The organism is Nonomuraea sp. SYSU D8015 (genome assembly GCF_008065375.1).
Classification (GTDB): Bacteria; Actinomycetota; Actinomycetes; order Streptosporangiales; family Streptosporangiaceae; genus Nonomuraea.
This window is the reverse complement of the sequence record NZ_VJYI01000027.1, coordinates 1-55,453: the sequence shown is the minus strand read 5'-3', so window position 1 is coordinate 55,453 and position 55,453 is coordinate 1. Positions and strand designations below refer to the sequence as shown.

General features: G+C 69.9%; 59 protein-coding genes and 3 pseudogenes (1 of these 62 cut by a window edge). 34 read left to right on the top strand and 28 right to left on the bottom strand.

What is annotated here, in order from left to right:
• The 3 genes from ID574_RS50320 to ID574_RS50310 form a co-directional block, all read left to right on the top strand.
• Window positions 1-42: the 3' end of an ABC transporter permease gene (locus ID574_RS50320; protein WP_188196197.1), read on the top strand. 777 nt of this gene lie to the left of the window's left edge; 42 of the gene's 819 nt are visible here — the last part of the coding sequence; its start codon lies beyond the left edge, outside the window; the stop codon is at window positions 40-42.
• Window positions 39-1,052 (top strand): amidohydrolase family protein, encoded by a 1,014-nt coding sequence (locus tag ID574_RS50315; protein WP_188196196.1) that lies wholly within the window; start codon window positions 39-41, stop codon window positions 1,050-1,052. Before ID574_RS50320 ends, ID574_RS50315 begins: the two co-directional genes overlap by 4 nt.
• Before the next feature lie 794 nt (window positions 1,053-1,846).
• Window positions 1,847-2,992, top strand: a complete 1,146-nt coding sequence (locus ID574_RS50310) for an epoxide hydrolase family protein (protein WP_188196195.1) — start codon at window positions 1,847-1,849, stop codon at window positions 2,990-2,992.
• 396 nt (window positions 2,993-3,388) lie between these two features.
• On the opposite strand, the gene ID574_RS50305 is transcribed toward ID574_RS50310, so the two are convergent.
• From ID574_RS50305 to ID574_RS50290, 4 genes are all read right to left on the bottom strand, one after another.
• Window positions 3,389-3,700, bottom strand: a complete 312-nt coding sequence (locus tag ID574_RS50305) for an IS110 family transposase (RefSeq protein WP_188196194.1) — start codon at window positions 3,698-3,700, stop codon at window positions 3,389-3,391.
• Between the two features lie 244 nt (window positions 3,701-3,944).
• A complete protein-coding gene (locus tag ID574_RS50300) occupies window positions 3,945-4,208 on the bottom strand; it encodes a hypothetical protein (protein ID WP_188196193.1) in 264 nt (87 codons plus the stop codon).
• Between the two features lie 321 nt (window positions 4,209-4,529).
• Window positions 4,530-5,540, bottom strand: a complete 1,011-nt coding sequence (locus tag ID574_RS50295) for a phosphotransferase enzyme family protein (protein ID WP_188196192.1) — start codon at window positions 5,538-5,540, stop codon at window positions 4,530-4,532.
• 222 nt (window positions 5,541-5,762) lie between these two features.
• Window positions 5,763-6,233, bottom strand: a complete 471-nt coding sequence (locus ID574_RS50290; RefSeq protein ID WP_270094323.1) for an ATP-binding protein — start codon at window positions 6,231-6,233, stop codon at window positions 5,763-5,765.
• Window positions 6,234-6,288: 55 nt separating this feature from the next.
• On the opposite strand from ID574_RS50290, the gene ID574_RS60980 reads away from it, so the two are divergent.
• From ID574_RS60980 to ID574_RS50275, 4 genes are read left to right on the top strand one after another with little or no spacing between them, the layout of a single operon-like run.
• The gene (locus ID574_RS60980) at window positions 6,289-6,543 is read left to right on the top strand and encodes a hypothetical protein (RefSeq protein WP_223167907.1); all 255 of its coding nucleotides are present in this window, start codon (window positions 6,289-6,291) and stop codon (window positions 6,541-6,543) included.
• 39 nt (window positions 6,544-6,582) lie between these two features.
• The gene (locus ID574_RS50285; RefSeq protein WP_188196191.1) at window positions 6,583-7,551 is read left to right on the top strand and encodes a permease; all 969 of its coding nucleotides are present in this window, start codon (window positions 6,583-6,585) and stop codon (window positions 7,549-7,551) included.
• Window positions 7,536-8,198 carry a TIGR03943 family putative permease subunit gene (locus ID574_RS50280; protein ID WP_223167906.1) on the top strand — a complete coding sequence of 221 codons (663 nt, stop codon included), beginning with the start codon at window positions 7,536-7,538 and terminating at the stop codon, window positions 8,196-8,198. The genes ID574_RS50285 and ID574_RS50280 overlap by 16 nt, the downstream gene beginning before the upstream one ends.
• On the top strand, window positions 8,195-9,022 hold the full coding sequence (locus tag ID574_RS50275; protein WP_188196190.1) for a TIGR03943 family putative permease subunit: 828 nt from the start codon (window positions 8,195-8,197) through the stop codon (window positions 9,020-9,022). The genes ID574_RS50280 and ID574_RS50275 overlap by 4 nt, the downstream gene beginning before the upstream one ends.
• 320 nt (window positions 9,023-9,342) lie before the next feature.
• On the opposite strand, the gene ID574_RS50270 is transcribed toward ID574_RS50275, so the two are convergent.
• Together ID574_RS50270 and ID574_RS50265 are read right to left on the bottom strand one after the other, a co-directional pair.
• The gene (locus ID574_RS50270; RefSeq protein ID WP_188196189.1) at window positions 9,343-9,999 is read right to left on the bottom strand and encodes a response regulator transcription factor; all 657 of its coding nucleotides are present in this window, start codon (window positions 9,997-9,999) and stop codon (window positions 9,343-9,345) included.
• Window positions 9,996-11,060, bottom strand: coding sequence for a sensor histidine kinase (locus ID574_RS50265; RefSeq protein ID WP_188196188.1), 1,065 nt, complete (start codon window positions 11,058-11,060; stop codon window positions 9,996-9,998). Before ID574_RS50265 ends, ID574_RS50270 begins: the two co-directional genes overlap by 4 nt.
• Before the next feature lie 113 nt (window positions 11,061-11,173).
• On the opposite strand from ID574_RS50265, the gene ID574_RS50260 reads away from it, so the two are divergent.
• The 6 genes from ID574_RS50260 (at window position 11,174) to ID574_RS50235 (ending at window position 16,104) form a co-directional block, all read left to right on the top strand.
• Window positions 11,174-12,541 carry an alpha/beta fold hydrolase gene (locus ID574_RS50260; RefSeq protein WP_188196187.1) on the top strand — a complete coding sequence of 456 codons (1,368 nt, stop codon included), beginning with the start codon at window positions 11,174-11,176 and terminating at the stop codon, window positions 12,539-12,541.
• Window positions 12,538-13,269, top strand: coding sequence for a hypothetical protein (locus ID574_RS50255; RefSeq protein WP_188196186.1), 732 nt, complete (start codon window positions 12,538-12,540; stop codon window positions 13,267-13,269). Before ID574_RS50260 ends, ID574_RS50255 begins: the two co-directional genes overlap by 4 nt.
• A gap of 680 nt (window positions 13,270-13,949) precedes the next feature.
• Window positions 13,950-14,900, top strand: a complete 951-nt coding sequence (locus ID574_RS50250) for an SPFH domain-containing protein (RefSeq protein ID WP_188196185.1) — start codon at window positions 13,950-13,952, stop codon at window positions 14,898-14,900.
• A 5-nt stretch (window positions 14,901-14,905) separates the two neighbouring features.
• Complete coding sequence (locus tag ID574_RS50245) at window positions 14,906-15,175, top strand: type II toxin-antitoxin system antitoxin (protein ID WP_188196184.1); 270 nt, start codon at window positions 14,906-14,908, stop codon at window positions 15,173-15,175.
• A complete protein-coding gene (locus tag ID574_RS50240; RefSeq protein ID WP_188196183.1) occupies window positions 15,150-15,800 on the top strand; it encodes a GPP34 family phosphoprotein in 651 nt (216 codons plus the stop codon). The genes ID574_RS50245 and ID574_RS50240 overlap by 26 nt, the downstream gene beginning before the upstream one ends.
• 46 nt (window positions 15,801-15,846) lie before the next feature.
• Window positions 15,847-16,104: a hypothetical protein gene (locus ID574_RS50235; protein ID WP_188196281.1), complete on the top strand. Its 258-nt coding sequence runs from the start codon at window positions 15,847-15,849 to the stop codon at window positions 16,102-16,104.
• A 226-nt stretch (window positions 16,105-16,330) separates the two neighbouring features.
• Here the strand turns inward: ID574_RS50235 and ID574_RS50230 are convergent, their stop codons facing one another.
• The 4 genes from ID574_RS50230 to ID574_RS50215 all read right to left on the bottom strand — a co-directional run bounded on the left by ID574_RS50230 (window position 16,331) and on the right by ID574_RS50215 (window position 18,592).
• A complete protein-coding gene (locus ID574_RS50230; RefSeq protein WP_188196182.1) occupies window positions 16,331-16,768 on the bottom strand; it encodes an ATP-binding protein in 438 nt (145 codons plus the stop codon).
• Between the two features lie 94 nt (window positions 16,769-16,862).
• Window positions 16,863-17,210, bottom strand: coding sequence for a YciI family protein (locus tag ID574_RS50225; RefSeq protein ID WP_188196181.1), 348 nt, complete (start codon window positions 17,208-17,210; stop codon window positions 16,863-16,865).
• Window positions 17,211-17,495: 285 nt separating this feature from the next.
• Window positions 17,496-18,026 carry an anthrone oxygenase family protein gene (locus ID574_RS50220; protein ID WP_188196180.1) on the bottom strand — a complete coding sequence of 177 codons (531 nt, stop codon included), beginning with the start codon at window positions 18,024-18,026 and terminating at the stop codon, window positions 17,496-17,498.
• Window positions 18,023-18,592: a DUF2269 domain-containing protein gene (locus tag ID574_RS50215; RefSeq protein WP_188196179.1), complete on the bottom strand. Its 570-nt coding sequence runs from the start codon at window positions 18,590-18,592 to the stop codon at window positions 18,023-18,025. Before ID574_RS50215 ends, ID574_RS50220 begins: the two co-directional genes overlap by 4 nt.
• A gap of 135 nt (window positions 18,593-18,727) precedes the next feature.
• Between ID574_RS50215 and ID574_RS50210 the strand changes: the two genes are divergently transcribed.
• Together ID574_RS50210 and ID574_RS50205 are read left to right on the top strand one after the other, a co-directional pair.
• Window positions 18,728-19,921, top strand: a complete 1,194-nt coding sequence (locus ID574_RS50210; RefSeq protein ID WP_188196178.1) for a sensor histidine kinase — start codon at window positions 18,728-18,730, stop codon at window positions 19,919-19,921.
• On the top strand, window positions 19,918-20,568 hold the full coding sequence (locus ID574_RS50205; RefSeq protein WP_188196177.1) for a response regulator: 651 nt from the start codon (window positions 19,918-19,920) through the stop codon (window positions 20,566-20,568). Before ID574_RS50210 ends, ID574_RS50205 begins: the two co-directional genes overlap by 4 nt.
• Before the next feature lie 544 nt (window positions 20,569-21,112).
• Here ID574_RS50205 and ID574_RS60975 read toward each other — a convergent pair.
• Entirely contained in the window at window positions 21,113-21,277 is a 165-nt protein-coding gene (locus ID574_RS60975) for a hypothetical protein (protein ID WP_223167905.1), read from the bottom strand.
• Here ID574_RS60975 and ID574_RS50200 point away from each other — a divergent pair.
• Both ID574_RS50200 and ID574_RS60970 read left to right on the top strand, forming a co-directional pair.
• Window positions 21,206-21,397 carry a hypothetical protein gene (locus ID574_RS50200; protein WP_188196176.1) on the top strand — a complete coding sequence of 64 codons (192 nt, stop codon included), beginning with the start codon at window positions 21,206-21,208 and terminating at the stop codon, window positions 21,395-21,397. The genes ID574_RS60975 and ID574_RS50200 overlap by 72 nt on opposite strands.
• Window positions 21,345-21,599 (top strand): annotated as a pseudogene (locus ID574_RS60970) (tyrosine-type recombinase/integrase); the annotation flags it as partial. The gene ID574_RS50200 and the pseudogene ID574_RS60970, both read left to right, overlap by 53 nt.
• Before the next feature lie 44 nt (window positions 21,600-21,643).
• On the opposite strand, the gene ID574_RS60965 reads toward ID574_RS60970, so the two are convergent.
• From ID574_RS60965 to ID574_RS50185, 3 genes and pseudogenes are all read right to left on the bottom strand, one after another.
• Window positions 21,644-22,543 (bottom strand): hypothetical protein, encoded by a 900-nt coding sequence (locus ID574_RS60965; protein WP_223167925.1) that lies wholly within the window; start codon window positions 22,541-22,543, stop codon window positions 21,644-21,646.
• 27 nt (window positions 22,544-22,570) lie between these two features.
• A pseudogene (locus tag ID574_RS50190) lies at window positions 22,571-22,783 on the bottom strand (hypothetical protein); the annotation flags it as partial.
• A gap of 173 nt (window positions 22,784-22,956) precedes the next feature.
• A complete protein-coding gene (locus ID574_RS50185) occupies window positions 22,957-24,072 on the bottom strand; it encodes a hypothetical protein (RefSeq protein ID WP_223167904.1) in 1,116 nt (371 codons plus the stop codon).
• 278 nt (window positions 24,073-24,350) lie between these two features.
• On the opposite strand from ID574_RS50185, the gene ID574_RS50180 reads away from it, so the two are divergent.
• Complete coding sequence (locus tag ID574_RS50180) at window positions 24,351-25,439, top strand: MerR family transcriptional regulator (RefSeq protein ID WP_188196174.1); 1,089 nt, start codon at window positions 24,351-24,353, stop codon at window positions 25,437-25,439.
• On the top strand, window positions 25,436-26,740 hold the full coding sequence (locus ID574_RS50175) for an MFS transporter (RefSeq protein WP_223167903.1): 1,305 nt from the start codon (window positions 25,436-25,438) through the stop codon (window positions 26,738-26,740). Before ID574_RS50180 ends, ID574_RS50175 begins: the two co-directional genes overlap by 4 nt.
• Here ID574_RS50175 and ID574_RS50170 read toward each other — a convergent pair.
• Both ID574_RS50170 and ID574_RS50165 read right to left on the bottom strand, forming a co-directional pair.
• On the bottom strand, window positions 26,729-27,304 hold the full coding sequence (locus tag ID574_RS50170; protein WP_188196173.1) for a histidine phosphatase family protein: 576 nt from the start codon (window positions 27,302-27,304) through the stop codon (window positions 26,729-26,731). The genes ID574_RS50175 and ID574_RS50170 overlap by 12 nt on opposite strands.
• 64 nt (window positions 27,305-27,368) lie before the next feature.
• The gene (locus tag ID574_RS50165; RefSeq protein WP_223167902.1) at window positions 27,369-27,812 is read right to left on the bottom strand and encodes a DUF6463 family protein; all 444 of its coding nucleotides are present in this window, start codon (window positions 27,810-27,812) and stop codon (window positions 27,369-27,371) included.
• A 90-nt stretch (window positions 27,813-27,902) separates the two neighbouring features.
• Between ID574_RS50165 and ID574_RS50160 the strand changes: the two genes are divergently transcribed.
• The 6 genes from ID574_RS50160 to ID574_RS50135 all read left to right on the top strand — a co-directional run bounded on the left by ID574_RS50160 (window position 27,903) and on the right by ID574_RS50135 (window position 32,945).
• Window positions 27,903-28,475, top strand: coding sequence for a TetR/AcrR family transcriptional regulator (locus ID574_RS50160; RefSeq protein WP_188196172.1), 573 nt, complete (start codon window positions 27,903-27,905; stop codon window positions 28,473-28,475).
• Between the two features lie 101 nt (window positions 28,476-28,576).
• On the top strand, window positions 28,577-29,509 hold the full coding sequence (locus tag ID574_RS50155; RefSeq protein ID WP_223167901.1) for an EamA family transporter: 933 nt from the start codon (window positions 28,577-28,579) through the stop codon (window positions 29,507-29,509).
• Window positions 29,510-29,524: 15 nt separating this feature from the next.
• Window positions 29,525-30,301 carry an arsenate reductase/protein-tyrosine-phosphatase family protein gene (locus ID574_RS50150; protein WP_188196171.1) on the top strand — a complete coding sequence of 259 codons (777 nt, stop codon included), beginning with the start codon at window positions 29,525-29,527 and terminating at the stop codon, window positions 30,299-30,301.
• Entirely contained in the window at window positions 30,298-30,687 is a 390-nt protein-coding gene (locus ID574_RS50145) for a VOC family protein (RefSeq protein WP_188196170.1), read from the top strand. The genes ID574_RS50150 and ID574_RS50145 overlap by 4 nt, the downstream gene beginning before the upstream one ends.
• 132 nt (window positions 30,688-30,819) lie before the next feature.
• Window positions 30,820-31,839, top strand: coding sequence for an aminotransferase class V-fold PLP-dependent enzyme (locus ID574_RS50140; RefSeq protein ID WP_188196169.1), 1,020 nt, complete (start codon window positions 30,820-30,822; stop codon window positions 31,837-31,839).
• 71 nt (window positions 31,840-31,910) lie between these two features.
• Window positions 31,911-32,945, top strand: coding sequence for a Gfo/Idh/MocA family protein (locus ID574_RS50135; protein WP_188196168.1), 1,035 nt, complete (start codon window positions 31,911-31,913; stop codon window positions 32,943-32,945).
• Here ID574_RS50135 and ID574_RS50130 read toward each other — a convergent pair.
• The 5 genes from ID574_RS50130 to ID574_RS50110 form a co-directional block, all read right to left on the bottom strand.
• Window positions 32,942-33,973, bottom strand: a complete 1,032-nt coding sequence (locus ID574_RS50130) for an ABC transporter ATP-binding protein (RefSeq protein ID WP_188196167.1) — start codon at window positions 33,971-33,973, stop codon at window positions 32,942-32,944. The two genes, ID574_RS50135 and ID574_RS50130, sit on opposite strands and share 4 nt — an antisense overlap.
• Window positions 33,970-34,776 carry an ABC transporter permease gene (locus tag ID574_RS50125; protein WP_188196166.1) on the bottom strand — a complete coding sequence of 269 codons (807 nt, stop codon included), beginning with the start codon at window positions 34,774-34,776 and terminating at the stop codon, window positions 33,970-33,972. The genes ID574_RS50130 and ID574_RS50125 overlap by 4 nt, the downstream gene beginning before the upstream one ends.
• Window positions 34,773-35,552: a molybdate ABC transporter substrate-binding protein gene (modA, locus tag ID574_RS50120; RefSeq protein ID WP_442939433.1), complete on the bottom strand. Its 780-nt coding sequence runs from the start codon at window positions 35,550-35,552 to the stop codon at window positions 34,773-34,775. Before modA ends, ID574_RS50125 begins: the two co-directional genes overlap by 4 nt.
• A 9-nt stretch (window positions 35,553-35,561) precedes the next feature.
• Window positions 35,562-35,960 carry a TOBE domain-containing protein gene (locus tag ID574_RS50115; protein ID WP_188196164.1) on the bottom strand — a complete coding sequence of 133 codons (399 nt, stop codon included), beginning with the start codon at window positions 35,958-35,960 and terminating at the stop codon, window positions 35,562-35,564.
• A gap of 462 nt (window positions 35,961-36,422) precedes the next feature.
• Complete coding sequence (locus ID574_RS50110; protein WP_188196163.1) at window positions 36,423-36,785, bottom strand: hypothetical protein; 363 nt, start codon at window positions 36,783-36,785, stop codon at window positions 36,423-36,425.
• A gap of 155 nt (window positions 36,786-36,940) precedes the next feature.
• Between ID574_RS50110 and ID574_RS50105 the strand changes: the two genes are divergently transcribed.
• Window positions 36,941-37,504 carry a hypothetical protein gene (locus tag ID574_RS50105; protein ID WP_188196162.1) on the top strand — a complete coding sequence of 188 codons (564 nt, stop codon included), beginning with the start codon at window positions 36,941-36,943 and terminating at the stop codon, window positions 37,502-37,504.
• On the opposite strand, the gene ID574_RS50100 is transcribed toward ID574_RS50105, so the two are convergent.
• Entirely contained in the window at window positions 37,505-37,660 is a 156-nt protein-coding gene (locus ID574_RS50100; protein WP_188196161.1) for a hypothetical protein, read from the bottom strand. It abuts the gene before it with no gap.
• Window positions 37,661-37,758: 98 nt separating this feature from the next.
• Complete coding sequence (lgt, locus tag ID574_RS50095) at window positions 37,759-38,559, bottom strand: prolipoprotein diacylglyceryl transferase (RefSeq protein WP_188196160.1); 801 nt, start codon at window positions 38,557-38,559, stop codon at window positions 37,759-37,761.
• Window positions 38,560-38,671: 112 nt separating this feature from the next.
• On the opposite strand from lgt, the gene ID574_RS50090 reads away from it, so the two are divergent.
• Together ID574_RS50090 and ID574_RS50085 are read left to right on the top strand one after the other, a co-directional pair.
• A complete protein-coding gene (locus ID574_RS50090; protein WP_188196159.1) occupies window positions 38,672-39,811 on the top strand; it encodes a sensor histidine kinase in 1,140 nt (379 codons plus the stop codon).
• Window positions 39,808-40,440 carry a response regulator gene (locus tag ID574_RS50085; RefSeq protein ID WP_188196158.1) on the top strand — a complete coding sequence of 211 codons (633 nt, stop codon included), beginning with the start codon at window positions 39,808-39,810 and terminating at the stop codon, window positions 40,438-40,440. The genes ID574_RS50090 and ID574_RS50085 overlap by 4 nt, the downstream gene beginning before the upstream one ends.
• A 210-nt stretch (window positions 40,441-40,650) precedes the next feature.
• Here ID574_RS50085 and ID574_RS50080 read toward each other — a convergent pair whose 3' ends face one another.
• The 4 genes from ID574_RS50080 to ID574_RS50065 are packed head-to-tail and all read right to left on the bottom strand — an operon-like array spanning window position 40,651 to window position 45,682.
• The gene (locus tag ID574_RS50080) at window positions 40,651-41,553 is read right to left on the bottom strand and encodes a carbohydrate ABC transporter permease (protein WP_188196157.1); all 903 of its coding nucleotides are present in this window, start codon (window positions 41,551-41,553) and stop codon (window positions 40,651-40,653) included.
• A complete protein-coding gene (locus ID574_RS50075) occupies window positions 41,550-42,431 on the bottom strand; it encodes a carbohydrate ABC transporter permease (protein WP_188196156.1) in 882 nt (293 codons plus the stop codon). The genes ID574_RS50080 and ID574_RS50075 overlap by 4 nt, the downstream gene beginning before the upstream one ends.
• Entirely contained in the window at window positions 42,431-43,795 is a 1,365-nt protein-coding gene (locus ID574_RS50070) for an extracellular solute-binding protein (protein WP_188196155.1), read from the bottom strand. The genes ID574_RS50075 and ID574_RS50070 overlap by 1 nt, the downstream gene beginning before the upstream one ends.
• 12 nt (window positions 43,796-43,807) lie before the next feature.
• Window positions 43,808-45,682, bottom strand: coding sequence for a glycoside hydrolase family 127 protein (locus tag ID574_RS50065; RefSeq protein ID WP_188196154.1), 1,875 nt, complete (start codon window positions 45,680-45,682; stop codon window positions 43,808-43,810).
• Between the two features lie 127 nt (window positions 45,683-45,809).
• Between ID574_RS50065 and ID574_RS50060 the strand changes: the two genes are divergently transcribed.
• The 3 genes from ID574_RS50060 (at window position 45,810) to ID574_RS50050 (ending at window position 50,420) form a co-directional block, all read left to right on the top strand.
• Complete coding sequence (locus ID574_RS50060; protein WP_223167900.1) at window positions 45,810-46,841, top strand: LacI family DNA-binding transcriptional regulator; 1,032 nt, start codon at window positions 45,810-45,812, stop codon at window positions 46,839-46,841.
• A gap of 200 nt (window positions 46,842-47,041) precedes the next feature.
• A complete protein-coding gene (locus ID574_RS50055) occupies window positions 47,042-48,907 on the top strand; it encodes an Ig domain-containing protein (RefSeq protein WP_223167899.1) in 1,866 nt (621 codons plus the stop codon).
• 10 nt (window positions 48,908-48,917) lie between these two features.
• Complete coding sequence (locus ID574_RS50050) at window positions 48,918-50,420, top strand: Ig domain-containing protein (RefSeq protein ID WP_188196151.1); 1,503 nt, start codon at window positions 48,918-48,920, stop codon at window positions 50,418-50,420.
• 276 nt (window positions 50,421-50,696) lie between these two features.
• Here the strand turns inward: ID574_RS50050 and ID574_RS50045 are convergent, their stop codons facing one another.
• Window positions 50,697-51,647: a LysR substrate-binding domain-containing protein gene (locus tag ID574_RS50045; RefSeq protein WP_223167898.1), complete on the bottom strand. Its 951-nt coding sequence runs from the start codon at window positions 51,645-51,647 to the stop codon at window positions 50,697-50,699.
• 723 nt (window positions 51,648-52,370) lie between these two features.
• Between ID574_RS50045 and ID574_RS50040 the strand changes: the two genes are divergently transcribed.
• The 3 genes and pseudogenes from ID574_RS50040 to ID574_RS50030 all read left to right on the top strand — a co-directional run.
• Entirely contained in the window at window positions 52,371-53,630 is a 1,260-nt protein-coding gene (locus tag ID574_RS50040; protein ID WP_188196150.1) for a branched-chain amino acid ABC transporter permease, read from the top strand.
• Between the two features lie 4 nt (window positions 53,631-53,634).
• A complete protein-coding gene (locus ID574_RS50035; RefSeq protein ID WP_188196149.1) occupies window positions 53,635-54,615 on the top strand; it encodes a branched-chain amino acid ABC transporter permease in 981 nt (326 codons plus the stop codon).
• Between the two features lie 70 nt (window positions 54,616-54,685).
• Window positions 54,686-55,324: pseudogene (locus ID574_RS50030) on the top strand (ABC transporter ATP-binding protein); the annotation flags it as partial.
• Window positions 55,325-55,453: the final 129 nt, after the last annotated feature.

Genomic DNA, 55,453 nt, shown 5'->3' with positions numbered 1-55,453 from the left:
ATCACCCGCTGGATTCCGAAGACATCAAGAGGAGATCGATGAAAGTCGACGCATACAGCCATATCCTGCCCGCCCGATACTTCGAGCGCATGCGCGAACTCGCCGTCGACCCGGACGCGCTCAAACGCTGGCTGGAGCTGTCCGCACTGCACGACCTCGACGAGCGGCTGCGGATCATGGACGAGTTCGGCGACGGCTACCAGCAGATCCTCACGCTCTCTTCACCGCCGATCGAAATGCTCGCCGGCCCCGACGAGTCCGCGGCCCTCGCCCGGCTGGCCAACGAATCGATGCTGGAGCTGTGCGAGAAGCACCCCGACCGGTTCCCGGCCTTCGTCGCCTCCCTGCCGATGAACAATCCGGATGCCGCCCTGGACGAGCTCGCCTTCGCCATCGACGACCTCGGCGCCCGCGGCGTGCAGGTGTTCACCAACGTCAACGGCAGGCCGCTCGACGATCCGGCGTTCCAGGCCCTGTTCGACGAGATGGCCCGACGCGACCTGCCCATCTGGATGCATCCCGCCCGCGGCCCGGCCTTCGCCGACTACGCCACCGAGGACACCTCCAAGTACGAGATCTGGTGGGCGCTCGGCTGGCCGTACGAGACCAGTGTCGCCATGGCCCGGATGGTCTTCTCCGGCCTGTTCGAGCGGCATCCCGACATCAAGATCATCACCCATCACATGGGAGCAATGATCCCGTACTTGGAAGGCCGGATCGGACTGGGCTGGAGCGACCAACTCGGCAGCCGGACCGCCGGTGAAGACTACGCCAACCTGCTGCCGCGGCGGCCGCTGGACTACTTCCGCCGCTTCTACGCGGACACCTCCCTGTCGGGCTCCGACATCGGCACCCGCTGCGGCCTGGACTTCTTCGGCACCGACCATGTCGTGTTCGGCACCGACTGCCCCTTCGACCCCGAGGGCGGGCCGATGTACATCCGCGAGACGATCCGCGTCATCGACGCACTCGACGTCACCGACGCCGCCCGCGAGCAGATCTACCATCTCAACATCCGACGCCTGATGCGGCTGACCGACGCGGGCGTGTGACGACGTCCTCATCGTCGAGGGCGAGTCCTACCGGATGCGTCAGCGACCCACCATCCAGCCCGCGAACGCGCCGGTCACCGGGGTGTCTGCGGGCACGAACCAATTCACCCTCATCACCACCCAGCCGTTTCCCTACGGCGCCGCGGCACCAGCTGGTCGGCCAGTTCAGGCGCTTCGTTCGTTACCGCAGGAGGTGAGAACTCCCGCGCACGCCATCCCAAGAGCGCACTTGGTGCTGCGCTATATGGATAGCCGACGTCGTGAAATCCTCGTAATCTCCACTCTCAAGCACAAACAGGCGAACCGCCCGAAAGCTCCCGGCCTCCAAAGACTGAAGCGCTCCGCTTTCGGGTCATCAGGAGTCGCCCGCACGGGAAGGGGTCTGCGACGAGACTCATCGTGAACGTGCGTACAGTACGGCATGCGTTGCAGTCCCACCAACCTATCGCCAGGCCATCGAATGGAAATTTCTGGCCACTTGAATTGCACGATGATCATTTTGTTGCCGGCCATGCGGCCCGTGGTAAAAGGCTCGCCGTATCAGCGTGGTTGCATTCGGCGTCATCATCGGCGCTCTGAGCCGGTCGATCACACTTAGGTATAGAAGCACATCGCAACGGCTGGCGCCGCAATCAGGACAGGGCATCGGGCTGTCGATCTAGCTCGGCTTGGGTCTTGGTGGCAATCTGCACGAAACGACGATGCCTCGCCACCCAAAAGGTCGGCCCGTCCCCTGCAGGCGGGCGGCGAACCGCAAATAAACATACAATATCCGTTTTGGAAGGAATAGTTGGATGATCAACCCGTTCCGCATAGACATCCCGCAGGACGAGCTGGATGACCTGCGAGACCGGCTCGCCCGTACCCGCTGGAGCGGCGAGATCAGCGGACAGGGCTGGAGTCGCGGCGTCCCGACCGGTTACCTGCGGCAGCTCGCCGCCTACTGGGCCGACGGCTACGACTGGCGCAAGCACGAGGCCAGGCTCAACGAGCTGCCCCAGTTCACCACCGACATCGACGGGCAGACCATCCACTTCGCGCACATTCGCTCTCCCGAGGCCGAGGCGACCCCGCTGATGCTCATCCACGGTTGGCCCGGCTCGTTCGCCGAGTTCCTGGACGTCATCGGCCCGCTGACCGACCCGCGCTCCCACGGCGGCGATCCTGCCGATGCCTTCCACCTGGTGATCCCCTCTCTGCCCGGGTTCGGCTTCTCCGCTCCGCTGCGCGACGCGGGCTGGACGCAGGGTCGCATCGCCGACGCTTTCGCCGAGCTGATGCACCGGCTCGGCTACTCCCGCTACGGCGTGCAGGGCGGCGACATCGGCGCCTTCGTCGCCCCGGCCATGGCCCGTCAGCATTCCGAGCACGTGTTCGGCGTGCACGTCAACGCCCTGGTCACCTTCCCGATCGGGGCCGACGGCGAGATGGACGGCCTGACCGAGTCCGAACTGGAGCGGCTGGCGCGCCTGGAGCACTGGCAGCAGGAACAGAGCGGCTACGACAAGCTCCAAGGCACTCGCCCGCAGACCCTGGGACACGGCCTGAACGACTCCCCGGCCGGCCAGCTCGCCTGGATCGTCGAGAAGTTCAAGGAATGGACCGACAGCGCCGCCGACCTGCCCGAAGACGCCGTCGACCGCGACGCCATCCTCACCAACGTCAGCATCTACTGGTTCACGCAGACCGGCGCCTCCTCGGCCCACAACTACTACGAGTCCCACCACGACCCCTCAGCCTGGGCTCCACGCGAACCCGGGACCGTGCCCACCGGCGTAGCAGTTTCCCTCACCCAGGACATCGCCATCCGTCGCTTCGCCGAACGCGATCACAACATCGTGCGCTGGACCGAATTCGAGCGCGGCGGACACTTCCTGGCCCTGGAACAGCCCGGCCCGTTCGTCGCCGACGTGCGCGAGTTCTTCCGCTCCCTGCGCTGACCATCCGCACCGCCGCCACACACCGACGGCGGCGGTCCGCGACAATTCCGGCTGACCGGAAGATATCCGGCTCCGCAAGCCACACGGTAGCGGGCCCCAGCCAGTGATCAATGAGCCTTTGCCGGTAATCATGGATTGCGGAGCGTGATCGGCGGAGTTGGCGGCGGCTGCTATCACGACGGTGGAGTGGGACTCGCCGACAGGCCTGTGCCGGGGCCGACCCCCAGTGGAGGCGACGAGCCGGAGTGGGTCATCGTAGTCGGCCTCGAGCCGTCAGCGTCGATCTCGGCGCCCCGACCGGGTCGCCATCGGGACCTGCCATGATCTTCCCGGTGGCGCCGTTGCTCCTGTTCCGAACCAGAGTCAGCGCCCGTTCCAAGGCGGGGAACACGCTGGTCAGGTACCCGCGCAGCCGGTTGAGCAGCCGCGTGCGGTCATCGCTGATGTCCCAGCGGTCCCAGCGGTGAATACCCGCAGGCCGGTCACCAGGGTGCTGACCTGCCGCAGGTGACTCAGATCACGTCGGATGCGCACCTGATCGGCGATGATCGCTGCGTCCTTGGCGTCGGTCTTGCCGTCGCCGCGGTAGCCTTCGGCGGCGCGATTGACCGTCCGCCCGGGGATGTAGAGCACCCGCTGGGCTTGGCCGGCCGGCAACGTGATCAGCAAGGCTGAGCCTCCGTCAACCAGGTCGATGCCCCAGCACACGGCTGGGTCCAGGGGCGCGCACCTCGGCCATCAGCGCCAGCAGCGGGCGCTCGTCGTTGGCCATCCGCCGCGACAGCAATCGCTGTCCGTCGTGGCCGATCACCACGCAATGGCGGTGCGTCCTCCCGGCGTCCACTCCGGCCCAGATTCCCATCTTCAGCCTTTCGTCGCTCGCTCGATCGGATACGTCCCCAGGCGACCTCGTCGGCAAGTCCCTACGCAGCGACCGGATCGCACTTCCCAATCACCCGGAAGAGCCTATGCGTGCGCGTCGGCACTGTCTGAGGGATGCGAGCCGCACAGCGATGACACCGGCAGCCATGAGGACAGATGCCACCAGCAATGCCACCAGGACCGGCCACACGTAGACAAGTTGCCGCCAGTTGAGATCGACGCCAAGCGCAAGCGTGATCGTCGGGAAGGCCACCACCAGCGCCACCATCAGCGTGTACGGGAGCAGCCGGAGAGCCGTGGTCCAGCCGGGTCGGCCGACAGCCTCGCCGCCCATCGTCGCGCCCGCACCAGCAGCGTTGCACCGACGGCCAGCGTCATGAGCGTCAGTGCCCCGACAATGAGGTCGGCGACCAACGTCACGGGGGCGGCTGCAGCAGGTGATTTCTCGCGTGAAAGAGGGCCCCACTTTCGGATGGATTCGGGCGCCACTTGGCGATCTTTAACGGTGCCAGTTCGCGCGAGAATTGGCCCCACCTCGGGGTTCAGCAGAGATAACAAGAATCCCGGCCATGAGCGGATCTTGAACTCTCTGACTTGCGAAAATATCGAGGTACCGAGCTCTGTCGTGGGAACTCGCGCTAGCCGTACTGCCGAGTCACCCGTGCCCGCCGGCGGCCGCGAGTGACCGGAGCTTTCCGCCGTTGGCGTCGAGCCAGCTCGTCGTGTCCTCCAGCTTGCGGATTCGGTCGAGGACCTCGCCGAGCTGTGCCTTACCGTTCAGCCAGAGGCCCGCCCGCCACAGGACGCTGCCGACCGCCCGGGCGAGGAGCAGCCGGGGCAGCGCGTCGGCCTCGGCGGCGTCCAGCGGGCGGATCGAGGTGTACCCCCGCAGGAACGCCGCCGTGCGGAGCTGCCAGTCGCGCGTCTCCAGGGCCCCGCTGTAGAACAGCGCCGCCATCACCTCCTGGACCAGGAAGCCGACCCCGGCGAACTCGAAGTCAAGCAGCCCGCTCACCTCCCCCGTGTCCTCGTCGACCAGCACGTTCCAGGCCGCCAGGTCACCATGGATGACCTGGGTCGGCAGCGCGCCGCCGCCCGCGGACCACTCCTGCCCGACACGGCGTGCCACGGCGTCGAGGCGGGCGGCCCGCTCCGCGCTGATCCCGGCGGCGCGCAGCTGACGGCAAAGGACGCCGACGTGCGGCACGGCGCGGTGCGCCAGGAGAGGGTCACCTCGCCAGTCCCCCAGCCCGTCTTCCGGCGGCACGCCCAGCATCGCCTCGCCGAGCAGCCCGGCCGCCCGGCCGAAGCGCTCGAGTACCGTCTGACCCGTGAAGTCGGGCCGCACGCCGGGGATCCACCGGCAGACGGTGGCGGGCCCGGCCGCGGTCTCGATCACCGTGTCCCCGCTGAGCGCGGTGACTGGCTCAGGCACCTGGAAGGGAAGCCCGGCCTGCCGTAGCCGCCGCAGGATCCGGTGCTCGGCACCGACCTGCGCGACGGACAGGGTCTGGCTGACCCGGAGCACGAACCGGAGGCTCCCCTGGCGGAGCAGGAACGTCTGGTTGTTGGTCCCCTGCTCGGCTCGGCTGATCGTCGTGCCCGGACGGAAACCCCACGCTGCCAGCAGCCCGGCCATGGACTCCAGGTCGGCGGGCGCGGTCATGCGCCCATTCTGGCGGTATGCCCCGGCCGGCGCGCAACCGGTTATAAGCCCCCTCAGAGCATGAGTCGGCAATCCTGGCCAACCAGCCGGGGGCCGCCCTTTCCGACTCGGGTCGAGTTGAGATACGCCAGAAGCGGCCATGGTTCAGTCCGTCTGTGGGTTCGGGGACTGCCGTCCCCGAACCCTGCATGGCGAGAGCGCCGAACAGGAGGGAGGGCTGTGTTAACCGTGGCTGGTGTGCTGAGTTTGTGCCTGAGCGAGGCGGTAGGAGTGGGTGCCGGTGTCGTTGATGGTGGCATTGAAGGTGAGGCGGTCGACGATCGCGGCGCAGAACCGGGGCTCGGTGAAGGTCTTGGTCCAGCCGGCGAAGGATTCGTTGGAGGCGATGGCGACGCTGGCGCGCTCTTCGCGTTCGGTGAGGACTTGGAACAATAGGTTGGCGCCGTGTTCGTCGAGTTTCATGTAGCCGAGCTCGTCCAGACAGAGCAGGTCGTAACGGCCGTAGCGGGCGATCGTCTTGCCCAGAACGAGGTTGTCGGCTGCTTCGACGAGCTCGTTGACCAGAGATGCGGCCAGGACGTATTTGACTCGGCCGCAGGCCATGGCGGCTTCAGCGCCCAGGCCGATGAGCAGTGGGACTTGCCGGTTCCGGAGTCGCCGATCAGGCAGAGTGGGTTGCCGTCGCGGATCCATAGCACCTGAATGAGTTCGCGGGTTCCGTCCGCGTGCCCGTGGGCTTCACGGACCCGTGACCACCACGCGCGTCGTGGACTGGGGTGAACTTCCCGGCTTGCCGGGCCTGGTCCAGCGCCGTCGAGCCGGGCGACGCGCCGGGCTTGCGGATCAGGACCTCCAGATAGTGATCCAAATCCAGGCGACAGGAGTCCTTGGCGATCAGTCGCTCGTGCCGGGCGATGAGCTTCCGGTCAGCGAACACCAGCAACTGGCTCGAGTGCAGCAGCTTCACGCCCTGAAAACGGTTGTCGGTGGCATGGCATACTGATCCCTCCGAAATCCGGACCGGAGGGCCACGACCACCCCGATGACCACCACTACGAACCGGCAGGCGATCCGGCCGCCGTGGGCGTTCCTCGTGCTGGTCGCCCTGCTGGTGGCGGGCCGGTTCCTGCTGGCGCCCCACCTGACCGATCCGGCGCTGCGGACGTGGGCGACGGTGTTCGTGGCGGTGTGCGTGCAGGCGATCCCGTTCCTGGTGTTCGGGGTGGCGCTGTCGGCCGCGATCACCGCGTTCGTGCCGGCCTCGTTCTGGACGCGGGCGCTGCCCCGGCGGACGTACGCGGCGGTGCCGGTGGCGGGCGTAGCGGGGGCGGTGCTGCCGGGCTGCGAGTGCGCGTCGGTGCCGGTCGCCTCCGGGCTGATGGCGCGAGGGGTGGCCGCGCCGGCGGCGCTGGCGTTCCTGCTGGCCTCGCCGGCGATCAACCCGGTGGTGCTGGCGGCCACCGCGGTGGCCTTCCCCGGTGAGCCGTCGATGGTGGCCGCGCGCTTCGCGGCGTCGCTGGCGGTGGCGGTGCTGGCCGGCTGGATCTGGGCCAGGTTCGGGCGCGCGGCCTGGTCACCGGCGCCGCGCCGGCCGGCCGCGCCCGGGCAGGGCCGGTGGGCCGCCTTCCTCGACGCGATGTGCCATGACCTGTTGCACGCGGGCGGCTACCTGGTCGTCGGCGCCCTGGCCGCGGCCACGCTCAACGTGGTGATCCCCCGCGAGTGGCTGACCGCGCTGGGCGGGGTGCCGGTGGTGTCGGTGCTGGTGCTGGCGCTGCTGGCGGTGCTGCTGTCGATCTGCTCGGAGGCCGACGCGTTCGTGGCCGCCTCGCTGACGGCGTTCTCGCCGACCGCGAAGCTGGCGTTCCTGGTCGTCGGCCCGATCGTGGACCTGAAGCTGATCGCGCTGCACACCGGCACGTTCGGCCGCGCCTTCGCGCGGCGTTTCGTGCCGCTGGTGCTGGTGCTGGCGATCGCCGTCAGCTTCCTGTCCGGGTGGGCGCTGCTGTGACCCGGCAGGCGCAGGGGTGGCTGCTGGTGGTGCTGGGGGCGACGCTGCTGAGCGTGTCGGCGTTCTCCGCCATGTACGCCAACTACGTCCGGCCCGGCTTCCGCCCGGTCCTGATCGCGACCGGCGCCGTGCTGGTGGCGCTCGGCCTGCTGGCGGCCTTCCGGTCCCGGCCCGGGCACGCCCCGCGGGTGGCGTGGCTGCTGGCGGCGCCGGTGTTCGCGATCGTGCTCGTCGCGCCGCCCGCGCTCGGCTCGTACGCGGCCCGCCGCCAGCAGGCGCCTCCCCCGCCGGCGACGGCCTATTCCGGCGCGCCGGCCGCCGACCTGACCCTCGGCGAGTTCATCGGCCGCGCCCAGGGCGGCTCCCTGGCGGGCCGGCGCGTGCGCCTGACCGGCTTCGTCGTGACCACGGAGGGCGGCTGGCACCTGGCCAGGATGCGGATCAACTGCTGCGCCGCCGACGCGCTCGCCCTGGAGGTGACCGTCCACGGCGCGCCGGCCCCGCCCGAGGACTCCTGGGTACGCGTCACCGGCACCTGGATGCCGGGGAAGGACGACCCCTCCGGCGCGTACGTGCCGCCCGCCATCTCCGCCACCGAGGTCGTCCCGGTCGAGCCGCCGGCCGAGCCGTACGAGGAGCCCGCGTGAGCCGCCCCTCCCAGGCCTTGCTGCTGCTCCTGCTCGGCGGCGCGCTGCTGCAGATCTCCGCTTTCTCCGCCGACTTCGCCAACTACGTCAAGCCCGGCTTCCGGCCGCTGCTCATCGTGGCGGGCGCCGTCCTGGCCGCGCTCGGCACGGCCGTCCTGGCACGGGGACGGCGCCGCGGACGCGGCACGGCGCAGGATGCGGCACTCGCGCGGGCACGGCGGGAGGAAGAGCTCCATCTGGCGCGGCTCCTGGGCCGCCCGCCCGCCCTTCCCGGCCCGGAACCACGCGAAGAACACCACGAAGAACACCACGAAGAACACCGCCCTGCAGAACACCGCCATCACGACGGCGTCCGGGCGGCCTGGCTGCTGGCCGCCCCCATCGCCGCGATCTTCCTGATCGCCCCGCCCGCCCTCGGCTCCTACGCCGTCCGGCAGGCCGCGCACGCGCCCGCCCCGCCTCCGCCGTCCGTCGTGGACGCCGACCTGCCGCCGCTCAGGAGCGGCCGGGCCAACGACCTGAGCATGAGCGAGTTCGCCGGCCGCGCCTGGTCCGACCCCGGCTCGCTGAAGGGCAAGACCGTCCGGCTGACCGGCTTCGCCGTCCCCGCGGGCAGTGGCTGGCACCTCGCGCGGCTGCGCATCGGCTGCTGCGCCGCCGACGCCCTCGTCATGAAGGTCGCCGTCTCCGGCGCCCGCGCGCCCGCCGCCGACGCCTGGGTACGGGTCACCGGCACCTGGGTCCCCGGCGACCGGACGTCCGTGCCCGCCCTGGCCGCCACCCGCGTGGAGCCGATGTCCCCGCCCGGCGAGCCGTACGAGTGACGCCCGGCGCATCAGCGCCTGCACTGATGCAGGCCCGCCCGCACACCAGGCAGCCGGCCCGCAGGCGCCGGGCGCGGCTCTCACGGGTGCTCGGCGCGATCCCTCCCGCAGCGGGAAGCCGCAGTTCGCGTACGGCGGCCCGCAGGGGTCTCACCGCCGGGCCGGCCGTCCGGAGCGGTCATGGCGCCGGTTCCGCGAGGAAGTCCCCGGCGTGGTCGCGCGCCCATTCCGCGAACGTGCGGGCCGGCCGGCCGGTGACCTGCTCCGCTGTGGGCATCGGCCCGAGCTCCGCAGAAACAAACGGATCCCCGCACCGTCGGTCAGTCGTCCGCGGCGGTCCGGCCGCCTGCCCGATGGTCGCGCAGCAGCAGGGCGGCCTGCACGCGGTTCGTGCAGTTCAGCTTGGCGAGGATGCGGCTGACGTAGGTCTTGACGCTGGCCTCGGTCATGTGGACGCGCCGCGCGACCTGGGCGTTGGACAGGCCCTCGGCCACCAGCGCGAGGACGTCGGCCTCGCGGGCGGTGAGGGCGGCCAGCCTGCGGGCCGCGTCGCGTCCGCGCTCGTCGTCGCCGGGCGCCGCCATGTCGAGCACCTGGCGTGCCACGGCCGGCGACAGGTACGCCTGCCCGGCGTGCGCGGCCCGCACCGCCCGGATCAGCTCGTCCGGGGTGCAGGTCTTCAGGACGAACCCGGACACGCCGCGCCGCACCGCCCGCCGGACGTTGTCCTCGTCCCCGAAGGCGGTGAGCAGCACCACGCGCGGCCCCCTCAGCTCGGCCGCGGCGGCCAGGCCGTCCATCACCGGCATCGCGATGTCCAGGAGCGCGACGTCGATCCGGTGCCGGCGGGCGGCCTGCACCGCCTCGCGTCCGTCCCGCGCGACGGCCACCACGTCGATGTCCCCGGCCGACTCCAGCACGGTGCGGATGCCGGCGGCGATGAGGGGCTCGTCGTCGGCGATCAAGGTCTTGATCACGTGGCGGCCCCCGCCAGGACCGGCACGAGAGGAAGCATCGCGACGAGCCGGAATTCGCGCGGCCCCGGGTGGACGCGCAGCAGGCCCCCGGCCGCGGCGACACGTTCGCTCAGCCCGTCCAGGCCGTTGCCCCCTCCACCGCCGCCGCCGGTGGAGGGGGGACGGCGGGGCACCGGGTTCGTCACCGAGATCAGCAGAGCGTCGGGCTGCCAGTCGAGTGACACGGTGATCGGCGTGCCGGAGGCGTGCTTGACCGCGTTGGTCAGCCCCTCCTGGACGACCCGGTAGGCGGCGTGGGACGCCTTCGGGTCGCCGAGCGGGGCGGACTCGCCGGACGTCTCGATCCTCACCGGGGCGCCCGCCGCGCGGGACCGGGCGACGAGGTCGTCGATGTCCTCCAGACCGGGGGCGTCATGGCTGCGCAGCGCGTTGACCACCTCGTGCAGCCCGGCCGCGGCGGCGCGCGCGGTGCCCGCCAGGGCGCGCACCGCCTGCCGCTGCTCCGGCGGCGCGGCGCTCACCTCGAGCGCGGCGGCCTGCACGGACACGAGGCTGAGCAGATGACCGAGCGAGTCGTGCATGTCGTGGGCGATGCGCAGCCGCTCGCGCAGCCGTTCCTGCTCGGCGACGAGAGCCCGCTCCCGGCGCAGGTGCTCGCGCTGCTGGGCCACGTACCGGCCGGCGAGCAGCGGCAGCGCGGTCAGGACGACGACGCGGGCCAGGCTGATCCACGGCTCCGGACCGCCGGGGGATCGTTCCACGGCCAGCAGCAGGACGCACACGTACGCGCTGAGGGCGCACGCCGTCACCACCGCGTCCCTGCGCGCGGAGATGCGGTGCCCGGCCTGGAAACCGGTGCAGGCCAGCACGGCCAGCGACCCGCCGGTGAGCACCGCCAGCCCCAGCGCCGCGAGGAACGCCGCGAACGGCAGACGGTGCGTCGCCGCCATGGTGAGCCCCACGGCCACGGCGTACGCGGCGAGCGGCCAGCCCCGCGTCCCGTCCAACCACAGCAGCGCCGTGTCCGCGACCACGACCGCGGCGGTGACAAGCCTGGACATAGGCCTCACCTTACTCAGAGCGCCCCCTGAGGCTCACAGTCAACTTTGGTGAACAGCCGTCGATGACTTTCGGGGGCAGAGCCCGGCGGGGCGCGGCTCGTAGCGTTCTGCGCATGTTCAAGACGCTCACGGCGCTGGCCGTCCTCACGACACCGGTCAGCGCCCCGACGCCGCCGCCGTCCCTGCAATGGAGCCCCTGCCCCCTCGCGGGCGCGCCCCAGCTCCAGTGCGCGGACCTGCCCGTCGCCCTGTCGCCCGGCAACGACCGCACGATCACCCTGAAGGTGGCCCGCCTGCCCGCCACCGGCGCCAAGAAGGGATCCGTGCTGGTCAACTTCGGCGGCCCCCAGGGACACCAGATCGCCTCGCTGGCCTCGCGGACGCAGATCTTCGACAAGATCCGTACGTCGATGGACGTCGTGACCTGGGACCCGCGGGGCTATCCCGGGCTCAGCGGCGCGGTGCTGCAGTGCGACTGGGGCTTCGTGCGCACCCCGGCCTTCCCCGCCGACCAGGCCGGCTTCGACCGGCTCGCCGCCGCCAACCGGGCCAGAGCCGCCACATGCCGCTCCACCGATCCTGAGCTCTTCGACCACATGGACTCCGCCTCCGACGCCCGCGACGCCGACGCCATCCGCACAGCGCTCGGCGAGGACGAGATGAACTTCCTGGGCCTGTCGTACGGCGGCACGATCGCGCAGTCGTACGCCCGCCTGTTCCCCCACCGCGTGCGCACGCTGTACGTCGACGGCACCAGGAACCACAGCCTGCGCTCCTGGGAGCGGGAACTCGACACCGTGGCCCGCGAGAGCGAGCGCTTCATGGACCGGTTCTTCGCCTGGGCCCCCGCCGGGACGGAGAAGCGCTGGCGGGCGTTGATCGCCGAGGCCGCCCGCGAGCCGATCCCCGCCCCGCAGGCCGGCGCCCGCTTCGACGGGACGCAGTTGCAGGCGCTGGCGTTCCTCAAGCTCCGGCCGGGCCCGGCACGCTGGGGCGACGTCGTGGCGGCCATCACGGCGGCCGAGGCCGGCGACGCCTCCGGCTTCGCCCTGTCGAGCCGACAGCCCTACCCCGGCGCCCCGGGCGGCGGCTACAAGGAGTGCCTGGACCTGCCCCGCCCCGCCGCCCAGCGGAACGTCGCGCGCACCGTCAAGCGGCTGCGCGCCATCGCCCCCAACACCGGCGCCTCCTTCGCCCTGGCCTGGCACCTGCCGCTCACCTGCGCCGGCTGGCCGGTCCCGGTGGCCAACCCGCCCGCGCCGATGCCCCGTACCCTGCCGCCGCTCCTGGGCGCGGGCACCTGGCAGGACTACGGCTCCACCCGCCGGGTCGTCGAGCAGATCCCCGGCAGCCGCGCGATCGGACACGACGGCCCGGGCCACAACCTCTTCGGCGCGATGGCCAACCCCTGCGTCATCGACCATGTCAGCAGGTACGTCACCGAGCGCCGGCTGCCGCCCCGGGGTACCATGTGCCCGTGATCCGGCGCAGGCGCCGGTGGATCGCGGGCGCCGTCACCACGCTCCTCCTCGCCGCCGCCGTGGCGGCGACGGCGATCGCCTTCCCGTCCGTCGCGGCCACCACCTGCCCCGGCTGTTACGGCCTGGAGCGGCTGCGTCCCGGCCTGTACGCCGAACCCGGCCTGCCGCCGGCCGCGCGACGCCACGTGACCGAGGTCGTCGAGCAGGCCGGCAAGCGGGTAAGTGACTTCTTCGGCGGGCGCAAGAGCTCTCCGGACGTCCTCGTGTGCCTGTCGGAGGACTGCTACCGCAGGATCGGCGGCGGCCGGGAACGCGGCATCGCCGTGCTCAACCGGTCGGTGATGCTGTCGCCGCGCGGCGTCGATCCCGTGATCGCCTCGCACGAGCTGACCCACGTGGAACTCCACGCCCGCCTCGGCGGCGCCGATGTCCCGCAGTGGTTCGACGAGGGCCTGGCCGTCCTGGTCAGCGACGACCCCCGCTATCTGGCGCCGACGGGCGACCGCTGCCTGCGCGACTCCCGCCGGCCCCTCCCGGCCACGCTCGAAGAGTGGCTGCGCGCGGCGTCGGCGGATCCCCTCCTGTACGCCGACGCCGCCTGCCGGGTGAGTCGTCAGGCTGGGACGAACGGCGGGGAACAGGCCGTGCGGACCCTCGTCGAACGGCTGTCGGCGGGACAGCCCTTCCCCGACATCCGGCTGCCGGCGGCAGGGTCGCCATCACCGTGACCCGGACTGTCGTGCCTGGTCAGCGGGGATGCGGCGGCGGAGAATGGAAGGGGGTCCACGGAGAGGAGGCCGTCATGGACTGGCCCCTTGCGATCGTCATCGTCTCGGTCGTCATCGCCGTCGCGGTGATCGTCACGACGTTCATCGTCCGTCCCAAGAGGTGATCGTAGCTCAGTCGCCTGCCTGAGCTCCTCGGCCGACGGCGCGGCGCCCTCCGCGGGCAGGACGAAGGCCGCAGGCGTCGGCCCGGACTCTCTTCCGGTTTTCGGGCTGAGGGCGGACAGGCCCGCTCAGCTGTGCGCGGCCCGGAAGCGGCACGGCCCTGGGCGGTGGTGCTGTGTGATCGATCGCCTCTCCACACGCTCGAGCACCTTCACGCCGGACCCCACCACGCCCGGCATGCCGGGGACTCCTCGCCTGACGTGCCTTGACGACCTTCATGTGACTGACCAGCACGTTCGCTTGGCCACCCAGATCCCCGCCGATGTCACCCACCGCCCCCCGGCCCTGGACGACGAACCCACCAGGCCACAGGAACCCCAGAAACGCCCGGGGGGATCCGACCGGCGGCCCCCGCCCAGGCTGACCCCCGGGATTCCCCTGAGAACCGGCCTTCCACAGTCCCCAAAAAAGTGATATCAGTTTGCTAGCAACATGAGGTCACGTAGAGGGGACGGACGATGGCGAACACATCGGGCGGGGCCGCACTTGAGGCCGCCGTCGTGGACATGCCCGCACCGCGCACGAGCGAGCGCCCGGTGCGGGCGGCCAACGGGTTCGTGATGCTGGGGGTGGCGACGGCGCTGGACCTGGCCGGGATCGCGCTGCTCGTCGTGGGAATCGTCATGCTCGCCTCGGGGGCCGGGCAGGGCGGCATGTGGGTGGTCATCGTGAGCATCCTGATGATCCTGCTGGGGTTCTTCATGTACTTCGGCCTCACCGCGGTGGCGCCGGGCGAGGCCAGGGTGGTGCAGCTGCTCGGCCGGTACGTCGGCACCCTGCGCACCCCCGGCTTCCAGTGGGTCAACCCGATCACGGTGCGCCGGCGGGTGTCCACGAGGATCCGCAACCACGAGACCGACGTGACGAAGGTCAACGACGCGGACGGCAACCCGATCCAGATCGCGACCGTGGTGGTCTGGCAGGTGCAGGACACCGCGCAGGCGGTCTTCGAGGTGGACGACTTCGTGGAGTTCGTGGCCATCCAGGCGGAGACGGCCGTGCGGCACATCGCGGGCAGCTATCCGTACGACGCGCACGGCGAGCCCAGGCTGTCGCTGCGGGACAACGCCGACGAGATCAACGAGCGGCTGTCCGCGGAGCTCGCCGCCAGGGTGTCGTCCGCCGGGGTGAAGGTCATCGAGTCCCGCATCATCCACCTGGCGTACGCGCCCGAGATCGCCCACGCCATGCTCCGCCGCCAGCAGGCGGGCGCGGTGGTGGCGGCCCGGCAGCGGATCGTCGAGGGGGCGGTCGGCATGGTGGAGATGGCCCTGGCCAGGCTCGCCGAGCACGACGTGGTCGAGCTGGACGAGGAGCGCAAGGCGGCCATGGTCAGCAACCTGCTCGTGGTGCTGGTCGGTGACCGCGACACTCAGCCCGTGGTCAACACGGGCACGCTCTACCACTAGTCACCGTGGAGCGGAAGAAGGTCCTGCTGCGGCTTGACCCGGTGGTTCACGACGCGCTGGCCAGGTGGGCGTCCGACGAGCTGCGCAGCACGAACTCCCAGATCGAGTTCCTGCTGCGCAAGGCCCTTTCCGAGGCCGGACGCCTGCCCGACGGGGTGGGGCGGATGCGCCCACGCGGACGGCCGAGGAAGGCGCCAGAAGACGGCACAGGGGACGACACAGATCAGGAAGAAGAACAGGAGCGGGCGGATGGAGACGCAAGTGAAGCAGGGTGAGTCACTGACCCGATCGGCCTTCCTGCTGGCCTTCGACCTTCGCAAGGAGAAACTGACCCAGCAGGGCGAGCTGGGCTACCTGCTGCGCGCGGCCGCCCTCGCCGAGCTGCTGCTGGCGGGCAACCTGGCCGACGAGTCGGGCAAGGCGCGAGCTCTCACCGCCCCGGCCGCTGAGCCCGGTTCCCTGCGGGCCGTGGTCTGGGAGCAGATCTCGAGCTCGCCGCCCCGCTCGTGGCGGCGGTGGGTGCAGAAGGACACCGGCAAGGCGGTCCGCGTGGTACGCGACGAGCTCGCGGCCGCCCGGCTGATCAGCGTGGAACGACGCCGGATCCTGCTGTTCCCGATCGAGCGGATCACGCCGCGCAAAGCGTACCTGTCGCGCAGGCTGGCCGAGCGCGTCGGCCGGGCCATTCGCGGCGGCCAGCCGGTCGGGCACCTGGACGAGGACGTCCGCGTCCTGGCGGCGCTGGCCGCGGCGGCCCGGCTCAAGACGGTGGTCCCCTCCTGGCGGGAGACGCGTCTGCTCCGGGACCGGATCCAGCGGCTTTCCGCGCCCGTCGAGCCGATCGCGACCGCATTGCGCAAGACCGTCGAGGCGGCCAGGTCGTCGTACGGAGGGGGCTGACACGACGATTCGGCGGCTCCCACCGCCGGCTCTCGGAGGAGATCACATGACCACGTCAATCGAACCACCGGCCCGGCCCCGCGCCATCGAGCGGGCCCTGGCCGCCCGGGGCGCGATGTTACTCGCCATCGCGTTCGCGCACGCCCCGCTGTTCGTGACCGCCATCGACCGCGGCCCCGCGGCGACCAACATGATCACCGTCTTCGACGGTTATCCGGGGTTGTCAAGCGAACGAGCCGGTCAGCCACTTGAAGGGCGTCCAGCCATGTCAGGCGAGCAGGCTGCCGCGGCTGCCCGCCAGTGAAGGAGCCACCAACGATCCCTGACCCAACGATCAACCGCATCGGCCAGGGGTGGAATCGCATCACCAAGGTCGGCGTGAAGCCGCCCGCGACGTGTTCGCACAGATCTGGGAGGACATCGGTGACGAACAAGGCGACCCGCTGCATGTTTACACCCTGGCGCACCCGGCTTTCCTCGCGCAGGTCGTTCCTGTACCGGCCGTCCGGGCACGGAGCCCTTTGCCGGCCTCAGCGGGCGGCGCTCACCCGCCCCGCCGTCACCGGGGGGTCCGCCCCGCGGTCATCCGCCAGGCGCAGGGTCAGGCGGACGGTGGTGCCGCCGGGCCCGGTCGTGAAGGCGACCTCGTCGGACAGGCGGCGCATCAGCCAGATCCCGCGCCCGCCCGGCGCCGACGGCGCGGGCAGGCCCGTCTCCTCCAGCACCCCAGGAGGGATCCCCCCGCCGGTGTCGGCGACCTCGCAGACAAGGGTGCCGTCCTGCCGCCACATGCGCAGCCTTCCCCGCCCGCCGCCGTGCTCCACCGCGTTGACGACGCATTCGTTGACCGCCGCCAGCAGATCCGCCAGCCGCTCACCCGCCATCCCCTCACCGCGCGCGCAGGCCAGCACCGCGCCGCGCGTCCGTGCCAGAAGTCCCTCGCCGAACTCCACGCTGAGCAGGTCCATGCCTCCACTGTCGGCCGGGCCCCGGCCGCCGGTCAGTGCCCGAGGTCACAGCCCGGGGCACCGGAAGACCTGTCCCGCCGGCGACGCGGGAGGGTCAGGACGGGACCGACCAGACGGGGCGGATCTCGATGCCCGCCCCCGTGGGGCAGTGCCGGGCGATCTCCTCGGCCTCCTCCATGCCCGCGCATTCCACCAGGTAGAAGCCCGCCAGCTCCTCATTCAGCGGCACGAACGGGACGTCCGCGGCCCTCACGCCGCCGTCCGCGGGCCGCAGCGTCCTGGCCTCCGCGGACGGCTTGAACGCCTCGCCCGAGAACGGGATCCCGCGCTCGCTCAGGTACCGGGCGAACGCCGCGTGTTCCTCGAGCGCGGCCTTCATCTCCGCCTCCGAGACACTCTCCCAGTAGCCTTCCGGGTCGAACAGCAGCAGTGCGTACTTCATCTCACGAACCTCCTTCCCTCTCGATGTCGCGCGAGGGCCGGGAAAATCGACAGCGTCACCTCGCCTGCGACGCCCGGCCCTTGACACCGGTGTCAAGGCGCGGCGCAGCGGCCGTGCCTGCGGACCGGAGACGAGGACGCTTTGATACGCCGAGATCCGGCTCCGCCACCCGCGCCGCCGAGGAGGAGGAGGAGGAGTGACCGCGAGCACCGTGAGGGGCGCACGATGGTCGATTCGACGGAGATAACCATCGGCGCTGGTGGCGGTCGGGTTCTCTGGTGGTGCCTAGCGGTTTTCGCCTGGCTCCCGGCAGTCCTCACCCTGACTCGTCTTCACCTGGTCTGCCAGCGGCCCACCGTCGACGACATTCCCACTGGGCCGGAGGAGCGCTGCCGTGACCAGGCTGCCGAAGGCGACGATGCTCATGGCGGTTCGGAGCAGATGCCAGGCGTTCCACCTGTCCCGAACCTGGGTCCAGTCTGGTGGGATGCCGTGTGCCGGCCACTCGCTGATCATCTGGCCATTGAGGGGAACATTGACGACAAGTGTCGTAGCAACGGCGACGAGCAGGAGCAGCAAGGCCATCGCGATGACGGGCCGTCGCTGTGCTATGAGCAATGCTGCGGTGGCGGAGACGGCCACCAGCATGATGGCCATCATCGGGAACGCGAACGTCAGGTGGGTTGGCCGGGCCACCGCGGCGTAAACGTTGGCAGGCTGGCCGGCCATGGCCTGGGCGGTGAGCACGCCACCGGCCAGGATGCCCGTGAGCAGGCCGGTTGCGGCCAGGGCGGCAAACTGCACGGCGCGGGTCAACGTGTCCCTCCAGAGAGGCGCGGCCGGCTGCGGGGGGCCTTGCGTTGCTGGCGGGGAACAGTCTGCCGGCGGCCGCGTGGCGTTCTCCCCCATGGTTTGTAGATCGATAGGACGGTCGCCGCGGCCAGCAGGGCGAAGGCGGCGAGGTTGCCCGCGATGAGCAGTCCGCGGACGGGGTGAGCGTCCGCGGCGTGGGCGAGGGCCTGGCCGGTCCACGCGTGCAGGAAGAAGAAGCCATTGGCCATGGCCAGCAGGACCAGGCCGAGCTTGGCGAGGACCCAGTAGTACTTCAGCACGCCCCAGTTGCTGGACAGCCCGCTGACGATGCCGCTGGTCAAGGTGAGCAGCGCGACCGGGATGACGATCCCGTCGTCGAGCACGGCCATCATCTGGTAGCCGCCCCGGGTGATGGCCGGATCCTGGGTGTGCCGCAGCACGATTCCCAGGATGATCATGACGGCGGCGATGCCGAGCCAGCCGACAGAGACGGCGACGTGGACAACCAGCACGGCTTTGCGTAGTCGGGGCCGCCGCAGGAAGCTTCGGCGGAGATTGTCATGGGACATGGACGCCAGCTTGCGGCCGCCCGGCCGTCGCTGTCGTCGGCCAGGCAACGGCTTGGCGCCCTACGGCATTCGCCGTAGGCGGGTACGTCCAGGCGCTGATGACGATCGCATCGCCTGCTTCATAGGCTGGCCGGTGTGAGAGTTTCCCGAACCCAGGTGTGGGACTGCGTGGCGGCGGCGGTCGCAGTGCCGCTGTTCGTGTTCGGGACCGAGGTGGCCTCCCGGACCCGGGTTCCGCCCTTCCGCGCACTCGATGTGCTGGCCTACGCCCTGCTGGTCGTTTCGGGGCTGGCTCTCGCCACCCGCTCGCGCTCCCCGTCCGGCCTCCTCGGCGTCATGCTCGCCTGCTGTGCGGCGATGCTGGCCCGCCACCATGCGTACGGGCCGATCTTCCTGGGGCTGTACGTCGCCCTGGCCTCTGTCGTAATCCGGTACGGCCTGCGTCACGGCCTGGCAGCAGTCGGCGTCTCCGGAACCGTACTGCTGGCTGCCGACATGATTGGCTGGGGCCGGATGTGGGTCGCCGACGATGTGGGCGCCTGGACCATCTGGTACGCCTCGTCGTTGCTGCCCTTCGTCGCGGGCGCGATGCTCCGCATGGAACGCGACCGGCGAGCGAGTGCGGCCAGAGCCGACGAGGAGCGGCGGCTGCGGCGCTTTCAGGACGAGCGGCTGGCCGTCGCCCGCGAAGTCCACGACGTAGTGGGGCATAGCTTGAGCGTGATCAGCATGCGCGCCGGCGTCGCCCTCCATGTCGCTCACCGCCGCCCCGAACAGGCACTCGAAGCGCTGGAGGCGATCCGCACGACCAGCAAGGAGGCCTTGGACGAACTCCGGACGGCGCTCGACATCCTCAAGGACCGCCAGTCCCGCCCTGGCCCGGAGCGCATCGAGGGCCTCGTAGAGTCGATCAGGACCGCGGGCCAGTCGGTCAGCCTGACCGTGCACGGCGATCCGACCGGGCTACCCGCCACGATGGGACACATCGTTTACCGGACCGTCCAGGAGGCTCTCACCAACGTGGTGCGGCACGCGAACGCGGCCACGGCCACCGTGATGATCGACTATGGCCGCACCGAGGTGATCGTGGAGGTGACCGACGACGGCACCGGGCAAGCCGGGGCGGCCCCTGGCAACGGGATCGCCGGCATGCGCGAACGGGTAACGGCACTCCACGGCACGCTCACGGCAGGCCCGCGAGCTGAGGGCGGCTTCGCCGTCCATGCTCGGCTGCCACGGACCGGTACGCCCACTGCACGCACACAGCCACCGGCGGCCGCCTCGCCGGGAAAGCACGGAGGTCGAGAGCCGAAGGGCACGAAGCATTGATCCGGGTGCTGATCGCCGATGATCAGGCGCTGATCCGGATCGGCCTGCGTGTGCTGATCGAGACCGAGGATGATCTGGAGGTGGTAGGGGAGGCCACCGACGGGCAGGAGACTCTCGGACTTGCCCGGCGGCTCCATCCCGACGTGGTGCTCATGGATATTCAGATGCCCGGCATCGATGGCTTGGCGGCGCTTCGGGACATTGTCGCCGACCCTGTGCTGTCCACGACACGTGTGGTCATGCTCACCACGTTCCAGATCGACGAGTACGTCTTCACCGCGCTGCGCGACGGAGCCAGCGGCTTCCTGGTCAAGGACGCCGAGCCGGACGAAGTCTTGCGGGCGATTCGCGTGGTGGCTGAGGGCGGCTCCCTGCTGTCGCCCTCAGTGACGCGGCGGGTGATCGGCGAGTTCGCCCACCGCCGCGTCCCGGTGGGCTCTCACCGGCGAATGAGTGAGCTTACCGAGCGGGAACGCGAGATTGTCGGGCTGGTCAGTGAGGGCCTGTCCAATGATGAGATCGCCGCCCGCTTGGTGGTCAGCCCCGCCACCGTCCGAACCCACGTGGGCCGGGCCATGGTGAAACTCGGCGCCCGGGACCGCGCACAACTCGTCGTCATCGCCTACCAGTCCGGCCTCGTACGGTGAGGGCTTAATCGTCCGCAAGCAAACCGAGGCTCGGGGAAGGAAGACGAGCAAAGCGACGACAACTGAGCGTCCGCCGCGCACCATAACGATGTGACAGGGATGTGCCCATTCCCTGTCACATACAAGATCCTTCCCTCATTCCGGCCAGCGGTTCCACCACGCGGCTCTAGGCTCGAAGCCAGCACGTTCCCTGTCACATAGGAGCCCGGCGGTGATCCCCGGCCCCGCACAGCCCCCCGACCGACTGCGCGCCGCGGGCGAGCTCGCCCAGCACGCCTCCGAAACCGCGGCGATGGACGCGCCAGCGGACGCGGAGGTCATCCTGCGCAACACCGAGGACTTGCGATCCCCGTGACGATGGCCAAGGTCCTGTCGCCCACCGGCAGTCCGACGCTGGCCGAGGCCGCCACCGCGTTCCTAAACCGCCGCGACCTGGACCCCGACACCCTGCGCTCCTACCGCCAGACGCTGACCCACCAGCGAACCGAGCCCGGCGGAGGCGCTCTGCTGACCGACGTGACGGCCGAGCAGACGGCAGCGGTGTTCACCGCAGCGTGGGGGACGCGGCCGCCCGCACCTGGAACCGCCACCGCTCCGCGTTGCGCTCCTTCATCACCTGGCCGCCGCGCGGTGGAGCATGACCGACCTGGCCGCGCTGGTCGAGCGGCGCCAGGAGAACACTGACACCACGAAGGTCATCGACCGGCACCTGATCGAGGCCCTGTGGCAGCGCCGCGACCTACCGCTGGATCTTGTGGCAGTCCGGCACCGCCCGGGTGCTGCCCCGCCTGCTCGCCAGCCGCACCCGCGGCCCGGTCTTCCTCACTGACCGGCGCCCAGGCCCGGCCCGCACTCCCGCCGCCGACCTGTGCCCGCTCACCGGCCGTGCCCGGCTGTCCTATGAACGCGCCGAGTACCTGTTCAAACAGGCCACCAAGGACATCGACCCGACCGGTGCCGGCCACACCCTCCACCAGCTGCGCCACTCCCGGCTGACCCACCTGGGCGAGGACGGCTGGTCGGCTTCCATGCTCATGACCCTGTCCGGCCACCGGAACCTGCGCACCCTCGGCATCTACGTCCAGCCCAGCACCGAAGCCGTCGCCGCCGCACTCGCCGAGCACGACCCCGGCCGCCGACAGCGTCTCCTCCCGCACGTACCACTCCTGCGTCCACCAGCGTGGGTGAAGCACGCCAGGAAGCTCGTGCGGGCGTCCAGCTCGATCAACAGGGAGGCGATCGGCATGAACGGCAGCATGCTCGACAGCTCATCCCGCAGTGCCCGCGCCTCGGCGGGGACGTCCTCGGCGGGCAGCGGTGGAATGACAAGTTGCCCGGCCTCATCCAGCCGGACCGCGCCGACGTCGCCCGGCGCACCGCCGGCGAGGGTATCCTCCAGATCCTCCAGCGCCTGGTTCAGCTCGTCCCTGACCTGCTCGATCGCCTTAGCCGCGCCGGCGGGTTTGCGGACCAGGTGGCAGAACTCCGCCCGCCGCCCCTCCCACTGCTCCGGAGTGAACAGATAGGTGCCAGGGCCGGCGTACCGGCGTGACCCGGGCACGAACACATCCCCCGACCGCAGGCCATCGCGCAACGCGAGGATGGTGCAGATCTCCCAGTAGTGCCGAAACGCCGTGTCGTCACCAGCCTCCAGCACCTGCGGAGTGAACCTCCGCAGATAGGTGTGGGATGCCTCCAGCGCAGCCAGACGGCCGTGATCCCGGGGCAACGGCTTCCAGCTCACCGAGGCCACATCACACAGCTTGTCCATCCCGATCCGCTCGCGCAGCAGCCCGCCCACCTGCTCGTCCGCCACACCCAGGTCGACCGGCACCTGCAAGATCACATCCATCAGCAACTGGCGGGCCTCGCCCTTCTTCGCCCGCTCCGCCAGGGCAGCCCCGCGCAGGTAGCGCAGCTTGGCGATCGCGTCCTTCACCGCCGTGGGCGTCGCCTCCACCGCTGGCGTCGTCAACCACGCCAGCCGGGTCGTCCCAGCTCCTCATCGAACACCAGCAGCCGACCCAAATCCGCCCGCATCGGCCCGGTCAGCAGATGATCGACCTTCTCCGACGTCAAACGCCCCCGCCACATTACGCGCCGACCCCACCATCTTCACCAGCACGACCACACCCGGCCGCACCACCTTCGAGCTGATCAGATGCTCGGCCGCCTGGTGGAACAGCAGCGATGGCGCGTCATGCTCCATCGCCCGATCCCAGCAGAAACTGCTCCAGCTCCTTCAGCGTCTCGCCCCTCGTCGGAACCGGTTTCCAGTCCAGATACTTCAGCACCAGTTTCAAATGGTCGCTCCGGGTCTGCGCCCGCTGCCCGTACTGCTGCGGGGCCCCCGGACGCCCCCCGCCACACCGGGGGCGCACCACACCATCACCCCGCCCCGGAGCCGATCGTCGTCAGGGCCTCCCTGCCCTCATCCCACCGCCAACGCACCTCACGGCCCAACAGGTGCACCCCGCCAATCCAGCGATCGACACCGTTGAGCGTCACGTGATCCTCCTCACCCGCCAGCACCCGCGCACCCATGGCCGTCAAACGCACCACGGTGCCCCGCTCGACCGGAACGCCGGCAGGCCAGGTCTCCAGCAACGGATGCGGCGCCCCGGCCAGGCGGTCCATCACCGCGAAAGACCACGTGTCCCCCAGAAAACGGCGCGCCTCGCGAGCCGAGGCACGCACGAAGACATCCCCGGCGCTCACCTCCCGCCCCGCATCCGCCGCAGCGGCGAGAATGCGACGCTCAGTGAGCGACAGCCCATCACGGGTGGAAGGGTACTCACGGCACAGACGCTCGAACGCCTCACCAAGAAAACGCAGCTCACCAGAGCGCGCAGCCACGATGGCCGGCAGACCGTCCGGAACCGGCGCACGAAACGCCGCCCATGCCCGCCCCGCCAGATCCAGCGCATCCGGAGTCAGCCTCGCGCACGCCCTCGTCGCCGGCAACTCCCGCAACTGCTCCGCACGCAGCTGCCCCAAGCCGCCGAAACGCGCGATCCCGGGATGCTCCCCGATACAGATCAACGTGATGCGCTCAGCCGGCACCTCCAACTCGGCCAAGCGGGCGAGAACCTCCACGATCTGCAGCTGATCGTAGAGATCCGCCTCGAACCACAACACGTACTCGCCACCACGATGGGCCTCCACAGCGGCGTCACGCTCAACGAACATGCGCACACCCTCCGCCCGATCATCCGCATCCGCTCCCATCAGGAACGCCGCCCTGACCCGGCGCAGCTCCTCGCGCCCCACCGCGGGAACCGGCCCCTCATGCAGCACATCACGCCAGTACACGATGTGCCGCGCCAGCCCCGTCCCCGGCAAATCCGTGCAGTCACCGTTGGTGATGTGCAGCGCCTCCGCCATCCCACCCTCGACAGCAGCGGACCGCTCACCCAGCAGCCGACGCCGCGCGACCGCGTACGACTCCCCCGTCTTCGCCATGCGGGCACGCACCCGCCGCTTGAAGTCCGCCTGCCTCGTCACGAACGTCTCCCGCGCGCCGACCGCACCATCCCCCAGCGACCCATGCGGCAAGCACACGACCGACGACAAAACCTCCGCCCGAGAGGTCAACCTCCCTTTGCCTCCTGAGGTGACCCGGCCGGGGCGAGTCGCCGGAGGTTGGGCGCGGACGGCCGCCATCACCCATGCTAACGGCCGACCGACCCGAAAACCCGAACCCACCGAGTTGACCTTCCCCTTGGGTGAAGCAGCACCATAGTCGCCACCGGCCACCCCGGCCGGAACGAGGAGGAGAAACTGTGCAGCTGCTCACCATCGGCGCCTTCGCCCGCGCCGCGCGGCTGTCACCCAAAGCGCTGCGGCTCTATGACGAACTCGGACTCCTGCGCCCGGCCGCAGTCGACGGCGAATCCGGATACCGCTTCTACGACCCGGCACAACTCGAACAGGCCCGACTGATCGCCTGGCTCCGGCGACTCGGCATGCCCCTGGCACGCATCCGCCGAATATGCGACCTACCAGCAGACGCCGCAGCCGAAGACATCGCCGCCTACTGGCAGCAGGTGCTGGCCGAAACCACCGCCCGCGGCCAATTGGCCACCTTCCTCATCGACTACCTGTCGGGAAAAGGCACCACCGTGGAGCACACCACCACCATCCTCGGAATCCGATACGCCGCCCGATCAGAATCCGGACTCATCCGCACAAGCAACGAAGACACCGCCTACGCCGGCCCCCGCCTCCTCGCAGTGGCCGACGGAGTCCGAGGCCCCGCCGGAAACCTCGCCAGCGCAGCCGCCGTCGACGCACTCAAACCCCTCGAAACCAAGCCCGTACCAGCCGAAGACCTCCTCGGCGCCCTCGCCGAGGCAGTCGGCCAAGCCGACCGCGCCATCGCGGAAATCGCCGCCTCAACCCCACCCGGCGAAGCAGTCACCACCCTCACCGCACTGCTGTGGTCCGGCTCCCAACTCGCCCTCGTCCACATCGGCGACACCCGCGCATACCTCATACGAGACGGCGAACTCTTCCAGATCACCCACGACCACACCTACGTCCAAACCCTCATCGACGACGGACGACTCACCCCCGAAGAAGCCGCCTCACACCCCCAACGCTCCCTCCTCGCACGAGCCCTCACCGGCACCGGCGCAGCCCAACCACACCTGTCACTGCACGAAGCCACAGCCGGCGACCGCTACCTCCTGTGCTCCGACGGCCTCTCCACCGTCGTACCCGCCCCATCACTACGCCACGTGCTGACCGGATCAAGCAGCCCCCAACAAGCACTCGACCAACTGATCACACGGGCATACGCTGCCGGCGCCCCCGACAACATCGCCTGCGTCGTCGCCGACGTGGTCAGCCTGGAAGCACCAAGACAGTGATCGCGTCACTCGGCGCCTGCACCATCGACCGCCGCCCCCTGACCATCGCACCCTACCGACGGCTGTGGATCGCATCCACCGTCTGCGCCGTCGGCGGCTCGTTCAGCGTCGTCGCCGTACCGACACAACTGTTCACGACAACCGGTTCCTCCGCCACCGTGGGCACCGCAGCAGCCGTGTCCTTCACCGCACTCGTCGCGGCAGCACTATGGACCGGCGCCCTCGCCGACAACATGGACCGGCGAAAACTCCTCCTCGCCGCCCACAGCGGCCTCGCCCTCACCTACACCGCCCTATGGATCCACGCAATCCTCGGCGCAGGCTCCATCCCGATCCTCATGACACTCGTCGCCTGCCAAGGGCTCACCTTCGCAGCCATCATGACCACCATGGGCGCCATAGTGCCCCGCCTCGTCCCAGCCGAACTCCTCCCAGCCGCGAACAGCCTCACCTCCCTCACCCGCTACACCGGATCCATCCTCGGACCACTGCTGGCCGGCGCCCTCATACCAACCGTCGGCCTCGGCACGCTCTACCTCTTCGACGCCATCGCCCTCCTGACCGTCATACGGGCCGTCACCAAACTGCCACCCCTGCCGCCCTCACCCCACCCCACCACCCAGCGCCACAAACCCACGATCGGCCACATACCGGCCGCCCTCCGCTACCTGACAACCAACCGGCTCCTCATGGCGGTACTCGCCGTCGACCTCGCCGCCATGGTCTTCGGCATGCCCACAGCCCTTCTCCCCGAACTCGCCCAACACACCTACGGCGGACCCTCAGGAGGCGGCCCCGAACTGGGACTCCTCTACGCCGCCTACCCAGCCGGAGTCGTCACCGCCGGCCTCCTGTCCGGCACATTCACCCGCGCCCACCGCCACGGCGCACTCATGGCCGCGGCCGCCGCAGCATGGGGCATCACCGTCATCCTCCTCGGCCTGACCACACACCTGACCATCGCACTCACAGCCCTCACCCTCGGCGGCGCCGTCAACTTCGTCCTGAGCACCTTCCGCAACGCCATCACCCAGACACACACCCCCGACGCCCTCCGCGGCCGCATCCAAGGATCACTCACCGTCGTCCTCTTCGGCGGCCCCCACATCGCCAACCTCCTGCACGGAGCCACCGCATCCGTCCTCGACGCCCGGACAGTGATCTGGACCGGCGGACTCCTCACCACCATCACCGTCGCCGCAATCGCCTGGGCCGTACCCGACCTACGCACCTACACCACCCGACCGGCGACCGACCCGACGCCAGACAGCGGCACCCCTCCCACACGCTCAGCCGAGTGAAGCACCGCACGACCGACCCCGCCGCCGGAACTCCGCACTCACGAACCGCCCACCCGCGAAACCCAACCGCACCCCATCCCCATGCGCGAACGGCGCCCCCCAAGAAGCATGCGCGGCATCCGGAAAACAGGCCACCAACGCCAACTCGATCGCCCCACCATGGCCCACCAGCAACGCCGAACCACCCTCCGCCACACCACCGACCGCGTCCGCGTCCGCCCACATCACGCGGAGAACCTCGGCCACCGCGGCGGCATCGCGACCCTCCCGAACGACCTCCGCCAACCGCCGGTACGGCTCAGCCCAATCCCACTGAGCATGCCGGGGAAACTCCCCCGGCACATAACCGGACGGCATCTCCACGGTGTCGTCGACGGCGAACCCCATTGCCACGGCCGTCTCGACGGCTCGAGGGGACGAACTGGTGACGGCCCGCTCGTACGGCCTGGCCTCGGAGCCGAGGGCACGGGCCAGGGCGACACCCTCAGCCGACAGATGCGAACCCCGCCCACGCGCCACGCCCTTCTTGGTGAGACTGTGCCGCCGCACGTCCAACCACCGCATGCGACTCTTCCTTCGTTGCCTTGGTCTGATGTGAGTGAGGAGTGATTGTCTCAACCGGGGCCCTTTACGTTGTAGATTCATTCCTTCGCGCCGCCACGATGATGAGTGCCCCTGAGATGATCCCGGCGAAGAAGGGCGATGGCACAAGCAGGACGCCGCCCAGCGCACACCACGTCGCAAGGCCCCAGCCGATTCCGGCGGGCACGGCCACGCCGCGTCCGGCGAGATGCCACGTCAGGCAACCCAAGAGAATCAGGGGCACACCGAAGCTGCCTGGACCGGCCCAGAAGGTGACTTCGTTCTGAAGGGACTCCACCGTCTGACCGGCGCCCCCGTCCGTTAGCGCGAGCGGGACGGCAGCCCACATCCCCCGCCCCACCCAGCCGCTGATGTCTCCCCAGGCGAGGAACCCCAGCAAGGACAGGTGCCCCGCTCCCAGCACGAGCATGATCCCGCTCGCCCAGCGCAGCAGCCGCTTTCCGGACCTCATCGTGACGTCCCCGCGCATGGAGAACCTCCTCGTTTCTATGTTGATTAACACAGGCTATATCGCTTGGCATTGGCTCTGTCATTCGGCATACCTGGTTAGATGGTCCGCATGGCCACGCGACGCATCGAGAGGACTCAAGAGAGCCGCCGGTTGCTGGTGGCGGCCGCCGCCGAGCTCTTCGCCGAGAAGGGATACCGGCAGACGAGCTTCATCGACATCGCCGACAAGGCCGGCATCAGCCGCGGCTCCATCCCCTGGCACTTCGGCAACAAGCTGGGTCTGCTGGAAGCGGTGGTCGACGACCAGCTCCAGGCCGTGCTGACCGGCTTCGCCCCGCCCGACGGGGAGCGGCCCGGTGACCCGCTCGACCAGGTCATGGGCTTCATCCGCCGGCCCGTCACGCGCCTGTTCATCACCCTGCTCGCCGAGGCCGTGGAGGTCGGCTCACCGATCCGCGAGCACTACGCGCGGCTCCACGCGGCGCTCCGGCAGGGGGTGCGGGCCCGGATACCGGCGGAGGCGCTGCCCCCGGGAACGACCCCGGAGGCGTTCACGGTCCTGCTGGTGGGGACCGTCATGGGCGTTCACGCCCAGTGGCGGGTCGCTCCCGAGGCGGTGGACCTCGAGGCCGTCCGCGCCGCGATCCGCGCCCTGCTGCCGGCGAGCCTCGGACAGGCCTGACGTTCACGGCGCTCTCTCGCGCGTTGTTCCGTTGCGGCCGGAATGCCGGGCATGCCAGCGTCAAACCCACTGAACGGTAGTTACGGCGCAGGTGGTGTGGGATGAGATATGCGGGGCTCACCCTCGCCATCGTGTCATCGTGGTGTTTCGCGTTCTCGGGGCCGATGGCCAAATACCTCATCACCGCCGGACTGGCGCCGATCGAGGCCGTCTGGACGCGGATGGCGGCGGGGCTGTCACTGGTGGCCGTGCTGGCCCTGATCAGACCGCGGGCGTTGCGGATCACCCGCGCCAGGTCGCCGTTCTTCGGCCTGTACGCGGTCATGGCGGTGGCCGGGGTGCAGTGGCTGTACTTCGCCGCGATCACGCGGCTGCCGGTGGGGATCGCGCTGCTGCTGGTGTACATGGCCGGTCATGGTGGTGGCGTGGGTGCGGCTCGTACGGAAGATACGGCTCGCGCGGGCCGCCTATGCGGGGGCGGCCGTCGCGTCGCAGGCCTCGGAATCGTCGTCGAGGCCTGGCAGGAGATCCGGCTGGACGCCCTCGGCCTGCTGCTGGGGTTGCTGGCCGGGGCCTGCTCCGCCGGATATTTCCTGATGAGCGATAGCTTTGGCGATGACATAGACCCGCTCGGGCTCATCGCCTGGGGGATGACGGGGGCGGCCGTGGTGCTGATCCCGTTCGCCCGGCCCTGGGACATCCAGTGGGACGCCTTCACGATCACCGCCACGCCCGCCCCGGGCGGCGGCACGTTGCCGGTGCTGGTGGCTTACCTGTGGATGGTGCTGGTCGCGACCGTGATCGCGTACATCCTGGCTGTGAACGCCGTGCGGCGGCTCTCGGCCGCCGTGGGCGCCACCGTGGCGTCGCTGGAGGTCGTCGCGGGCGCCATCGTGGCCTGGGCACCGGTCGGCGAGACACTCGGCGTGTTCCAGATCGCAGGCGGGCTGATCATGTTGTCCGGCGCCCTCCTCGCCCAGACCGCCACCCGCTCCTCCCCCATCGCGCAACCGGAATCCATCAAATCAATTTGATGTATTGTCGGGTACGTGGGCTCCTCGAGTGACACCGCTCCGGCCTTCGCACGGCTGGCCGGCCACCCGCTGCGCTGGCGGCTGCTCACCGAGCTCGCCCGCAGCGACCTGCGAGTCCGCGAGCTGGTCACCCTGGTCGGCCAGCCGCAGAACGTCGTCTCCTACCACCTGCGGCTTCTGCGTGACAGTGGCCTGATCACCTCCACGCGCAGCAGCTTCGACGGCCGCGACAGCTACTACCACCTGAGCCTCGATCGCTGCGCGGAAGCCCTCGCCGACGCCGGTACCGCCCTGCACCCGGCACTGCGTCTGCACCCGGTCTCGCCGGTGGCCCACCCGGCCGCGCCGGTGGCGGTGCTGTTCGTCTGCACCGGCAACAGCGCCCGCTCCCCCATCGCCGAAGCCCTGCTGCGCCGGCGTACCGCCGGCCGGGTCGACGCGATCAGCGCCGGGAGCCGCCCCAAACCATGCCTGCATCCGCACACCACGCGGGTCCTGCACGACGAGTACGGCATCGACGTCTCCGGCCGGCGCCCCGTCCACCTGGACGCCCTGGGCCGCCGCCGGTTCGACTATCTGATCACCTTGTGTGACAAGGCCCGCGAGGTCTGCCCCGAGCTCGTCGACCATGACCGCCGAATTCACTGGAGCATCCCCGACCCCGCCGCGGCGGACGAGACCGGCCAGGCCGGCTACCCGGCCTTCGTCCGCACCGCGACCGACATCGACACCCGCATCCGGCACCTGCTACCGGTCCTCGCCACCCACGACCGCAAGGAGGCTCCGCCATGACGCGCGAGTACGCCAGCGTCCGCTACCTGGTCGACGACGTCCAGGCGGCCGTCGACTTCTACACCGCCCACCTCGGCTTCGCCGTCAACACCAGCGCTGCTCCGGCCTTCGCCGACGTGGTCCGCGGACCGCTGCGGCTCCTGCTGTCCGGACCCGCCAGCTCCGGCGCCCGTGCCACCCCCGCGGACGCCGACGTCCCCGGCCGCAACCGCATCCACCTGATCGTGGACGACCTGGACGCCGAGATCGGCCGGCTCCGCGGGGCGGGGTTGTCGTTCCGCAGCGACCCGGTCTCAGGCCCCGGCGGACGCCAGATACTGCTGGCCGACCCGGCGGGCAACCTGATCGAGCTGTTCCAGCCCGCCACCGCACCGGCCACACCCTGACCGCGGCACCGGGCCCGGTGCCGCCGGCACCGCCTCCGCCGCAGCGCCCGGGCCTCGTCGTCCCCTGGCCGGCTCGACGCGGCGCCCGAAGCCGCCCGGCACAGCGGATCGCGCGGGCCCTAGTCTGGCCCCATGGACATCGCCACCGCGCGTGAGCTCTGGGACGCCGACCCGGGCTGGCTCAACACCGCCTCCTACGGGTTGCCTCCCCGCCGCGCCTACGAGGACCTCCAGGCCGTGCTCACCGACTGGCGGCACGGCTCCAGCGACTGGCAGCCCTGGGACGCCTCCGTGGGGCGCGCGCGGACGGCGTTCGCCCGCATGGTGGGGGCGAACCCCGCGGACGTGACCGTGAGCTCGACCGTGTCGCAGATCATGTCCGTCGTGGCCACGGCGCTGCCGCCGAAGGCCCGCGTCGTGGTGCCGGACGTCGAGTTCACCAGCAACTTCTTCCCCTGGGCGGTCGCCGCCGAGGTGGTGGCCGTGCCCGCCGACCGGCTGGCCGACGCGGTCGACGGCTCCACCGCCGCCGTGGCCTTCAGCCTCGTCCAGTCCGCCACCGGGTACGTCACCCCGCTGCACGACGTCGTGGCCGCCGCCCGCGCCCACGACGCGCTCGTCATCGCCGACGGCTCCCAGGCGTGCGGCTGGCTGCCCGTGGACGTCGACGGCCTCGACGTGCTGGCGTGCGCGGCGTACAAGTGGCTGATGGCGCCGCGCGGCGCCGCCTTCGGCTACCTGTCGCCGCGGGTGCGCGAGCGCATGCGGCCCCTGGCCGCCAACTGGTACGCCGGGCCCGACGACGGCGACTCCTACTACGGGCCGCCGCTGCGCCTGGCGGGCGACGCCCGCGCGTTCGACCTGTCGCCGGCCTGGTTCTGCTACGTCGGCGCGGCCCCGGCCATCGAGCTGCTCAACGAGCTGGGCGTCAAGCGGGTCCACGACCACAACGTCGCCCTCGCCAACCGCTTCCGCGCCGGCCTCGGTCTCGAGCCGGCCGGCTCCGCCATCGTGTCGGTGGACGCCCCCGGGGAGCGGCTGGCGGCGGCGGGCATCCGGGCGGCCGTGCGGGCGGGCAGGGTCCGGGCCAGCTTCCACGTCTACACCACGGCCGACGACGTCGACCGTGCGCTGGACGCCCTGACGGGCTGATCTCCTGTTTCCCCGGCGCCGCCGGTGGGGCAGGAATCGGGGCGTCGGGCCCACGACCGGAAGGAGCCGCGTTGACCTTCACCATCGTCGAAGCGGACCGGCCGCTGCGGGGCGTGCTGGTCGGCGCCGGGTTCATCGGCGGCCAATGGGCGCCGGAGCTGCTCGCCCACCCCGGCACCGAGCTGGTGGGCTGGGTGGACGTGGCCGAGGACCGCGCCAGGACGGCGGCCGCCGAGCTCGGGCTGGACGGCCTGCCCGTCAGCGCCTCGCTGACCGCGCTGCTGGACGGCGAGGAGCCGGACTTCATCGTGAACTGCACGGTCCCGCAGGCGCACCACGAGGTGACGGTGACGGCGCTGCGGCGCGGGGTGTCGGTGCTGAGCGAGAAGCCGATGGCGGTCACCCTGGAGGAGGCGCGGTCCATGGTGGCGGCCGCCGACGAGGCGCGGCGGCTGTTCGCGGTCAACCAGAACCGCCGCTACATGCGCAGTCTGGTGGCCTTCCGCCGCACGGTGGCCGAGCTGGGGCCGCTCGGGCTGCTGACGTCGGAGTTCTTCATGCCGTACCGCGAAGGGCGGTTCCTTCACACGCTGGAGCACCCGCTGCTGCAGGACATGGCGATCCACCTGTTCGACGCGGCCCGGGCGGTCTCCGGAGCCGACCCGGTCTCGGTCTACTGCGAGTCGTTCCGGCCGGGGTGGACCTGGTATCCGGGCGCCTGCTCGGCCACGGCGATCTTCGAGATGACCGGCGGCCTGCGGTACACGTTCACCGGGAGCTGGTCGGCGCCGGGGCATCCGACGTCGTGGACGGGCACCTGGCGGGCCGCGGGCACGCTCGGCACCGCCTGCTGGGACGGCGCGGGCGATCCGACGGCGGAGGCGGCCAAGGGGCACGTGGTGCGGTCGTACAAGCAGGAGGCGGACCCGTTCCCGGGCCGCCGCCGCTACACCGGGCTGGCGGAGGGGCTGGAGGAGTTCGTGACGGGGCTGCGCACGGGGCGGCCGCCGCAGGGCGACTGCCACGACAACATCCGCAGTCTGGCCATGGTGACGGCGGCGCTGGAGTCGGCGCGCAGCGGGACGAGGGTGCCCATCGCGATCTAGGCCGGGTACGCGTGCGTCTCCGTGGCCTTGACCGAGGCCCAGATGCGCTGGCCGGGGGTGAGGTCGAGGTCGGCGAGGGCGGCCGGGGTGATGTCGACGAAGGCGGCGACGGGGCCGTCGAGATGGACGCGGACGTTGTCGCCGTGCCGCTCGATGCCGTCGATCACGGCCTGCCACAGGTTGCGGGGACTGCCGTCGGGCCGGGTGCGGTAGAGGGCGACGGCGGCGGGCGAGAAGGCCACGAACGCCGGCCCGTCGAGCTGCTCGATGGTGCTGAACGCCAGCTCGCCCACCTTGATCCGGGCGCCGTCGCCGAGCCCGCGGTAGAGGTTGAGCCCGACGAGGCGGGCGACGTAGTCGGTGCGCGGGCGGCGCGCCACCTCGGCCGGCGCGCCCTGCTGGACGATGGCGCCGTTCTCGACCACGATCAGCCGGTCGGCCAGCACCATCGCGTCGAGCGGGTCGTGCGTGACCAGGACGGTGGCGCCGTCGAAGTCGGCCAGATGGCGGCGCAGCCCGGAGCGGATCTCCAGCCGGGTGTGGGCGTCGAGCGCGGCGAGCGGCTCGTCCAGCAGCAGCAGCCGCGGCTCCACGGCCAGCGCCCGGGCCAGGGCGACGCGCTGGGCCTGACCGCCGGACAGCCGCCGGGGTTTGGCGGTGGCGTGGGCCGCCAGGCCGACGCGTTCCAGGAGGGCGGCCGCAGTGCGGCGCGCCTCGCTCCGGGAGGCGCCGCGGCAGCGCGGGCCGAAGGCGACGTTGTCCAGGGCGGACAGGTGCGGGAAGAGCAGGTAGTCCTGGAACACCATGCCGACGGGGCGCTGGTCGGCGGGCCGGGTGTGCAGGGGGCGGCCGTCCAGAGCGATGTGCCCGCCGGACAGGGCGGTGAGCCCGGCCAGGGCGCGCAGGGCGGTCGTCTTGCCGGCGCCGTTGGGGCCGAGCAGCGCGACGACCTCGCCGGGCGCGACCTCCAGGGCGATGTCGAGCGTGAACGCGGGCCGGTTGACGATCAGGCGGGCGTCGAGCGTCATGGGCTGGTCACCCACCGGTCGCGCAGCCCGGCCAGGATGATCACCGACACGGCGAGCAGGACGAGGCTGAGCACGATGGCGGCCTCCGGCTCGGTCTCCAGGGCGAGGTAGACGGCCAGCGGCATGGTGCGGGTGGTGCCGGGGAAGTTGCCCGCGAACGTGATCGTCGCGCCGAACTCGCCCAGTGCCCTGGCCCAGCACAGCACGGCCCCGGCCATCACGCCGGGCGCGACCAGCGGCAGCGTGACGCGGCGGAAGACGGTCCAGCGGGAGGCGCCGAGCGTGGCCGCCGCCTCCTCGTAGCGCCGGTCGGCGGCCCGCAACGCGCCCTCCACGCTGATGACCAGGAACGGCATCGCCACGAACGCCTCCGCGACGACGACCCCGGCGGTCGTGAAGGGCAGCGTGACGCCGAACGCCGACTCCAGCCACTGGCCGATCAGCCCCCGGCGGCCGAGCACCAGCAGCAGCGCGACGCCGCCGACCACCGGCGGCAGCACGAGCGGCACGGTGACCAGCGCGCGCACCAGGCGGCGGCCAGGCAGGTCCACCCTGGCCAGCATCCAGGCCAGCGGCACGCCGAGGACGAGGCACACCGCCGTCGCGATGGTGGCCGTCACCAGGGACAGCCGCAGCGCCTCCAGCACCTGCGGCTCGGCCAGCCGGGCCGGCAGCGTGGGCCACGGGGCCCGGATCAGCAGCCCGGCCAGCGGCAACACCAGGAAGGCGAGCCCCAGCAGGGCGGGAACCACCAGGACCCACGGCGGCCGCCCGGCCAGCCGCCTGTCGGGTGCGGCGCTCATCGCGGCGCCGCCTCGAACCCGGCCTTGGTGAGCACGCCCCTGCCCTGCTGCGAGAGCACCAGGTCGACGAACTCCTTGGCGGCTCCCCCGGCGGGCGCCTTGGCCAGCGCCGCGATCGGATAGTCGTTGACCGCCTGGCCGGCCTCGGGGAAGTCGATCCCCTCGACCTTGCCCGCCGCGGCGATCACGTCGGTCTTGTAGACGAGCGCGGCGTCCGCCTCGCCCAGCTGGACCTTGGTGAGCGTGGCCTTGACGTCCTGCTCCAGCGTCACCGGAGTGATCTTCAGCCCGGCGGCGGCGAGGGCCTTGGCCGCGGCGGCGCCGCAGGGCACCTGCTCGGCGCAGAGTGCGACCTTCACCCGGGGGTCGGCGAGGTCCTTCAGCTCGTCCACCCGGGCGGGGTTGCCGGCCGGGACCGCGATCTGCAGCGTGTTCCGCGCGAACGTGACCGGGGCGCTCGCCAGGGACGCGTCCGTGACGGTCTTCATGGTGGCGGGGCTGGCCGCCGCGAAGACGTCGGCAGGCGCCCCCTGGACGATCTGCTGGGCCAGCGTCGCGCTGGAGCCGAAGTTGAACCGCACCGTCGTCCCCGGATGGGCGGCCTCGAAGGCCTTGCCGAGTTCGGTGAACGTGCCGGTGAGCGACGCCGCCGCGAACACCGTCACCTCCTTCGCCCCGCCGCCGCCCGCGGACGTGGCGGGCCCGCCGGAGCCGCACGCCGCCAGGCAGGCGACCGCGACCGCGGCCACCCAGCCGAGATGTCGCCTGAACACCAGGACCGCTCCTCACTCCCGCTCGTGGGCGGGGACCTCCACGACGACGTTGGTGGACTTGATCACCGCGACCGCCACGACCCCGGGCTCCAGGCCCAGCTCGTCGGCGGCCTGCCGGCTCATCAGGGACACCACGCGGTACGGCCCCGCCGCGATCTCGACCTGGGCCATCACCGAGTCCTTGATCACCTCGGTGACGATGCCGCGGAAGCGGTTGCGGGCCGAGGAGCGGCCGCCGTCCACGGCCTCGATCTGGGCGCGGGCGAACGCGGCCAACTCGGCGCCGTCGACCCGCCGGTGGCCGTGCTCGTCCCGCACCGCGGCCAGCCGTCCGGAGTCGACCCAGCGGCGGACGGTGTCGGAGCTCACCCCGAGCAGCGCCGCGGCCTCGCTGATCCGGAACGTCGTCACAAGCCCTCACCATACCTGCCGCAGATGCCAACCAGAAGGCTAGGACTGACTTGCATTCACCATGTGGTCTGGCTCTGTTCCATGGCATTCGCACGGGGACAGGTCACGGCCCGGCCGCCGCCTGGGCGACCACGGCGTGACCCGACCACGGCATGACCCGGCGCCGCGTGACCCACCGGCCCGTGACCCGCCGACCCAGAGCTCGCCGGCCCCGGCGCCTCGCCTATCGGACGGGAGCCGACGCCCGCGGAAAGGCCGGGGCTCGGTGCAGGACCGGTGGACGCCGGACCGGGGCGGTGCGGCGGTGGGGACGTCGGGCAGGCGGGGTGAGGGCGGGATCAGAGGAGCGCCGCACCCTTGGAGCCCTTCAGCAAGGCGTCGATCTTGGCCGCCGCGTCAGCCGCCGCCTTCGCCGATCCACCCCGCCGAGCACATACAACCGAACACATCGGACTTGATCGTCTAGCCGGGAGGCGGTCCAGGATGGAGGGCCGGCGGGAAGGCGGGTGCCGGCTCGTCCCGGTGCTGCGCCGGGCGCTCTCGTGTGGCGGCGAGACGCCGGGGACACCTCATCGTCAACAGCGCCGCCGCGAGCGCGAGCCGCGGCCGTGCGGCCGGCGCGTCACCCTCGGCGATGGCCTCGACAGCTCGGCGTGCACCTCCAGCCGATGGCGTAGGTAGTCCGCCCGGAACGGGCGTGCTGGCCGGGGCCACGTGCTCGGACAGGTCCGGGATGCGCCGGGTCATGGCCAGGTGGACCGCCTTGGCCGGGTGGTCGGGGGAGAGCTCGGCGATGCGCTCGCGCAGGGCCCAGTTGGCGCGCATGAAGAGCCTTCCGTCAGGTCCTGGGCGGGGCTCTGGGAGCAGTGGATCACCGTGCAGACGGACCCGCGCTCACCCTGCAGGCGGACGACGGGCGCCATCGTGACGTCGATCATGGATTCCGCTCACTGCAGAGCTCTCAGCGAAGGGACATGGACATGCTCAAGAAGTCTCTGCCGGCCGCGCTGGCGGCGACGGCCGTCGCCGCCCTCACCTTGGTCCCCGCCGGTCCCGCCGCGGCCGCCACGATCGAGATCCGCCCCGGGCAGGTCTCGACCCTGAAACAGTCGAACAGCAAGTTCCACTGCCCGACGAACGAAGTGCTGATCGGCCGCGGGCACCGCGGCGACGAGAACGGCGACACCACGTTCTACTGCGGCCGTATCTACATCGACAACGTGCAGGTCACGGTGGTCAGGTGGGACATCTGGGGCACCGTGACGGATGAGAACAACCACGATTACCACACTCCCGCGAACCAGGCGATCACCGGGATCCGGCACGACGGGGACGAGAACGGCGACACCATCTACTACAGCGGCGCGCTGTTCTGGCAGAACAAGCCGGTGCAGATCACCCCCAGGCAACTGCAAGGTTGGGTCAGGGAGAACAACCACTCCTCGATGGGCGGCAGCAACCAGGTGATGACCGGCCGTAGGCACACCGGGGACGAGAACGGCTGGACTCAATACGAGTACGGCTGGATCTCGTACAGCGGCTGATCACCGGAGCCGGGTGGCGATCCCCTCCCGCGGGACTCCGCCGCCCAGCACCTCCACCTGCTCGAACTCCGCCGCTGCGTGCCCCGGCTCCAGCGCCGCCACCAGCACGCCCTCGGCGTCACCCGTCGTCACCTTCCCAGCGGCCAGTCGGGGCACCACTGAGCAGAGTGGCGGCATAGGGGGCAGGTCGTCATGGACGGCGTCAGCGTCCCAGGAGGCGGCACGCAGTAGGCTTTGCATGGCCTGCGGCCGGTTCACGAGGGGGTGGACGACCGCGGCCGGTTCACGGTGAGGTAGACGACCGCCGCCGTGAAGCAGAGCAGGGCGGTCCAGTCGTTGAGGCGCAGGCCGAGGAGGTGCGGGGAGGGGTCGATACGGAGCCACTCGATCCAGGCGCGACCGGCGGTGTAGGCGGCGGCGTAGACCGCGAACGTCCGGCCACGGTCGAGCCGGAATCGCCGTTCAGCCCAGACGACGAATCCGGCCACGGCCAGGTTCCACAGCGACTCGTACAGGAAGGCCGGATGGTAGGTGGCCGTGGACTCCATGCCGGGGGGCCGGTGGGCGGGATCGATCTCCAGCGCCCAGGGCAGGGTCGTCGGCCTGCCGTACAGCTCCTGGTTGAACCAGTTCCCCCAGCGGGCGATCGCCTGCCCGAGCGCGAGCCCGGGAGCGACGGCGTCGGCGAAGTCGCGTAGCGGGATGCCCCGTCGGCGGCAGGCGAGCCACGCGCCGACCGCGCCGCCGGCGACGGCGCCCCAGATGCTGATGCCGCCCTCCCAGATCGCCAGGGCGCGCAGCGGTTCCCCGGCGGGGCCGAAGTACTGCTGCCAGGCGGTGGCCACGTGATAGAGGCGGGCGCCGACGAGTCCGAACGGCACGGCCCAGGTGGCGATGTCGCCGATCGTGCCGCTCTCGCCGCCGCGAGCGACCCAGCGGCGCCGGGTCACCCAGATGCCGACGAGGACGCCGAGCAGCATCAGGAGGGCGTAGGCGCGGATCGGGATCGGACCGAGGTGCCAGACGGCCTGGGTGGGGCTGGGGATGGCTGTCACGGGGCCGAGTCTGATTCCGGGACGGCGACGCGCACATCGAGCGGTCCGCCGATTCACTCATCAGTCGACTGGTTGATGGCGGGCCGACGGGCGGCTGATTATGTTTTGCGGTGTGGAGTCCTGGGAGCGGTCGCGGCGCCGGTGGCAGCATGCCTTCTTCGTCTCGTGGCTGGTGCTCACCTCGGCCGGACCCCTGTCGGAGGCCGGCCAGGTGCTGCCGGTGGTGCTCGTGGCCGGCCTGGCCGCCTGGTACGCCGTGTGGTTCGTGCTGCGCACCCCGCCCGTGGACGACGTGCCACTGCCGTACGTGCTCGGCGGCGGGCTGATCTGGCTGGGGCTGTTCGCGATCGACTCCTCCTTCCTGGTGGTCGCGCTGACCGTGCTCGTGCCGTACTGCATGGACGCCGTGCGGGTCGGCCGTGTCGCGGTGCTGTCGTGCGCCGGTGGCTGGCTGTGGCATCGGTTTCACGCGACCGGGGCGGTCACCTGGACCGAGATCGCCATTGCCACGCTGATCGCGATCAGCATGGCGACCGCGGTCGGATACTTCAGTTCGGTGTCGCGGCAGAGCGCCGAGCGCAAGCGGCTCATCGAGCAGTTGCAGGCCGCGCAGGACGCACGGGCGGCGGCCGAACGGCAGGCGGGTGTGGCGGCCGAGCGGCAACGGCTGGCCCGTGACATTCACGACAGCTTGACCCAGGGGTTCGCCAGCGTGGTGATGTTGCTGGAGGCCGCGCAGGCGACTCTGCCCGACAACAAGCACCTGACCCAGGCATTGCGGGCCGCGCGGGAGAACCTCGCGGAGAGCCGCCGGGTGGTGCTAGCCCTGCGGCCCGGCCAGCTCGACGAGTGCGGCCTGCCGGGGGCACTGCAGGGGCTGTCCGGCCGCCTGTCGGACGAAACCGGCGTCGACGCGCACACCGTGATCACCGGTACGGTCCGGCCGCTGGACGGCCAGGTCCAGGAGGAACTGCTGCGCGTGGCGCAGGAGGCGGTCGCCAACGCCCGCCGCCACGCCCGCGCCGACCAGGTCACACTCACCCTTTCGTACATGGAGGATCTGATCGTGCTGGACGTCCACGACGACGGCGACGGCTTCGACCCCTCACGGGCCGCCTCCGGACACGGCCTCTCGATCATGCGGGAGCGCATGGAACGGCTCGGCGGCACCCTTCTCGTGGAAAGCGCCCCAGGAGCGGGCACCACGGTCGTGGCCAGCCTTCCGGTGGTGGCGCTGAGCGGGGCACGATGAAGGTCAGGGTCCTGATCGTCGACGACCACCCCGTGGTCCGCGACGGCATCCGCGCGATGCTCGGCACCCAGGAGGACCTGGAAGTGGTCGGCGAGGCGGTCTCCGGCGCGGAAGCGGTACGGCTGGCGTGCGGCCTGCGGCCCGACGTCACGCTGATGGACCTGCAGTTGCCCGAGATCGACGGCGCCACGGCGACCAGCCGGATCCGCGATCACGACCCGGACGCCAAGGTCATCATCCTGACCACCTACGACACCGACGGCGACATCTCCCGCGCCATCGACGCCGGAGCCATCGGCTACCTGCTCAAGGACGCCGGCCGGGAGCAGCTGTTCGACGCGATCCGGGCAGCGGCGCGGGGCGAGAGCGCCCTGTCGCCTGCCATCGCGACCCGGGTGCTGTCGTGGGCACGCGCCGACGCGGCTGATGCGCTCAGCGGCCGGGAGATCGAGGTCCTCGGCGCGGTCGCGCAAGGGATGAGCAACAAGGCCATCGCCGCGCATTTGTGCATCAGCGAGGCCACGGTCAAGACCCACCTGCTGCACGTTTTCGCCAAGCTTGGAGTGGATGACCGAACGGCAGCGGTAACAGTCGCCGCGTCCCGCGGCATCATCCGGCTCGGCGGATAGCCGGCCACAGGAGAGCCGCCGGCCCGCTCATTCTCCCCGGACCGGGTTCGTCTTGCAGGGATGGAGAAGACGAGGAGGCCAGCGGAATCTTCGCGTGGCGCGGGCCCCGGCGACACCTGCGACCGCCGCCGTCGGCGGATGACCACCGGGCAGGACACGTGGAGAGCCCGGCCCGGGCGTGCCAGTACCCGCCCGGCGGCATGGCAAGGGTCAGTTCTTGATCCCCGTCAGCGTGACGCCCTCGATGAAGTACCGCTGCAGGAAGAAGAACAACGCGATGATCGGCGCGATCACGGCCGCCGACGCCGCCATCAGATAGCCCCACTGGGTCAGGTACATGCTCTGGAACGACGCCAGCCCCAGCGACAACGTGTAGTTCTCCTCGCTCTGCAGGTAGAGCAGCGGACCGAGGAAGTCGTTCCAGGTGCCGATGAAGGTGAAGATGGTGACCACGATGATCGCCGGCTTCGACAGCGGCATGACGATCGTCCAGAACACCCGCCACGGCGAGGCCCCGTCGATGTAGGCGGCCTCGTCCAGCTCGAACGGGATCGTCAGGAAGAACTGCCGCAGCAGGAAGATGTTGAACACTCCCCCGCCCGCCCCGGCGAACCAGCTCGGCACGGTCAGCGGCGCGATCGTGTCCAGCGCCCCCAGCTCCTGCCACATCACGAACGTCGGGATCAGCGTGACGGCGTACGGCAGCATCACGCCGCTCAGCAGCAGCGCGAACACCACGTCCCGGCCGCGCCAGCGCAGCCGCGAGAAACTGAAGGCGGCCACCGAGCAGGTCAGCACCGTGCCCAGGACGCTGATGACGGCGATGACGAGCGTGTTGACGAAGTAGCGGCCGAAGGGCTGCGAGGTCAGAGCCTCGCCGAAGTTCGACCACTGGAACGGCGAGGGGATCCACTCCGGCGGCGAGACGAACATCTGCGCGTCCTGCATGAGCGCGCTGCGCACCAGCCACACGAACGGCAGCAGGGTCGGGATCGCCCCGAGCACCAACGCGACGTACAGCAGGATCCGGCCGTACCTGCGCGGCTTGCGCAGCCCCTGCGTGGGGGCCACGCCGCGGGAGCCGGCCTTCTCCGGGGCCGCCACGGCGGTCATCGCGCACCTGCCATCTCGTAGTAGACCCAGCGGCGGGCGTTCCTGAACATCAGGAACGTCACCACCATGATGATCATGAAGAGGGTCCAGGCGAGCGCGCTGGCGTAGCCCATCTCGCTTTCGGTGAACGCCTTGCGGAACAGGTAGTAGACGTAGAAGAGGGTGGCGTGGTTGGGGCCGCCCTCGGTCATCACGTACGCCTGGTTGAACACCTGGAAGGTGCCGACCACGCCGACCACCAGGTTGTAGAAGATGGTCGGCGTCATCATCGGCAGCGTCACGTGCCAGAAGCGCCGCCACGCGCCGCCGCCGTCGATCGAGACGGCCTCGTACAGGTGCCGCGGCACGCCCTGCAGCCCCGCCAGGAAGATCACCATGGTGTTGCCGAAGCCCCACGTGCTCATGATGATCAGCGACGGCACGGCGGTGGACTCGCCGTAGATCCACTGCGAGTCCGGCAGCCCGCCCTGCCGCAGCAGCGAGTTCAGCAGCCCGAAGTCCGGATTGAAGATCCAGATCCACAGCACCACGTTGGCGATCGCGGGCACCAGCGTCGGCAGATAGAAGATCGTCCGCCACGCCGACAGGCCACGGACCTTCTGATTGAGCAGCATGGCCACGGCGAAGCTGACGATCAGCACCAGCGGCACCGAGCCGAGCGTGTAGTACGTGGTGGCGGTCAGCGACTTCCAGAACAGCTCGTCGCCGACCATGGCGGTGTAGTTGTCCAGCCCGATGAACGACGGGCTCGCGCCGATCGTCCAGTCGGTGAAGCTGAAGAAGGCCGAGGCCGCCATGGGGCCGATCGTGAAGATCAGGAATCCGAGGATGGCGGGCAACGCCATCAGGATGCCCCAGCGGGTCTCCAGGCGGCGCATCAGACGTCCTGCGTGTGGTGCCAGCCCTGCAACATGCTGGTGATCTTGGGAGCGGTGGCCTTCATGATCTCGGCGGCCGGGCGCTTGCCGGTCTCCAGCTCCTGCAGGGCCGGCGTGAGCACGTCGCTGGAGATGGCGGACATGTTCTTGACGCGGTTGCGCAGGTCGGGCACACCGTGGTCGCGGGCGTAGTCCACGACGACGGTACGGAACTCCGGCGGGTGCTGCGCGTTCTTGGTCCACGAGTCGATGGCCGCCTGGTCCTCGTAGTACTTCTTCTCCTGCGGCATCCACAGACCCTTGGCGAACAGGTCCACGTAGCGCGGGTCGTTGTGGAACGCGAGCAGCTCCACGGCCTCCTCCTCGTGCTTGCCGCCCGCGAACGCCGCCGAGGCGCCGGCCACCTGGCTGGCGGTGAACGGCTCCTTGTACTTCGGCAGCACGCCCATGCCGTAGTCGACCTTGCTCTCGTTCATGTCGAGCAGGCTCCACTGGCCGTCCACCACCATCGCCACCCGCTTGGTCTTGAGCAGGATGTTCGTGCCCGGCACCTCGTCACCGGTGGCCGCCAGCTGGCCGGGACCCGGCGCGACCCGATGCTTGTAGACCAGGTCCTGCAGGTTCTGGAACACCTGGATCGCCTCCGGCGAGTCCAGCACGCACCTCCTGCCCGACTCGTCGGCGAAGTCGCCGCCGTTGCTGCGCAGGAGCCCGTACCAGGCGGCACCGTAGGTGAAGCTGATCGACACGCCGAACTGCCTGACCTGCTTGGGATCGAAACCCGACTCGTCCGGATGCTTGCCGTTCTGGTCAACGGTGAGCTTGTAGGCGTTCTCCACGAGCTGGTCCCACGTCCACGCCGAGGCCGCCTCGGCCGGCGGCGTCACCCCCGCCGCGGCCGCGGCGGACTTGCTGTACCACAGCAGCATCGACTCGTTCGCCGTCGCGACGCCGTGCAGGTTGTCCTGACCCGTCCACAGGTAGGCGTCCGGCAGGTAGCCGGCCAGCTGCGGGTACTTCTTCAGGTACGGGAACAGGTTGACCAGCTTGCCCTGCTCCCCCAGCCGGAACGACATCGACATCGGCACATAACCGAGGTCCGGCAGCTTGTTGCTGGCCACCAGCGTGTTGAGCTTCACGTCGTACTCGTCGGGCGTGAACAGCGGCTTGACCTTCACCCCGGCGTTCTTCTGCTCGTACTGATTGAGCATGCGCTCGACGGCCGCCTTCTCGTACGTCGAGCCCCAGAACATGAACTGCAGTTGCACGTTCCCGCCCGAGCCCGAGCCGGAACCGCCGCCGCAGGCCGCCGTGGCACCGAGGGCGGCGAGCCCGCCCAGCTTCAACAGGTCGCGTCTTCTCATCGACGTTCTTCCTTACGCGAGGGGGATCCAGACCCGCATCGCGCCGCCGTCCCGGTTGTCCCACTGGAAGTAGGGGACGGCCGTCGCGGTCACGCGGGTGCTGGTCGCAGAGGGCTTGGCGGTGTAGGGGAGACCGTCGCGCGGCTCATCCACGACGACGGCGTCGATCTCGATCGGCACGGTGCGGCCGACGCCTTCGAGGTCCTGCACGGCGAGCACGCGCGGCTCGGCGCCGGGGGCGATCGCCAGGTCGTCCATCTCGACGCCGTCGGGCTGGTCGGCCTGCTCGAAGCAGTAGACCAGGGGGCCGCGCTGCAGCGCCACGCTGCCCCGGACGGCGTCGATGCGGTGGTGGGGATGCATGAGCCTGGGAGTCATGTCGAGCCGCAGCTCGACCGTGTTGCCACGGGTCCAGAGCCGACGAATCCGGAAATATCCGTCGTCGCCGGGGTCGGCGCGGCGACCGTTGACAGACGTGGACCCGCTCCACGACGGAACGCGCAGCGCCAGCTCCCACTCCCCCGGCGGCGCCTCCTCCACCGTGACGCGGACCACGCCGTCCCACGGGTAATCGGTGTCCACCCGCAGCCGGGCGCCACCCGCGTCGATCGTCCCCGGGACGTACTGGTGCACCTGGACACCGGCCTCCGACTCCGTGGCCAGGTAACCGCCGAGCGAGGCCACCAGGCGCATGATGTTCGGCGGGCAGCACGCGCACGCGAACCACTCCCTGCGCCGCCCCAGATAAGCGTCCTCCACCAGGTCGTTCCTGCGCTGCAGCGGATTGACATAGAAGAAACGCAACCCGTCGGCCGAGGTCGAGGCCGCGAAGGCGTTGTAGAGCGTGCGCTCGATCAGATCCGCGTACCGGCCCTGACCCGTCGCCAGCAGCAGCCGCCAGTTCCAGTGGACGCTCGCGATGGCCGCGCAGCTCTCGCTGTAGCCGCGGTCGGACGGAAGCTCGTACCGCTCGCCGAACGCCTCCCCGTCATGACGCGAGCCGAGGCCGCCCGTGATGTACGTCTTGGTGGCGACCATGTCCTCCCACCGGCGCACCGAGCACTCCAGCAACGACACGTCACCCGTCTCCAGATAGACGTCGACGATGCCGGACTCCAGGTAGAGCTGGCGCACCGCATGCCCCACCGCCGTGTCGGCCTCGCGCACCGGCAGATGGTCCTGCGCGTACAACATCCCCATCCCGCTGTCACGGATGAGCCCCTTGCCGCGGTTGTCGATCAGCTTGGACGCCAGATCCAGGTACGCGCGCTCCCCCGTCAGCCGGTGCAGCTCGACCAGCGCGGTCTCGACCTCCGCGTGACCGTCGATGCCGTCGTTCCCGCCGGTCAGGAACACCTCGACGAGATGATCGGCGAAACGGCGCGCCACCGGCAGCAGGCTCTCGCCGACGCCCGCGCGCGCGGCCGCCACCGCCGCCTGGAACAGGTGCCCCGCACAGTACATCTCGTGGCTGTATTCCAGCTCGGCGTAGATCTTGTCCGGCTTGACCACCTGGTAATGCGAGTTGAGATAGCCGTCCGGCCGCTGCGCCCTGGCCAGCACCGCCGCCGCCTGCCCGACGAACTCGGCGTACCCGGCCTCGGGGGCACGGGCGTGCTCCCACGAGACGGCCTCCAGCTGCTTGTAGAGATCGGAATCCTGAAAGCGGTAGCCCTGGAACGGCCCGTCGCCCTCCCCCGCCGCCCGCCGCAGATTGGGCAGCGCCCCCGAGCGCTCCATCTGCTCCAGACCCAGTGGAATGCTCGCCTCACGGTTGATCCGCTGCCACCGCCCGAACGGCCCACCGGTGATCGCGACGTCTCGGATGCCGATCGGCCGCACCACCGCCCGGCCGGCGGGAACCGCGGGACCAACGATCTGTTCCATCGAGCTCCTGACCCCTCAGTGAGAAAACATGGGAATAGGTTTTCTCAGTCGGAGAGTAAGGTGTGATACACCACGGGTCAATAGACGACCCCGCGCGCTAAAGTGTCACCGCGAAAGGGGAATCGGGTTGGCCAGCCCGTCCGAAGGGACCGCCAAAACCATCACGATCAGGGACGTCGCCGCCGCCGCGCAGGTGTCGATCGGCACCGCGTCCAAAGCGCTCAACGGCCGTGGCCGCATGCGCGCCGAAACCCGCGACCGGGTGCTCGCCGCCGCCGAGCGGCTCGGCTTCCGCCCCAACCCGCTTGCCCAAGGCCTGCTCGCCGGCCGCACCTACACCGTCGGCCTGGTCACGGGCGACAGCTTCGGCCGCTTCAGCATCCCCGTGATGCTCGGCGCCGAAGACGCCCTCGGCGCCGGACAGATCTCGGTCTTCATGTGCGACACCCGCGACGACCCCATCAGAGAACGCCACTACGTCGAACGCCTGCTGGCCAGACGCGTCGAAGGCATCATCGTCACCGGCCGCCGCACCGAGCCGCGCCCCGGCATCGGCCGCCACCTGCCCGTCCCCGTCGTCTACGCCATGACCCAGTCCACCGACGAATCCGACGTCTCCATCATCCCCGACGACGAGGGCGGCGGCGCCCTCGCCGCCCGCCACCTCCTGGCCACCGGACGCACCCGCATCGGCCACGTCACCGGACCACAGCGCTTCCAGGCGGCGCGCCGACGCGCGCACGGGCTCACCACCGCCCTCTCCGAAGCCGGGCTCCGGCCCGCCGGGGAGATCCTCTTCGGGCAGTGGAGCGAGGAGTGGGGCCGGCAGGGGGCCGACGTGCTGCTGCACGCCGCACCCGACGTGGACGCCATCTTCTGCGGCAGCGACCAGATCGCCCGGGGGGTCGCCGAGACGCTGCGCGAACGGGGGCGGCGGGTGCCCGAGGACGTGGCGCTCGTGGGGTTCGACAACTGGGAGCCGATGGCGCTGGGCTGCCGGCCGCCGCTGACCACTGTCGACATGAACCTCGGCGAGATCGGCCGCCTGGCCGCCCGGCACATCCTCGACGCCATCGCCGGCCGTCCGTCGGACGGCGGGGTGACGATTGTCCCGGCGAGTCTGGTTCTCCGCGAGTCTACGCGGCGCGCACCGTCCTGACGCCTTTACATTGTAGATCAGTAGCACTCCGGGGTTGACCGGTGCTGTGTAACATCTTACCGTGCGCGTGGGAAAACCTATTCCCATCCTTCTGAGGAGTCCGGATGGACCAAGGATGCAGCCGCGCCCGGAAAGCCGCGAAGGGCGCCCGGCGAATCACCGCAGCGGCAGTCTTGTTCACCGCCTTACTCACGGGCGGCGTGCCCCAGCAAGCGCATGCCGCCCCCACCGCCCAGGTCGTCGACATGTTCGGCAGAACCGTCAACGACTACGGCGTCAAGCTCGTCGACTGGCAGGGCTACCTGGCCAATCCCTACGTCGAGCTCACCGTCAAACCCCCGCCCGACGTCCGCTACCCCATCACCGTCGACCTGAAGGCCGAGGGCACCTCCAGACTGATGATGGACCTGCCGAGCCAGCTCACCGCCACGGGCGCGACCAAGTCCCTCACCTTCGCCAGTGCGAGCGAGCAGAAGACGTTCAAGCTCACGATCCACTCCAAGCGCGGCCCCGGCGAGGATGAAAGTTACACGCTCCGGCTCACCGTCCGGGACGCCGGCGGAGCCACGTACCAGCAGCAGATGCCGATCAGGGTGCAGCAGGACGAGAAGACCGCGCTGCAGCCCACCCTCCCGATCGCCTTCGACTACCGGTACGACACCATCACCGGCTACTTCAACGACGCCGCCTTCAGGACCGCCGCCGAGGAGGCGGTCAAGGACTGGTTCCGCTTCTTCGACATGCAGCCGTTCGACACCGTGGCGGCCGGGGCGGAGCCGAACCACCTGCCGGGCAACGACTGGCAGAACACGATCAACGTCACCAACCAGTCCGCCTACAACGGCATGTACGTGTTCTTCCGCGGCATCCAGACCCCGTACTCGACCGGCTACCCGGCCAACAACGGCCGCTACAGCACCCGGGGCGGCCAGCAGCTCCCCGGCCCGCTGCACCGCTCCACCGCGATGATCTTCGAGTACGACGAGGCGAACAAGCGGCTGTTCACCTCCCTGGCCGACGAGGACTGGTACAGGACGGAGATCCAGGGCTCGGTGCTCGATGTGCACGGCCTGGTCATGCACGAGTACGGCCACGCGGTCGCCTTCCACAGCGACTGGGCGGGCATGCGCTCGTACGTGCAGGGCGGCGGCAACGACCCGGACGTGGTCGCCTACCAGGGCTACCCGGTGCCGCTGGACAGCAGCTACCACATTCCCGGCGAGCAGCGGTACTGGGACCGCCTCAGCGGGCAGAGCGGCGGCTGGAGCCACTTCTTCCCCACCCGCAGGTGGATGCTGACCAAGCTGACGCTGCTGGTGGCCGAGAACGCCGGCTGGCGGCTCAACCGCAACCTCACCCCGTTCCTGCCGCCGTCCATCGTCACCACCTCACTCCCCGCGGCCACGCCGGGCACCGCCTACCAGCAGACCCTCCAGGCCAAGGGCGGCGTCCCGTTCTACGACTGGCAGGTCACCGGCGGCTCCCTGCCCGCCGGCCTGAGCCTCGACCGCTTCACCGGCGCGATCACCGGCACCCCGGCCACGGCGGGCACGTCCACCTTCACCGTCCAGCTCCGGGACTACGACCGGATGAGCACCCCGGTGACCAGGACGTTCACGCTGCCCGTGGGCAACGGCGGCGGCACCCCGGCGAACGTGGCCGGCAGCGCCACACCGTCGGCGTCGTACACCTCGCCGTGGGAGAGCGTGGCGGCGATCAACGACGGCATCGACCCGCCCCGCTCCAACGACACCGTCAACCGCCGCTGGGGCACCTGGCCCAACACCGGCACCCAATGGGCCGAGCTGACCTGGCCCTCGGCACAGACCATCAGATCCGCCGACGTCTACTTCTTCGACGACGGCGGCGGCGTACGCCTGCCCGCCTCCTGGAAGCTGCAGTACTGGAACGGCAGCGCCTACGCCGACATCCCCCGCACCTATCCCACCGCGTTGAACGCCTACAACCGCGTCACGTTCACCCCCGTGACGACGACCAGGCTCAGGGTCGCGCTGCAGAGCGGGCAAGCCTCGGTCGGGCTGCTGGAAGTGAAGGCATACACCTAGAAGGGCCTCCATGAGGAAGATCGCAGCACTCGGCGCGCTCGCCGCCCTGGCGGGCGCGCTGTCCCTCCCCTCCCCCAGCCTCGCCGCCCCCAGGGAGGCGCCCGAGCTGGAGGTCTACGACATCTTCTTCCGCAAGGTCAACGACTACGGCGTGCAGCTCGTGGACTGGCAGGGTTACCTGGCCAACCCCTCCGTCGAGCTGACCGTCCGGGCGCCGCGGGTGCCCGGGATCACCTATCCGCTGAAGGTGGACCTGCACGCCAAGCACACCTCCAGGCTGATGCTCAACCTGCCGAGCGAGCTGACCGCCACCGGCGCCACCAAGTCGTTCACCCTCACCGGGCCGTACGACCGGGAGGTCGTGCGGCTGGCCATCCACTCCAAGCAGGGCGCGGGCAGCGACGAGCTGCACCAGTGGGTCATGCGCACCACTGACGCGACCGGCGCCAGACGCACCCAGACGATGCCGATCAGGGTGCAGCAGGACGAGAAGACCCCGCTGCGGCCCACCATCCCGATCGAGTTCGACTACCGGTACGACACGATCACCGGCTACTTCTCCGACCCCGGCGTGCGCAAGGCCGCCGAACAGGCGGTCAAGAACTGGTTCGCCTTCTTCGACCTGGAGCCGTTCGACACGGTCCCGGCGGGCGACGAGGTGAACCGGCTGCCGGGCAATGACTGGCAGAACGAGGTCGAGGCGAGCAACGCCAAGCCCTACAACGGCATGTACGTGTTCTTCCGCGGCATCCAGACGCCGTACTCGACCGGCTACCCCACGGTCAACGGCAAGTTCCACACCCGCAACGGCGAGCCGACCCCGTACCACCGCTCGACCACCATGATCCTCGAGTACGACGAGCAGCTGATGAAGCTGTTCACCTCACTCAAGGACGAGGACTGGTACAAGACCGACCTCGGCCGGTACATCGACGTGCAGGGCCTGGTCATGCACGAGTACGGCCACGCGGTCGCCTTCCACAGCGACTGGGCGGGCATGCGCCGGTACGTCGAGAGCCGCGGCGGGGACGGCCAGGACGTCGTCGACTACCAGGGCTACCCGGTGCCGCTCGACACGAGCTACCACGTGCCCGGCGACGAGCCGTACTGGGACCGGCTCAGCGGCCAGAACGGCGGCTGGCGCCACCACTTCCCCGTCCGGCGCTGGGAGCTGACCAAGCTGACGCTGCTGATCGCGGAGAACGCCGGCTGGAAGCTCAACCGCGACCTGACCCCGTTCCTCAAGCCGTCGATCGAGACCGCCTCGCTGCCCGAGGCCAAGAGCGGAGCGGCCTATGACCAGCGGCTCAAGGCCAAGGGCGGCGTGCCGTTTTACGACTGGCAGGTCGTACGGGGCGCGCTCCCGGAGGGGCTGACCCTGGACCGCTTCACCGGCACGATCACCGGCACCCCGGCCAAGGCCGGATCGTCCACGTTCACGGTCCAGCTCAGGGACTACGACAAGCTGAGCGCTCCGGTCACCCGCGAGTACACCGTGTCGGTGGGCGGGTGACCGGCGTGGCGCGCCGCCGATCCCTAGACGAGTGAGCCCAGGGACGCAGCGGCCGGGAACTGCGCTGGATCAGGTAAGCAGCATTACCGCATCGGGACATAGCTCACGCCGCGGGTGCACGGCCTGGTGTGGCACGGTTGGGGCGTACTCGTGCCGGTAGTGGCGGACGTATGAGATCACCGGCCTACCGCGGCGGCTCAGCTCGCGCGGGTCGAGCCCATCACCGTCACGTTGGGCCGTGTGCTTACCGCCCCGAGGCCGGGGGCCTCTCGGGCGTCAACTCCGGGTCAGATCTCGTGCGCTGCGGCTGATTCGGTCGAGCGCGACACGGGCGGCAACGACGGCCGGGTGATGGTGGCTGCCGGTGCGGGTAGCGATGAGGACGCGCCGAGCGTTCGGCGGCGTCAGCTCGGTAAGTGTCACTGTAGGAGCGTGGACGCCCCAGGCAAGTTTGGGTAGGAATCCGACCGCCTGCCCGGCTTCGATCAATCGCACATGGAAGGTGAGGTCGGTCGACTGGTAGCGAACGTGGGGTTCAAAGCCGGCTTGGCGACAGACAGCGCTGGCCCAGCGCCTGGCGGCATTGCCCTCGGGTTCCATGACCCAAGGCAGGTGTGCGAGAGCTGCGAGCTGCGGCGGCTCGCCCCCGGGTGGGGTGGCCAGGAGAAGAGGATCCTCGAGGAGAAGCTGAGTGTGCAGGCCCGTCAGAGCCGACGGCGGCTCCCCCGGGTACTCCTCGGCGATGACCAGGTCGAATTCGTGCGCGACAAGCGCCCGCAGCGGTGTGCGTTCGTTCTCCTGATGCACGTAGACGCGAAGTTGCGGATGCTCGCGCTGAAGCAGCTCTACGGCAGGTAGGACCAGAGTCTTAGCAGCGGTCTGGAAGGTCGCAATCCGCAGGTCCCCCTCGAGCACAGTTTTGGCCCGCGCGATATCGGCCTCGGCCTGCTCGAGCCGGTCCAAGATCACCTCAATATGCCCGACCAGCATCTCCGCCGCGGGCGTCAGGCGGACCCGACGTCCCATGGGTTCCAGGAGGGGGACGCCCACCTCGGCCTCCAGCTGCGAAAGATGCGAAGAGATGGTCGAAGGGCTGTACGAGAGGGCCGAAGCCACAGCTGCAAGGGTGCCGCGGTGCTTGAGTTCGCGCAGCAACCGAAGCCGGTGAAGGTCGTACATCACGCACCAATCGCCGCCCGTGACCACCGATTCGTCGCTTGAGATCACCAATCGTACGCGAAAACATTTGCTGCCCCACATTGAGGCACCGCGAGACCGCCTCGTCTTGCGGCATGTCCGACGAGACCGTGAGCCGTTGTCAACCTTCGTCTGAGCACGCCAGGTGAAGGGTGAGGACGGCTTGGACGAGGCTGGCGATGCGGGGTATTGCACGCGGTTGCGGGGGCGCCGCCGGGTCGGGCGGCTCGGATCGACCTCGGCGCGGCCGGGGTGTTGGTGGTGCCCTTGCGGCGCCGGTTGACGCCCCACGGCCAGTCGTCGCCCACGGAGCAGTAGCCAGCTGCAGCTTCTGCCCCTCCTGGTCGGTCAGTCTGCGTACACGGACAGGCTCAGCCACCGCGCCTCCACCGGTCGCATGGACGTCACCGCACGTCCAACCCGCAACGACCACCAGCCCGGCGAATTGATTAGTCGAAGATATCGATGAGTGCGCGTCGATAACGACGACTGGACCGGGCAATGGGCGGCGCATAGCATTCCAGAACCGCGAGAATCGGCCACCCGAAATCTGCGGTACGGCCGATGCAGCCCGCGGCAGAGTGGTATCGGTCGTCGGTCTCCCCACGCTGTCGTCGCCGCCTGCCGGCCCCGCCCGCCGCCAGGCCGATCGGATATCCGCCATGCAATTTCGGAGAGGCTATGACACCACCCCGTGCACGTTGGCGCGTACGCCGCCATCCTGCCCGCCTGTCACTACTGCTGGGAGCGGTCATGCTCGCGATCGCCCTGCTCGGCGTCGTGGCAGCGGGCGCTCCGACGTACGCGGCGTACGCGGCCGGTGATCGGACCGTGCAGGGAACGTTGCGCAACTCTGCCGACAACAACGCACCGGTCGCTGGGGTGAAGATCAATGTCCAGAGCAGCACGGGTAAGACCTACACGGGCGTCAGCAACGACCAAGGCCGGTTCGCGATCACCGTGCCCGGCAGCGACTCGGGCACCCTGGCCGTCATCTTGGACACCAAGACGCTTCCCGATGCTGTGCAGATCCGCGACGGAGCGTCGAACACCTTGCGGCCAACGGGCACCTTGAGCACGATCACCGTCAACTTCCCCCTCGGTCCCGATACGCGGCGAGTGTCGACGGTGTGGGACCAGGTCCCCCAACTGCTCTACAACGGTCTGCTCTTCGGCTTGGTGCTGTCATTGGGGGCTCTCGGCCTGTCCATGGTGTTCGGCACGACCGGACTGTCGAACTTCTCCCACGGCGAGCTGGTGACCTTCGGGGCATTCGTCACCTATCTCGGCAACCGGGTCGTAGGGCTGCCCATCGTCGTGGCGGTGACGGTGGCGGTAGCGCTGTCGGCACTGTTCGGCTACCTGAACGAAAAGGGTTTGTGGGGTCCACTCAGACGCCGCGGAACGGGACTCGTCGCCATGATGATCGTCTCGATCGGTCTGCAGTTCTTTCTCCGGAACTTCTACCAGTACTTCACAGGCGGCCGTGCCTTGACCTACCGCGAATACGTCACGCCCGCCGGCCGAGACGCCTTCGGCTTGTTCACCTACACCATGCGAGACGTGGTCATCATCTCCGTCAGCGGGCTTGCGCTCGTCGCGGTCACTCTTGCTTTGCAGTACACCCGGCTCGGTCGCGCCACGCGAGCGGTGTCGGACAATCCGGCCCTCGCCTCTGCGACGGGGATCAGCGTCAATCGGGTCATAGCCACGGTGTGGATCGTGGGCACCGCGCTGGCGGGACTGAGCGGGGCGTTCTTGGGATTCTCCCAATCGGTGTCCTACCAACTGGGAGCGCAGGTACTGCTGTTGATCTTCGCCGCTACCTGCGTCGGAGGTCTGGGATCAGTGTGGGGCGCGCTGATCGGCTCGATCATCATCGGGCTGTTCGTCGAGACCTCGACCTTGGTCATCCCATCGGAACTCAAGTTCGCAGGCGCGATGGTTCTGCTGGCGCTGGTCCTGCTCGTGCGCCCACAAGGCTTGCTCGGCCGCGCCGAGAGGATCGGGTGAGGACATGGACATCATCGGCGCCGTCACGGGGGCACTGCACGACGGCTTCGGCTACGTGGCCGTCTCGTTCTGCTTGGCCGCGATCGGTTTGAACATTCAGTTCGGCTACGCCGGGCTGGTCAACTTCGGTCAGGCCGCCTTCTTGTCGGTGGGCGGTTACATCATGGGCGCGGCGATCGCCACAAGCGGGATGCCCACCGTCCTCGCGATCCTGCTCGCGATCGCCTGCACCGTGGCGTTGGCGCTGATCTTGGGTATCCCTACCCTGCGTCTTCGGGCGGATTACCTGGCGATCGTCACCATCGCGGCGGCAGAGATCCTGCGCCTTGTGTTCGGGACGTCGTTCCGGACGTACTTTCACGGCAAGGACGGTGTGACCGGCTTCACCGCCGGGTTCAGAAGCCTCAACCCGCTGCCGCACTACGACGGCTTCTTCCTGACCTACAGCCGGGAGGAGCTGTGGACGGTCGTTGTCGGCTGGGGCCTGGTCATCATGATCAGTCTGTTCACCTGGGCCCTGATGCGATCACCGTGGGGAAGGGTTCTCCGGGGCATCCGTGAAGACGAGGATGCGATGCGGTCTCTGGGCAAGAACGTCTACGGCTACAAGATCCAGGCCCTCATCCTCGGTGGAGTGGTCGGATGCGCCGGAGGTTTCGTGGGCGCGTTCGGAGCCGCCTCCGTCCAGGCGGACACGTTCAACCTGGACTTCACCTTCATCGCCTTGACCATGCTCATCCTCGGTGGCGCCGCTCGGATCCTTGGTCCGATCGTCGGCGCGGTGATGTTCTGGGCGATCCTGTCGTTTCTCGGATCGGTCTTGACGCAGTTGGCGGGCTACCCGGTCGTGGCGCAGTTCATGAACGCCGACCAAGCATCGATCTTCCGGCTGATGTTGGTCGGATTGGTGCTGATGCTGCTGATGATCTTCCGGCCGCAAGGCATCTTCGGTGATCGAAGGGAGATCGCGCTCGATGCCCACTGACAACTTCCCCGCTGACCACCTCTCCTCGGGCACCGCACCCAAGGACGTCCCAACCGAGTGCCCGACTGCTTTGCAGTCGGTGCCGCATGAGCCTGGCGCTGCCAAACCCGACCCCGTTGTGGTCGTGAACGGAATCCGCCGCACCTTCGGAGGCCTCACCGCGGTCGACGTGGAACATCTCGAAATCCAACGTGGGGTCATCACCGCCTTGATCGGACCCAACGGTGCAGGCAAGACCACGTTCTTCAACCTGCTCACCGGCTTCGATCAACCCGATGGCGGTTCCTGGTCCTTCGACGGGACACCGCTCAAAGGCAAGGCAGCGTACAAAGTGGCACGCCTCGGCATGGTGCGGACCTTCCAGCTGACCAGAGTGCTCTCGAAACTGACAGTACTGGAGAACATGCGGATGGGCGCCACAGGTCAGCGTGGTGAACGCTTGTGGGCCGCCGCGCTCCCCGCCCTGTGGCGGGCGCAGGAACGAGACATCACCGACCGGGCCCGAGACCTGCTCAAGCGATTCAAGCTCGACGCCAAGGAGGAAGATTTCGCCGGGTCCCTGTCAGGCGGCCAGAGAAAGCTGCTCGAGATGGCGCGAGCGCTCATGGTCGAACCGAAGCTGGTCATGCTCGACGAACCCATGGCCGGCGTCAACCCAGCGCTGAAGCAGTCCCTGCTCGGGCATGTGAAGTCGCTGCGGGATCAGGGAATGTGAGGAGCCCCGCGTTCTCCGGACAGCTTCCTGATGATCACTTCATGCTGCGAGCTGCCGGCTCAGGTACTCGTTGTGGACCTCAAGCGGAGTCCGATACCCGTTTGCGGAATGAAGCCTGCGCCG

Excerpts from the sequence above, each read along its gene's own strand:
- ID574_RS50230 (WP_188196182.1), bottom strand. The coding sequence starts at position 16,768 with ATGGACCTGCTCAGCGTGGAGTTCGGCGAGGGACTTCTGGCACGGACG.
- ID574_RS50155 (WP_223167901.1), top strand. The coding sequence starts at position 28,577 with ATGAGATATGCGGGGCTCACCCTCGCCATCGTGTCATCGTGGTGTTTC.
- ID574_RS50080 (WP_188196157.1), bottom strand. The coding sequence starts at position 41,553 with ATGACCGCCGTGGCGGCCCCGGAGAAGGCCGGCTCCCGCGGCGTGGCC.
- ID574_RS50260 (WP_188196187.1), top strand. The coding sequence starts at position 11,174 with ATGTTCAAGACGCTCACGGCGCTGGCCGTCCTCACGACACCGGTCAGC.
- ID574_RS50240 (WP_188196183.1), top strand. The coding sequence starts at position 15,150 with ATGGAGACGCAAGTGAAGCAGGGTGAGTCACTGACCCGATCGGCCTTC.
- ID574_RS50250 (WP_188196185.1), top strand. The coding sequence starts at position 13,950 with ATGGCGAACACATCGGGCGGGGCCGCACTTGAGGCCGCCGTCGTGGAC.
- ID574_RS50225 (WP_188196181.1), bottom strand. The coding sequence starts at position 17,210 with ATGAAGTACGCACTGCTGCTGTTCGACCCGGAAGGCTACTGGGAGAGT.
- ID574_RS50235 (WP_188196281.1), top strand. The coding sequence starts at position 15,847 with ATGACCACGTCAATCGAACCACCGGCCCGGCCCCGCGCCATCGAGCGG.
- ID574_RS50110 (WP_188196163.1), bottom strand. The coding sequence starts at position 36,785 with ATGCGCGCCAACTGGGCCCTGCGCGAGCGCATCGCCGAGCTCTCCCCC.
- ID574_RS50290 (WP_270094323.1), bottom strand. The coding sequence starts at position 6,233 with ATGGATCCGCGACGGCAACCCACTCTGCCTGATCGGCGACTCCGGAAC.
- ID574_RS50265 (WP_188196188.1), bottom strand. The coding sequence starts at position 11,060 with ATGTCCAGGCTTGTCACCGCCGCGGTCGTGGTCGCGGACACGGCGCTG.
- ID574_RS50065 (WP_188196154.1), bottom strand. The coding sequence starts at position 45,682 with ATGGAACAGATCGTTGGTCCCGCGGTTCCCGCCGGCCGGGCGGTGGTG.
- ID574_RS50310 (WP_188196195.1), top strand. The coding sequence starts at position 1,847 with ATGATCAACCCGTTCCGCATAGACATCCCGCAGGACGAGCTGGATGAC.
- ID574_RS50315 (WP_188196196.1), top strand. The coding sequence starts at position 39 with ATGAAAGTCGACGCATACAGCCATATCCTGCCCGCCCGATACTTCGAG.
- ID574_RS50070 (WP_188196155.1), bottom strand. The coding sequence starts at position 43,795 with ATGAGAAGACGCGACCTGTTGAAGCTGGGCGGGCTCGCCGCCCTCGGT.
- ID574_RS50300 (WP_188196193.1), bottom strand. The coding sequence starts at position 4,208 with ATGGGCGGCGAGGCTGTCGGCCGACCCGGCTGGACCACGGCTCTCCGG.
- ID574_RS50165 (WP_223167902.1), bottom strand. The coding sequence starts at position 27,812 with ATGCGCGGGGACGTCACGATGAGGTCCGGAAAGCGGCTGCTGCGCTGG.
- ID574_RS50285 (WP_188196191.1), top strand. The coding sequence starts at position 6,583 with ATGACCACCACTACGAACCGGCAGGCGATCCGGCCGCCGTGGGCGTTC.
- ID574_RS50075 (WP_188196156.1), bottom strand. The coding sequence starts at position 42,431 with ATGCGCCGCCTGGAGACCCGCTGGGGCATCCTGATGGCGTTGCCCGCC.
- ID574_RS50170 (WP_188196173.1), bottom strand. The coding sequence starts at position 27,304 with ATGCGGTGGTTGGACGTGCGGCGGCACAGTCTCACCAAGAAGGGCGTG.
- ID574_RS50040 (WP_188196150.1), top strand. The coding sequence starts at position 52,371 with ATGCTCGCGATCGCCCTGCTCGGCGTCGTGGCAGCGGGCGCTCCGACG.
- ID574_RS50140 (WP_188196169.1), top strand. The coding sequence starts at position 30,820 with ATGGACATCGCCACCGCGCGTGAGCTCTGGGACGCCGACCCGGGCTGG.
- ID574_RS50200 (WP_188196176.1), top strand. The coding sequence starts at position 21,206 with ATGACCGACCTGGCCGCGCTGGTCGAGCGGCGCCAGGAGAACACTGAC.
- ID574_RS50215 (WP_188196179.1), bottom strand. The coding sequence starts at position 18,592 with ATGTCCCATGACAATCTCCGCCGAAGCTTCCTGCGGCGGCCCCGACTA.
- ID574_RS50125 (WP_188196166.1), bottom strand. The coding sequence starts at position 34,776 with ATGAGCGCCGCACCCGACAGGCGGCTGGCCGGGCGGCCGCCGTGGGTC.
- ID574_RS50295 (WP_188196192.1), bottom strand. The coding sequence starts at position 5,540 with ATGACCGCGCCCGCCGACCTGGAGTCCATGGCCGGGCTGCTGGCAGCG.
- ID574_RS50145 (WP_188196170.1), top strand. The coding sequence starts at position 30,298 with ATGACGCGCGAGTACGCCAGCGTCCGCTACCTGGTCGACGACGTCCAG.
- ID574_RS50160 (WP_188196172.1), top strand. The coding sequence starts at position 27,903 with ATGGCCACGCGACGCATCGAGAGGACTCAAGAGAGCCGCCGGTTGCTG.
- ID574_RS50130 (WP_188196167.1), bottom strand. The coding sequence starts at position 33,973 with ATGACGCTCGACGCCCGCCTGATCGTCAACCGGCCCGCGTTCACGCTC.
- ID574_RS50105 (WP_188196162.1), top strand. The coding sequence starts at position 36,941 with ATGCTCAAGAAGTCTCTGCCGGCCGCGCTGGCGGCGACGGCCGTCGCC.
- ID574_RS50035 (WP_188196149.1), top strand. The coding sequence starts at position 53,635 with ATGGACATCATCGGCGCCGTCACGGGGGCACTGCACGACGGCTTCGGC.
- ID574_RS50050 (WP_188196151.1), top strand. The coding sequence starts at position 48,918 with ATGAGGAAGATCGCAGCACTCGGCGCGCTCGCCGCCCTGGCGGGCGCG.
- ID574_RS50085 (WP_188196158.1), top strand. The coding sequence starts at position 39,808 with ATGAAGGTCAGGGTCCTGATCGTCGACGACCACCCCGTGGTCCGCGAC.